Genomic DNA, 57671 nt, shown 5'->3' with positions numbered 1-57671 from the left:
CGATATTGAGTTTGATTACGACGTTGGTGTGGACATTAACCAGTGGGCATTTTTAACCGGAGTCAACAAACAGATTGGCAAGCATTACAACATGACCGTGTTGTACAACAAAGGTGAAACTCGTTCGGCTGTGACATTGAACCTTGGCTATCGCTTTTAGACTAAATCTAACCAAATTTCTGATGTGAACCTACGTTGTATTAGGTCGACATCATACAAATGAAAACGCGCCAACGTTGGTTATCCAGTAGATAACACACGAAGAAACACAACGTCAAATGCTCCAAAGACGGAGCCATCACCTTATGGATCTACAGGTTTGACGGTATCGATGCGCGGTTCGTTATTTTACCGAATTCTATTGTGGACACATTTTTTATGACTATTGCATATCGTTCTCTCATCGCACTCGCTATTGCGGCCGCTCTTGCTGGCTGTGACACAGACGTTGAACCAACGGTTCCTTTCCCTGATAAACCTGAACCTTTAATTCCAGCACCTTCAGAAACCTTTACCACTCAAATCGGCGATGTGATGATTACTGCGACCAAAGAAGACCTGGTTGTTACATCTAATACCGAAGACGATAAACTGGCTTCTGTTGAGTCTTTTAAAGGCATTAAGTTTGCCGATGCAGAGCGTTTTGAGCACAGTGAAATGGTTGATCTTGGGAGTGACATTGATGCCACTTCGTTTGGTGATGCATGTCCTCAATTGAAGACCGTTTCACAGACACAATCTGAAGACTGTTTGAACCTGAACATTTGGCGCCCAGTAGGCGTAGATGCTGATGCAGACCTACCGGTTTATGTATTCATTCACGGTGGTGATTTCGAATACGGTTCTGGTGCAGAGCCGCTCATCCAAGGTGATACCGTGGTTGCTCAAGGAAGCGACGATGGTAAGCCTTTCATCTACGTAAGCTTCAACTACCGTCTTGGTCAGTTAGGTACTCAATGGATTAAAGGCGAGAACGAAGATGGAAACTATGGCCTAGGTGACCAAAAGCGTGCCTTGGAGTGGGTACACAATAATATCGCTGACTTCGGTGGTAACGCTCAAAACGTAACCGTTATGGGTCAAGGCTCAGGCGCTATGTCTATTGGTTTCTTGCAGCAAGATGACGATATCGCAGGTCAATATTTCCAACGTGCCATCATGCAGAGCAACCCGTATGGTTTTGAGTATCCTAGCTATGACGTTGCAAAAGATCGCAGTAAGGGTTTTACAGCAAACACTTCGCTTGACGTGATCATGGCGTCGCAAGAAACAGCTTTGGATGGTATTGAACAGCTAAAAAATTGGTTATTGAGTTCGCTATCGGTTTCAGTTTCTTATTTGGGTCAAGAGTTAGAAGTAGGCCCCAAATCAGGAAAGACCCCTATGCAAACACTGATGCCATTTGCTCCTTATCTAGGTTGTGAGTCACTTGCTACCACTGATGAGTCAGAGGCAATATGTATAGAACCATCTAAATCACCACTAAATTCTGATCTTTCTGTACAAACGATTTTGGGAAACAATGCTCATGAAGCAAATAGTTTTGGGATGTTGTTCAGTGTGACCTTTTTGATTCCAACTATCATTGACGAATTTCTTTCAACTGAAGCAATAAAAGGTAAGCGCTCAGAGGCCATTGCCTTAGATGCGTTGAAATGGCTAGATGATGAGCACAATCAAGATCGTTTATTGGCAAGAATAAATAACATGAGTTCTAAGGACGTTGCTGCAAATGAAGGTCTTTCACTCACTGCATATACAGCTGTTAGTGAACTATTTTGGGGGATGGATTCATCTGTTGATATAGGAGTTCTTACGCCATTTTGTCTAGCTAAAGACGACCCAATAGAGGTAATCGAATGTATCGTAAAAAATGTAGATATTGAATTAAACGGCCATGAACAAACTAATAAAGTTTTAAACCTAACTGACTTTTTCCCTAATTCAGAATCTAGCTTAGGTGGGGCTTTTGACAACATGAAGCAATTTAAAACCCTGCTAAATGACACCTTGTTCAATGGCCCAGCTCGTTATATGGCAGCAAACAGCGAAGTAGAAGCAACGCTATACCACTTTGAGCACAAACCAAGCTTTAACATGTGGAACTATAAAACAGGTCTAAATGAAGAAACGGGCGAATACGACCAACTGTCAATCATTGATCTATTCAAAACGATTGGTTGCATCAGCGGTGCATGTAACGGTTCAGAACTGCCATTTATGTTCAACAAAGCTGTACGTTTTGATGGAAGCGAAGTAAATCCATCAAGCAAAGATAAAGCCCTTATGAACGAAATGTCGCGTCTTTGGTTTAGCGATGAATTGTTCCAGAGCTACCAGTACAGCGATGCTACCGACAATGTGCTTGTCATTGATGGTGCAGGATTCAGCGACAACAGCACTACCTTCGACTGGGACTATGTCACAAACCCAGGTGTTGATCCTAAGCTTCGTGAAGGTCGCTTAACGGGTCTAGCAGAGCAAGGTCTTATGCCTTGGGACTGGTACCTAAACTAAACATATTCAACACCCTTCCTACTTTAACGGCCAGCTCGCTGGCCGTTTCTATATCCAAATTTTATGTTTAAACGCAGGTTAGTTATGACACTTAGCAAACTAAAAACAGCATGCACAATAATGTTGATTGCTTTGGTCACAGGATGTGCCCAACCTTACCCCGATGTTGAACCTGACTTCGAAGCTAACTGGCAAAGCACAGAACATCAAGCCGAAGTCTATTTGATCCCGAGTGCGCCTGAAGCCTTTGCGCGCCGCATTGATCTGGTTCGCCAAGCAAAACACTCGATTGATATGACTTACTTCTCTTGGGAAAACGACACTCTGGGTCTGATGCTGTTAAACGAGCTGAAACACGCCGCTGACCGCGATGTGGCCGTGCGCCTCACACTGGATGACTTGTTGGTATTCAATGACAAATGGCTTGCGGAGTTGGACTCACACGCCAATATTGAGATTCGACTGTTCAACCCTTTTGAGTCACGTAAAGCTGGCTGGATTGGTCGTGCGCTCAACTTCTCTACTCATCAAAAACAGTTAGATAATCGACTGCATGAGAAATACTTTAACGTTGATCACCAATCGATGATCCTCGGTGGGCGCAACATCGGTGATGACTACTTTGGCTACAGCGAAAATGCCAACTTCTTTGATATGGATGTGCTGTTTAAAGGCGACGTGATTGCTGCTTTCGACCGAAACTACCAAGCGTTGTGGAACAGTGAGCATGTAGTGCCAATTCAAGAACGCATTAAAATCAAAGAGAAAGAGCAATACCAAGCGTTCACCAAAGCGTTGAACAAAGGTGAAAAGAATCAAGCATTGATCACGTCTGAAGTCGAAAGGCAGATAAAGAGCTTAAACCAACCGAAGTTCATTTCAGCCTCTGTCACGCCGGTATTTGACTCACTGGAGAAACTCAATGACAACAAGCCCTACTTTCGCCAACGTATTGAACACTTGATGAAGCAAAAAGTACCGACACCTTCTAAGGTTATTATTTCTACGCCTTATATGGTGCCAAGCGATAACAAGTTTGTATTCGTCGATGCACTTAGAGAGAGCGAAGCCGAAGTCACCTTACTGACGAATTCATCGGCTTCTAATGATTCGGGCTTTGTGCCTGCGTATTACGAAAAACACCGTGAGACTCTACTCGACAAGGGCGTAAGTATCTATGAGTACAAAAGCCAAGCGATCAATGATGATCACTACTTTCATGTTGATACCTACTACCACAACAAGACAGTAATTTTAGATGAGCGTGTCACCTATATTGGCTCTTCTAACTTCGATCCAAGATCAGACTTTCTCAACGTTGAGTTTGGGGTGTTGGTTGACAGTGAAGAGTTTGCGAAGCAAGTGACACACTACTTAACACGTCAGAAAGAGGAGTTGTTCTGGGCTGTGTCGCGAGAACAATCAGGTGACACCATCTGGGCTTCAGAGGAACAAATCCATACTAAGAACCCGAACTACAGTTCATGGAACAAGGTACCTGATTGGTTATTTCGAAAAATGAATGGCGAGTTCGAGCTTTAAGTGTTCAGCTTCGAATCTTAATTTTTAATTTTCTCCAGTCCAAATGTAAAAAAGCCGCGTAATTCGCGGCTTTCTCATGTTTCAAATACACGTATCTGAGCTTATAGACGGTAGGTCATCGCTCTTTGGGCTACGTAGTTCACCATATCAAGCGTTGTGAAGATCGAATTAACATCATTAATGTTGTAATCCACATGTCCACGCTCCACATATTGCTCAGCGAGACGGTAAATATCAACGACACGCTCAGCTACCGCTTCCATAGGATCAATAAAAGTGACTGTTGGAAATGCCGTTTCAAGTTGCTTTCTAACCAAAGGAAGTTCCGTGCATCCCCAAATAACCGTATCAACGCCCTTCTCTACGATGGATTGAATCGCTACAGCAAGCAGTGCGGCATTACGCTCAAACTCGCCCGCTTTGATCCCGTTGGTTTCTCGGATTGCTTGTCCACACTCTGTCATCTCACCGGTTACTTCATCATAGATAGCACTATGCACGTTATGCTCTTGCTCAAAGGAATCTGGCTTAACGAACACCAGATTCGCGTCCGTTAGGTAACGATCATAGATTCCCGAATTGTATGTGCCGTTGGTACATAAAATACCAACAACAGATTCAGAGTTCTGCTCTTTGATTTGATCAACGGTGGTTTGAAGCATGTCGACGATATAAACGTTGGTGTGCTTTTAAACCTCAGGTCTAAAGTAATGAGCGGTGTTACAGGTCATTACGCCAAACTGAACATTGGCATGTTCTAAAATGCACGCTGACTCAATCAGTTCAGGCACAGGATCGGTACCGCCTTCGTTAATCACTTCAGATCGATCGGGGATATCTGAGTTTTTCACCACTATCATGGCCATGTGGTCTTAGTCTTTAAGTGCGCCGTGTTCAATTTCTTTCTTGGCGACGATATCTTGGAACAGAGCATCTGCTTCAGGGCCCATATTACCAAATACACCGAATCGTAGCTTTTTCATTGTTTTTACCTTTGTGTTTGCTAAAGCACAAAGGTTATTACGCTCTTTCGATTTACTTGAATCCTATTAGATGGTTCTCATCCTCGCGAGTGCATAAACAGCGTACAAAAATCAGAATTGAGTACCAAAGGAAAAATGAATACGAAATTCGTCGCCTTCAGGCGCATCTAAGCCGTAAGCAAAATCGAGCTTAACTGGCATTAACTGTGAGTTCCAAATCAAACTCACGCCCGTCCCACGCTTCCAATCCGCTTGTTGATCAAATGCATCACCCACATCAAGAAATGCGCCCAACCAAATTGAACGATAGACTTGATGCTGATATTCGAGCCCAGCAGTTAACATATAACGTGCCCCCGTTAGTTCACCATTCTCGTCTCTAGGGGAGATAGATTCGTAACCATAACCTCGCAGGTTTCCATCGCCACCAGCAAAATACCGCAGTGACGACGGCACATCAGATAATGATTTGGCAATGTTGATGCCTACGTTGGATCGGAAATGGAGCTTCTGCCTGTCACTAATATCCCATGAAAGGACACTGTTTCCTTCCAACCGCAACAGCCTTGAGTCAGAGAACAGACTAGGGTCAGAATACTCGACAGAATAGATGTGTCGATGATTGAGCTCCAACTGATCATTTTTACGATCAACCTGAGAAAAACTGATGCCAGGTAACAGTAATTGCGATTGCTCTTCCTCAGACGCCTGACGGTACTGTTCGTGCAAGTATTTGACATAAATGGTGCTTTGCCAATCACTGTCTAATTGCCAGTAACGTTCGAACTTAAGATCGTTTGTAAAGCTATTGGTGTCTCGATGATCAATTCGTTTCGATTCAAACTGAATACCAAAGTAATCCGTTGTGACTTTCTCTGTGGGGATTTTGTACCCCAACTGAAGTGATTGCTCCTGTTCAGACAAATATGTCTGTGTTTCAAAGCTGTGGCCTCTCCGGTTATACCAAGGCTTTGACCAACTGAGAGAGGCGCGTAAACCGAGATCTGTAGAATAGCCGCCACCGACCTGCACGATATTTCGAGAACTTGGCTCGGCAATGATTTCAATTGGAACTTCTAGGTTGTCATCAAGTTTGTCAAAGTCACCATGTACGATGACACTTCGAAACCATTGAGTGTCTGACAAATCAGATTGCAGTTCACCTAACTTGATGGTGTCAAAGTCATCACCTTTTTTAAAGGTGGGTATTTTCTCGATACGAGTAGGGTCAACCCCATCATCAGGAATACTTATAGAACCGAACTTGTAGCGTGGACCACTTGCAAAATACAAGTGTATATTCGCGATGTTCTCGCTAGGAATAACTTCAATCTTTGACTCGATAAACCTGCCGTCAAAATAACCTTTCCGCTTTGCTAAAGAGAAAATCGCACGCTTAGTTTGGTCATATTCTTGGTGAGACAAAGTTAAACCTGAGCCTAACTTGCTTTGATTGAGTATATTGATGAACTCCGCATCTAGGCTAGCTTCACCTGTTATTTTTACTATCGATTCTGCGATGCGCATGACAGGACCAGAATCGATGTTAATGATCACGTTATCAGAATCATTGAGGTCGATATCGAGCTGTGGGTGATAATAACCATAAGGGTTGAGTGCATCTTGAATACGTTTAGATAGCTTCGTTTTCGATAGCTGTGATGCAGGAACATCGGCTAAAGGTTCTAAATATAATTCTACATTTTCGGTGAGAGTTTTATTAACCCCTTTAACCTCAAATTCAGCAGCACTAGAAGAGTGTTGGGTAAACAGGAAAAATGAAGTGGCCAGCACTAATTGTTTAATCGAGGTCTTCACGCGGTTACCCAATTGCTCAAAACCCGAACAGGTTATGAGCAAAGCGTTAAATCGCCGAATCTCTTATGGAGGACGCTATCCTTCGAACGGCTTATCGGGTTGTTTAACACTGCAACAGTCGTTTATTAACGACTCAAATCCCAGCCCTACAGACACAAAAAAGGCGCAATTAAGCACCTTTTGAATGTCTATTACTTATTGATTTATATGGCTTGCTGACTCAAGATCAGTTGTTGTTCAGCCACACATCTTGGTTTTTTGGAGCTTTCTTCTTCTTTTTCTTCTTGCCAGTACCGGCCGGTGGCGCAACAGGTTTTAGTGCTGCGATCAGTTCAGCTGTCGCTTCTTCATCCACTTCAAAGCCTTCAATTTGCTCACGCTCAAGACGAATCTTGTTCTTCTTCTCGATGATTTTGAAGTGGTGGTAATCTTCGTGATCGATCAGAGATAACGCAAGACCAACTTCACCTGCACGACCACTTCGGCCGATACGGTGCATGTAGTCTGACGGGCTACGCGGTAAGTCAAAGTTGATTACCACTGGAAGCTTCTCAATATCCAGACCACGTGCCGCGATGTCTGTCGCGATCAGAACGTCAATCTCGCCAGATTTGAAATCTTCTAGGATACGAGTACGTGAACCTTGCCCTTTATCGCCGTGGAATACTTCTGCGATGATACCGCGCTTGTAAAGCTTGTCTGCTAGGTGCTCACAGCTGTTCTTCGCATTAACGAAGATCAGAGCTTGGCGCCATTCATGTTGTTGAATTAGGTGTGCGAGTAACGCTGTCTTGCGACCTTTTTCTACTTCGAATACACGTTGAACCAGTGTGCTCGCATTGGCACTTTGAAGTTGAACTTCAATTGGATCGCTTAGAAGTTCGTGAGTCAGCGTTTTAACTTGCTCTGGGAAAGTTGCAGAGAACAACAAGGTTTGTTTTTTGCTCGGCAAGAGCTTCAAGATTGCATCAAGTTCTTCGGTAAAACCTAGGCTTAGCATTCGGTCAGCTTCATCAAGCACTAACGTTTTCACTTTATCTAGTTTGATAGCGTTGCTCGAAATAAGGTCAAGCAGACGACCCGGTGTTGCCACCAAGATATCAGTGCCGCCACGTAGCGCCTGCATTTGAGTGTTTACCGATACACCACCAAACACACAAACCGTTTTAATCGCGCCATTGAAATGCACAGCGTAAGATTTAACGCTGTCAGCCACTTGCTTAGCAAGTTCACGAGTAGGAACCAAGATAAGGCCAGAAACAAAGTTACCTTTGCCTGAACGACGGTCCAGAGGGGCATCTTCATGAATCTTTTGTAACAGTGGAAGAGCAAATGCTGCGGTTTTACCTGAACCGGTATTTGCGCCTGCAATTAAATCGCGTCCTGCTAACACACTTGGAATAACTTGCGCTTGGATAGGCGTTGGCTGTTGGTATTCAAGCTCAGATAAACGAGCCATCAAAGGAGAGATTAAGCCAAGATCAGAGAAGTTGGTTGGTGTAGTGGTGTTAGTCATTAATTGCAGGAACTCAAAGCTAAAATAATAGCGCGCTATATTAACGTATTTCAGCAGTATTACGTAACTAAATCGCCCTTTCGCTTCTATTTCACTGATTAATATCCGTCAGACGCGAAGTTATCGATGTGAGAACCTCGATACTCGCCGTACCAACTTCGTCTAAGAGTATTCCAGCTACACAATTGTCGTGGGTTGCAGTTAGTTCAGCCAACCTGCTACCGTTTGTTCCGGTGCATACGAATTCGGCTCGGTTAACCAAACAGCGACTGCGTCTGGTGTAGCGACAAGTGGCTCAAAATTGATATTAAATTGCCATTCAGACTCACCACGCTGATAACCATCGTAAACCACAACAAAATCATGTTCGAGTTTCTTACCCCTGTTCTCGCCCGCCTTAACGCTGGTGACTTCGTTCATCGCCAGCAAAGCTATATGAGCAACATAATCCCCTTTGCCTTCGTAACTTACGCTGAACGTATCGCCTTTATAGTTGACCGTTAGCTTGGGGTTATTTTGTTGTTTGAGCGAAGGCAACGTTCTGTCTAACCAGTTAAAGTAACCGCGCCACTCTTTTCCATCGACAACAAAGCCCGGTGTGTAAACCCCACTTGTTACTCCATAAGCTTTGTACAAGCGTTGCTTCTGACTAAACGCCTTACTCGCGAACTTGTCGCCCCAACCTAAGTAATCCCAATAATCGACGTGATAGGCAAGCGGAATAACTTGTGTCCAAAGTTTTGGATGGTCTTCAAAAGTACTGAGGTACTGATCAGCAGGTGGACAACTTGAACAACCTTCAGAGGTGAAGAGCTCGATAACCTGTGCGGGCTGGCCTTCATTACTCCAGGTTTGTGCAAGCGACACTGAGGAATAGAAGCCGATCGGTAAGGCAAATAAACAAAGTTTAATCAATGATGAATTGCGTTTGGCGTGTGACATACCGAGATCCTTGTACAAAGCGAATTGAATGGCGCTCAAATACAGACCGTTATGCCTAGGTTTTTCTTTCAGGTGCTTAGTTTACGAAGAGATTGAGTTTATTTCAGATACAAAAACGCCAGCTTTAGAAGCTGGCGTTTTCTTAAAATTCTATATTTACATGTTAACGCTGAGATTAACGGTTAATACCGATATCGCGTTGCATGTGACCAGATAGGTCGCTTGCGTAGTAACTACGTGGAGAGTTGTCTACGAAAAGAATATCGAAAATGTGTGCAATCAATCCTTTGAAGTTAACCGAGTAGGTTTTCTTATCCATAGAGTTAGGAACAGCGATAGTATTCATTTGTACTGCTTGAGCCATGATTGCCTCTCTATAAATTTATTAATGTGTTTCGTTCTGATGACAAGAATAATAGGTGATCTTTTGCAGGTTAAAAAATGACTAAAATTAGATTTTGGGATTAGTTTTTCTAATAAAACAAACCATTAACAATGCCACAAAATAGATATGCAGATTATGTGAGTACAAATTCAATATAGTGTTTAAATCATGCATTTAGTACAAATACCCCGCAAACAACAGTGGCCAATGTCACAGAAAATTTACATAAATAAATTTTCCACTTCATCAGCCACGTGTTCATTATCGACTTTTCGATAAGTTATATTTGTTTTTAATTTACTTGTTCAATGCCTGGCTTCTTCGCATAAACCGACGCTATAACCGCAATCGTCATCGTAGAAACCAATACCGCCAATGACCAGTAAGTTGGGATAGCCCACTCGCTATCAACCAGAAGCATTTTCACACCAATGAACACCATGATGAATGAAAGCGCGGGTTTCAAATAGATGAACTTGTCCATCATACCTTGCAGTACAAAATACAACGAGCGAAGACCAAGTAACGCAAACACGTTAGCCGCAAGTACCAAGAACGGTTCTTGTGTTACCGCAAAGATCGCAGGGATAGAGTCTAATGCAAACATCACGTCCATGACTGCGATCGCACCGATGACCAACATCATTGGAGTGAATGCCCATTTAGCACCCTGTTTAACCATTAATGCAGGGCCATGGAAGTCCTCTGTTACCGGCATCACTTTACGAAGTAGCTTTTCAGGCAGAGTATTCACACTCTCCTCTTCGCCCTTGTCTAATGCCAGCTTAATACCTGTACCAATCAAGAACGCAGCGAACACGTAAAGCACCCAGTGATATTCCGCCAAAAGCTGTGCGCCTAGTGCGATCATAATTGCACGAAGCACCAATGCACCAATTACGCCCCAAAGAAGCGCACGAGGTCTTAGATGCTCAGGAACTTGGTATTGAGCAAAGATCATCGCAAAAACAAACAAGTTGTCTACGCTAAGGGATTTTTCTAACAAGTAACCCGTAATGAATGACACGGTTGCTTTTTGCGCTGTGTAGTCACTGTTCGGCGCATAAATGTCCCAAAATAGGTAAATCGAGCCAGCAAACAAAAACGCAAGTACAAACCAGAAAACACTCCAGATTGCCGCTTTCTTGATAGTAACGTTACCGCCACGAGTCTGATAGATATCAATAGAGACGAGAATAACCGTTAGCAGGAAAAAGCCCGCATAAGTCGTCATGATTGGCGATGAAAAAAAGGATTCACTATTGGTAGATAATAGAGATTGAGTTGAGTTCATTATTCCTCCGGGCGGAAGAACTGTACAAAGACCTTCCGCAAACAAAGCATATCAAGCTCCATTACGGATCTTGACTGTGATTGCGTTGGTCTCGTTGAAGTGAAATATGGGATTTCACTTTTACATACCGGATAGACTCTTGGCCTAACGAGATGACGATATGTAAACTTGCGCTAACTACTCCCCAAACGCGTGGATAATAATCCTCTGGTTGTGTTTCGTCTATATAAATTTGCACGGAAAAAGCAAAAAAGGAGCAAACGCTCCTTTCTGATTGATGCCACTTTGTCAAATAAACACGCGAATTGATTCTAAGAATAAATTCGCAAGTCAAACACACTATTGCACTGCGTAATGAAGTTGCAAAAAGAGCAATTTACAGCCCTGCGGCAGGTATTAAATACACTAACGCTGACCAAACTGATACCCAACCGACAACCGCTACCGCATCTAACCAATCTTTCTTATCCATGCATATCTCCACAAGAAGGCGACCTGCAGAGATAAAGCATAAACAATGCCAATTTTATAAATAACCCAAAGTAATAGTGTTAAATATCAGTATCAGCTTTAGTTATCTAAAACACTCCATGCAATTCAACGGTTCATTGAGTTGAAGCGACTCTGGGTGGTCTTGCAGAAACTCGATGAAGCAGTCTGCCATAGAGTCAGTGGTGACCGTGCCATCACCGATCATATCCAACACAGCGTTATAGCCCTCTTTGCCTTTCATTGTATAGGCTGACGACGCGCCCCGGTAAATACGGTTGCGAGAAACAGCTTGCCAACCTGAATCATCAGAGTGAATTTCTAGATGGTGAATCCTGTGTCCTATAGGCGCTTCTTTGTGGTAACAAAACCTCAAATTATGTGTATAAGGAAAGCTACCTGAACCTGTGCCCACGACACCATTATCAATCGCGTTATTGATTGCACCTTCAAGCATGCCAGCGATCGTTTCACCTTTTACTTCATACACACCAATAGGTACGGCAAACGGTAGTAGTTTTCCGGCAATATCGGCAACAGAGACATCGCCGCTGTTCAGTGAATTTCTTACACCACCGGCGTTGTGAATGGCAAAGTCAACCTGATGCCCTTTCTTGTTCATTAGATGGTGAAATGATTGAGCAACCAAGGGGGCTAGTTGACTCGGGCCTTTAGCATCTGGAATACGTACATGGCGAAGTTTAGTGTCTGCATGAGCAATCACTTGTTGCTGAAGCTTTCGAACTCGCGGCTGGTATTTATCCGTCAGAATGCTCTGCAGCTCAGGATCTTTCTTACACACTGCAATATTAGGGTGATTGTTTAAAAACTCACACGCCATATCGTGGGCATCGTCTTGCCCTACTTCACTCAGTTTCGCGTCTATAAAGAGTCGACGGCCTAATAACAGTTCGTTTTTACCATTGAAGTGCGTCACTTTGCCTTGAGAATCGAACTCGATTTCGCAGTGTCCTAAGCTCATGGCGTGGAAACCCGCTTGCACAACATAGGTATCGCCAATTTTCACACCGTATTCATCATCTTTAACTAAGCCGATATCAGAGAAATCACCTTGTAAGCGATGACTATGACCACCAACGATGACACCAATACCTGTTACGTTGGCTGCTAACTCTAAATCAGCTTCGTAACCAAGATGGCTAAGTAACACAATCTTGTTGATACCTGCTTGATGGATTTGCTCAATGGTCCCTTTTGCTGTTTCCAAAGCATTTTCAAACGGTGTATCGATATCTGGGTTAGCGATGCCTGCCATCTTGTCGATGCTTAAGCCGAATATTGCGACCTTCTCGCCATCAAACTCTTTCGTTATAAAAGAAGCACTTCGTGTTTCAGGCAGATAAGGCTTAACAATGTCGTTGTCCGCTAGCGTATGAGTTTTATTGATATCCTCATTCGATAGATTCCAGTTACCGGCCAACAGCGGGAATTTGATTCTTTTCGCGAAAATCGCGACGGGCTCATTACCCATGTCTAACTCGTGATTACCGAGCGTCATGGCATCTATATTAAGGGCATTCAACAAATCGGCATTGGCTTTTCCCTTGAATAAGGAAAAGTACAACGTGCCCTGGAAGCAGTCACCAGCGTGCAAGAACAAGGTTCCAACCTTCTGACGCTGGGCATCTTGTTCTATTTGTTTGAAGCGTGTTGAAATTCGAGCAAAGCCACCAGCACTGACATAAGGTTCAATGATGTGGTTGTTCATTTTAAGTGATAGCTGTAACGAGGTTGGTTCAAAGTATGAGTGGGTGTCGTTGATGTGTGCCAACACTATTTTTGTCGGCTTATTCTTTTTAGTCATATTTTCTTCTCTCTTTGTCCCTTCATACTAGGTCGAGAATCATGACAGAATCGTGAATTTTATGAAACTGCACTGCAAAAAAATACTCGAGATAGATCAAAAATCTCATTTTGCACCGTATTAATAAACAACGGGTTTTGTGACAGGTGAGCATACCGGATTTGGATTTTTCGATTATGATTAAAGATATCTGTTAGCTTTCAAATAATTAGCAGAGCCTTCCGTTAGGAGTAAGCCTATGCAACTAGAAAGAATCGAGATTTCTGGCTTTCGAGGTATCAAGCGCATGTCACTCGCGTTTGACGAGCTAACCACGCTTATTGGTGAAAATACTTGGGGTAAGTCTTCATTATTGGATGCCCTTTCCGTCATTCTGCCCTCAGACGGTGTGCCATATCACTTTGAAATGACCGATTTTCATGTCGATTACTCTGTTTCACACCCGCAGTCTCAACATCTTCAAATTGTTCTCGCTTTAAAAGCTAACGATAAGAGCGAACTTAACGCAGGTCGTTATCGCAAACTCAAACCTATTTGGGTTCAAGATGAATTTGGCGTATTTCGCATCTACTATCGCATCAGCGCGACGTTAGAACAGTATGAGACAACAACACACTATGCATTTCTTGGTTTGGACGGTAATCCGCTCAAGCTTCATCATTCAGAAAAGCTTGCTCAAGAATTAATGACCTTACATCCCGTTATCCGTTTGCGTGATGCAAGGCACTTTGATCGTCCTTTCAACGGCAAGTCCCTTAACCACAATGCTCACCTGCCGACTAATGTTCACGCAACTAATGCAAATTCAAACGGGAACGGGAACGGGAACGGGAACCATCACACGAGCAATGGCACAACAAATGGAAACGGCGCCAATAACGGTAATGGTCGACAAGCAAGAATAGAAAAACGAATAGACAACACCTGCCGCCGTCTTATGGCGATACCCGGACATGTTAATAAAGGTGAAATGCGCAGTAGCCTAGAGTCGATGCAAAGTTTGATTGAGCACTATTTTTCTTTCAAAAGTACTTCTCGTCGTAACCCTAGAAAACAGCGAGACGGATTGCTTTATTCTGCGGGTACCAATGATCAGAGTATTCATCAACTCGTCGAAGAGACCAAGAACAAACAAACTCGCTTATTATTCATGGGGTTACTTAACGCTTATCTACAAGCTAAAGGGCCAAACGACTTAAGGCGATGTGCGCGCCCTCTGTTGATCCTTGAAGATCCAGAAGGTCGATTGCACCCAACACACTTGGCAAGGGCTTGGAGCTTGATGCAGAAATTGCCCATGCAGAAAATCCTGACCACCAACAGTGGCGACCTACTTGCGGCGGTCCCACTTCAATCGATTCGTCGCTTGGTTCGTCAGTCAGACAAAACCATCGCCAATCAACTCAACATGAACCATTTCAGTAAGGATGAACTTCGACGAATTGGTTTTCATATCCGCTTCCACCGCTCTGGGGCACTATTTGCTCGCTGTTGGCTATTAGTAGAAGGTGAAACCGAGGTTTGGTTGTTCAATGAACTTGCCAACCAATGTGGCTATAACCTAGCAGCAGAAGGTGTGCAGATTATTGAGTTCGCCCAATCAGGACTTAAGGCACTGATTAAGGTCGCGCAAGAGTTTGGCATCGATTGGCATGTGGTAACTGACGGCGATGCGGCGGGTAAAAAATACGCAGCAACGGTGCTATCGAAGCTTGGTAATGATCAGGAAAGACATCGACTCACGGAACTGCCAGATAAAGATATCGAGCATTACCTATATATGAATGGGTTTGAGAGCTTTTTCCGTGACATGGTTAAGATTCCATACGATCACCCTATCCCTCCAAAGAAAGTGGTTGCCAAGGTATTGAAGAAACATGCAAAACCCGACCTTGCACTCGCCATTGTTTCTCATTGCGAGAATCAAGGACAAGAATGCATTCCGCTTTTATTAAGGTGGACATTAAAACGCGTGATCACCATGGCGAATGGAAATACCTAAACATAATTTGTTTTATAGATGCTATCAGTTGCTCTACTGATGAAATATTTATCTAGTCGCCTCAACCAAAAAAGGCACACCAAACGGTGTGCCTGTATAAATCGATATACAAATTAATTGGGGGTTCTCTTGCAAGAGTTCACAGTGACTAACTAAGGTTAGGTTAACGAATTAAGCCTTTGCCTGTTTAGCGTGTTGTTCAACAACTTCCGAAGATTGAGTCGATTTCTCGTGAAGCCATAGCCCCGTTGCTTTCATCAAGTATCCAAATACACCACCAAGCAGTAAAGATGGCACTACAAGTTGCCAATCACCACCTGCAGCAAACGTCGCACAGCAACCAATGAAGGTGCCTGGGATATAACCTAGCCACGCTTGTTTCGCTTGAATACACATAAAGAAAGCCACAATAGCAGTAATCATGTAGCCTAAAATCTCTAACCCTGCGAAGGTTGAGCTTTCGATAATCACCATTGCCCAGAATACGCCAGTCATGTTGGTCAATAAGCTACCTGCTAGTCCTTTAACGCCGCCTGTTGGCGAAGCAAAGTAACTGGTGCAACCTAAGAAACCTGCCCATGACAATAAGCCGAAAGAGATAGCAATCCATCCCCATAGACCTGACAAAATACCTGTTGTTAATGAAATCGCGACTAATGTACTCATACTATTTCTAAAGCCTAATTACGTAATTGAACGCAACCGGATTTAGCCTCACTTAAAATCAAGTAAGCATACTATGGGAAGATAGCCCTTATTTAGCCGATCACGATCACATTAATAATGTATGCAGATGTGTATTTATCACTAGATAGAGACCGAAATCGCTTATTCAACATATTTGGTTATCAGTATTTTATCAATTTATCGTTACAGAACCGATGGCTTGCCTTTCATCATGCGCTTACCTTCTCGCTTAATACACTCAGCAAGTGGGTTCTCAGACATATCTGCACGCCAAATAAAGGACAAGGTTCTTTCCATTTCAAGCTCAGGGACATTTAATGTGACCAGTTGACCAGACTCAACAAACTGTTCGACATCGAGATAAGGTAAACACGTTAAATATGGGCCGTTTGCAACCAAACTTCTTAAAACAGGAACGTGTTCATACTCTCGCCAAACATCAAGATCACCAATTAAATGGTGAATAGAGCTATCAAAAACTTTGCGAGTACCCGAACCATGTTCACGTAATACCCATTTTGCTTGTTCTAATTGCGCCAAGCTTACTCGTTCACGCTTCGCAAACGGGTGATGAGCCGATGCAACCACCGTTAAATGGTCCGTACACCACACTTCTTGGTGAACTCGGTTGTCATCACAACGACCTTCGATAACACCCAAGTCATATTGATAATCTAATACGCCATCAATAACCGCATCGGTACTTTGTACGCCGAGCGAGATTCGCATCTCAGGAAAGTCGTTATCAATAATACTGATGAGGTCAGGAACTAGGTGTTCCGCTGGTGTTTGGCTTGCACCGAGTTTGAGCTCTCCACTTAGTAAATGCTGCTCATAAAAACCCATCTCAATTTGCTGCGCATCTTGCAGTAAACGCTTCGCTTTAGGCCTTAGCCACATCCCCCAATGAGTAAGAGCCATTTGCTTGCCCTGCCTTTCAAACAAAGGCCTGCCGAGCATTTTTTCCAACTGTGCAAGAGACATACTTGTCGCCGACTGAGTCAACGCCAATTTGTCTGCTGCCTGACTAACGCTCCCGGAGTCTGCTACTGCATCAAATACCGCGAGTTGCTTTAATGAATAACGCAAAATTCATCCTTAATGCTTTTAATTATTTGTGTCCTGATGCTCGTTTTTTATAAAGCCAATGAGCAATCAATTTCATTCTACGCGTAACCCAATCTATATCAATAAATTTGATGTGGTTTCTAAAAATTATCAATTTTACCTCTACCCATCAACGCCCTAATCTGGAATGGCAGGACACAACGAGCCCTGCAAAACATTACTGATTAACCATTACGGATTAACCAAGTCATTAACACTAGGAATTACACATGACGGATTGTTCAAGGGGGGGATATGGCAACCAGCACTTCTGAAAATCATCAACTGTTCTCACCAACAGAAATGATGGCGGAAGCAGAGAAGTTTGCATTAAGTAAAGCAAATAAAACCAGCAGCATGACATTGAGTTTGGCAATCATGGCTGGCGCATTCATCGGGCTTGCTTTTTTGTTCTACATCACGGTAACCACGGGCAGCGCTGATGCTGGATGGGGATTGAGTCGCTTAGCCGGCGGTCTTGCATTCAGTATGGGTTTGATCTTGATTGTGATTTGCGGTGGTGAGCTATTTACCAGCTCAGTGTTATCCAGCATCTCATGGGCTAACAAGCAAATCACCTTCACTAAGATGCTGTCTATCTGGGGCAAAGTGTATGTCGGCAACTTTATCGGTGCCATGTTCCTATTGGCTTTGGTAAGCGCAGCAGGCTTATATCAACTGGATGGCGGCCAATGGGGCTTAAACGCTCTAAACATTGCTCAACACAAGCTGCACCACAGCCCAGTTCAAGCGTTTGCTTTGGGTGTGCTTTGTAACTTGTTGGTGTGTTTAGCGATTTGGTTAACGTTCAGCTCTGCTAACGCAATGACCAAAGCAATGATGACCGTGTTACCCGTTGCAATGTTCGTAAGCTCAGGCTTTGAACACTGTGTGGCGAATATGTTCATGGTTCCTCTAGGCATCACGATTCAAACATTCGCCCCGGAAAGCTTCTGGATGCAAATCGGTGCAACACCAGCGCAGTACGCAGACTTAAACGTCATGCAATTTGTCACAGCAAACTTAATACCAGTGACAATCGGCAACATCGTAGGTGGTTCAGTATTGGTCGGCTTAGCCAACTGGAGTATCTACCGTCGCCCACAACTTAAAGCAGCAAAAATTACCGCTATTACACAAACAACAGAAATTACGTCAGTTAAGGAAATTACTATGAACACAGCAACTACTATCAAGCAAATCATGAACACTCAACCAATTACATTGAGCGTTGAAATGCCAACATCAGTCGCGATTGATACACTTTTAGACGCGCAACTTGTTAGCGCTCCTGTTTGTGATGTTGAAGGCCGTCTAGTGGGTATCTTCTCTGTTCATGACGTAATGGTTGACCTTTGGTGCCAAGATTACATCCCAACTAAAGGCCAAAAAGTCGTAGACCTAATGAGCCGTGACGTTGTGGCAATCGATGCAAACGACAAGCTAGTAGACGTTGCTGAGTTCCTATGCATCGACAAAGAGCAACTGTACCCGACGACAAGCATGGGCTTCGCAACTCGCTTGACATCTCTTTCTCTAGAAGAGCGTGCAAAAGCGATGAAAGTAAGCCAACCACATATGCTTCCAGTGTTAGAAAATGGCGTGATGGTGGGTGTGTTGACTCGCATTGAAGTGATGCAAGCACTGCGTCCAATCTACGGTGACCGACTAAACGTGGTTCCTCAAGCTGAACTAGAAACAGCTTAACTAATCGTAAGTTGAACTATTAGGGATTAGTAGTTCAATTAGATAACTCAGTCATGGCAACGTTGACTGGCTAGAGGCAAATGGTGGCTTTTAACGTACTAAACGGTTTGACACAAAACAGACCTAAACGCGTTGCCATTTACCTCAATAAAAAAGGCGCAAAGTGAAAACTTTGCGCCTTTCTCTATTTCTAACTGCTGACCTATTTAGTATCGACCAAACTTTTGATATTTCTAAATAATGTTGATACCTGTCAGAGAGCTAGAAAGCTAGATTACTTTTTTACGCCTTCAACGTGTAGTTCCATGTCTACATAGCTTGAAGCGCCCATTACTGGAATGTTGAAGTCAGCAAGTTCTAGACGAGTTGTACCCACGAAACCAGCACGCTCACCGCCCCAAGGGTCTTGACCAGCACCGATGAATTCAGCTTCGATAACGATTGGCTTAGTTACGCCGTGAAGCTTAAGGTCACCCATTACTTCAAGTTTGCCGTTGCCTTTATCAACCACTTTTGTGCTGTTGAAAGTAGCGTCAGAGAATTTACCTGCATCAATGAAGTCAGAGCTACGGATGTGCTTGTCACGCTCTGCGTGGTTTGAATCAAGGCTTGTTGTATCAATAGTTACGTTTACTTTTGATGCTTCAACGTTGCTTTCATCAAATGAGAAATCACCTGAGAATGTGTTAAAACGGCCTTGGATAAAGCTATAACCTAGGTGGCTAACTTTAAAGTTAACTGAAGCATGCGCACCTTTTGTATCAATCACGTAATCAGCGGCGTTCGCAGCGAAAGGCATTGCCATAGCAAATGCTAATCCTGTAGCGATAATTGACTTTTTCATTTTGAAGCTCCTATCATTTTTCGTAGCGTATCGTCTTTGTCGATAACGTGGTGTTTTATCGCCGCTAAGGCGTGCACTGATGCCATAATGATCAGTACCCATGCAGCATAGTAGTGAACCGTACCTGCGAGATCAGATTGGTTTGCAAACAGTTCGCCCATACTTGGTACAGTGAACCAATTGAATACCTCTATCCCGCGGCCATCTGATGTTGAAATCAAATAACCTGAAATAAATAAAACCGCTAAGTTAATGTACATAAAGCCGTGAGCGATCTTCGCTGCTGCAACTTCATAGCTTTTACCTTCTACTTTAGGTGACGCGGTAACTAGTTTCCAAACCAAGCGGATAACAGTAACAGTAGCCAAAAGAATGCCTACCGAGCGGTGATAGTCTGGCGCTGTTTTGTACCACTCGCTGTAATATGAAAGATCAACCATCCACAGGCCTACACCAAATAAGCCAAATACTGCGAGAGCTGAAATCCAATGCATCGCTCTAGCTAAAGGGTTGTAATTTCTAACGTTGTTGTCCATGCATCTCTTCCGAATGTTAACGAATCGTGTAGTTTTGAAAAGCGTACCCTACACTAAGTTTGTGTAACATATTATTTACCAAGCTTTACAATAGTTACATCATTGCAAATTAAACGAGTTATTCAAATTATTTGAACAAGTTTGGGCTAAACGTTAAATTTCAACGATTTGTTCGATCTCGTAAAGCTCATCTGAGATGTCTAACATTTTACGTTCCATGACTTTTTGAGCGTCTTCTATCCCTTTGTTGTAGTAAACCGCCCCAAACTTTTTACTTATGAAATCGACCAAGAATTCCGTGTCGAACTGACCAAGCTCCACATCAAGTTCATCTTGCAGGTACTTTTGGAGCGTATTAGTAAGCTCAGACTTTTGTTTCGAATCTAATTGAATGGTCATGAATGTTTCCAAATAAAGAGTAAGTAGATCAATTGTGATTTGCTGACTAGACTATAGTCGAGGTAACTAGCTAGAATTCCTCATAATTTAGAATACAGACCTGTAGAGCGCCAGTGCTATCCATAAAATCACTCAGCAATGGTTAATTTTGATAGAGAGATCAAGAACTCGCACTTTGACGATAGGTAACGGAACCGCAATTACCGTACTATTGCCCATCAATAAGATAGTAGCTGTGTATAAGGGACTTCATTGTTATTAGATCTAGTGATTAAAAGCGTTAATCAATTTCAAGACGATTGCCTAAAGCTATGTGAACGCCACTACCCTACGGTGCACAATCAAGGGATCAGTGAGCACCATATAGGAAAGGCATTTGCTCGCCGAATGGAGCACACCTTCGTTAGCTTTAATCATGCAAGCAACATCAGCCCACTTGAAATGCTTTCTTCTGGCGAAACGCCTCGACACTTCCGAATATCTTCCGAAATTGGTACCGTTTGGATGATCAGTCATCATATGGTGAGCGCCGGGAAAACCTGTCGTAGAAAGTTAATGTTGGACATCCATAATTGGCAACAAGAGTATGGATTTTCCATTCAACCCAATGACGTTTTGATCATTGTCTCCGACCATTGGATTAGCCGAAGTAAAAACAGTGGTGAATTATTGCATTGGTGGATGGGTGAACTCCCAGACGAGATCACGGAATATAGCCAACAAGGTATCACGCTAAGAGAGAGTGATTCTCAATTCGCTACTGACTTAAATAATAATTTTAAAATCAGCCCTTGCTTCATTAAATTTGGACACCCTTTAAAGCGGTCAGGAAATCAACAACTGGTTCGTAAATACCTGCAACTTTACGCAGTACTTCAATGGCAGTAAGAATACGGGTCAACTTTTTTAATCAGTCTTGAAAGTAAATAGTTAGACCTCCATCCCAATATTTTATAAAACCCAACTCAAGCCCTACCCAATAATCAATCAAAATTTATCTTCGATAAAATAATAACTTATCAGCTCATCGTTCATATTTTGAGAAGTAGATATCATTTATATGCAAACAGAGTTGTTTGTTAATAATGTAACTTTGACATTCCCCCATAACCTGAGGCTTTATCCTTACTTTCACCTGGTGTATTAGCGTTGAAAGCTTATATTGATTGGTGTTGATATGAGATAGATTACTCAGAGATTAAATTCACAATAGTCATTATTAATGGTGAATGATAAGTAATTTTAATGACTAATATCAATTATCATGCTGTTTTTCGTTAATTATATTTATTTAAATATTGACTCTACAAATGAGTTTTTATTAATTGACAATTTACTTACACCTGTCAATATTGTGACAGCCGCGACATGTACGTCCGCCATTGAATAAGCCCTCTTTACTAGCGACTATGATTTTATCAGACAGAAGTGAATTTATTAGCTGTATATCCGTAGATGCTGATATGCAGTTTATTGCGAAATACCAAGACCTGACGCTTAGAAGCGTCTATCAACCTATATTCGACTCTTCTATGACTCAAATAGGTGTTGAGGCTTTGGTGCGCATTTCAAATAACAAAGGTGATATTGTTCGTCCTGATCACTTCTTCCATTCCGACGAAACCTCAAGCACAGACAAAATCAATGTAGAGAGGTTGAGTCGAGCGATTCATATCCGTAACTTCGCACAATCGACAATCCGTCATTTACATCTATTTTTGAACGTTCTTCCAAACGTTGGTGAGCTGTTTGCTGCAGAGAAAGTAAGTGACAGCTTGCTAGCCAAACGCCTTCACGAGCTCAACCTTTCGTGCGAGCAAATTGTAATGGAATTGGTTGAACTCAATGTCGAAAGCGAAGAACGTTTAAAAGACGCAGCCCTCTCACTTGCAGATAATGGCTTTCAAATAGCAGTCGATGATTTCGGAACACAAGCATCAACCGAGCAGCGCGTTCGCCATATCAACCCTCATATAATCAAGATTGATCGCTCTGTTATGTTGGACTTTGAACAAGGTGAAACTCAAGAAATGACCTTGGTACTCGATCTTGCAACCCAAATTGGCGCAAAGACAGTGATTGAAGGAATAGAAACCCAACAACAACTCGAAGCGATGCAGAGCCTAGGCTTCGATATGTATCAAGGCTATCATTTGGCCATGCCAAAACCGATTGAGTTGGATATACGCCTCGCAATCTAGCACTGCCTCTATTCCCGACAAAGCCGCTTTACCATTGGTAAGCGGTTTTTTTAATGTTTATCTATTCGTACCCTTTGCCACTCTCACGTGTCATCAAATCACACGTATAAAAAAGCCCAGTCAAAACTGACTGGGCTGGCTTAAAAGAATCTGTTTTATATCATTCCCTAATAACCCGCAGTGGACGGTTTGATTCTATATAGAATAGCGAACATCACTGGTACTACTATTAGCGTTAGTACTGTAGCAAAGCCTAAGCCTGCCATGATGGTAATCGCCATCGAGCCGAAAAATGCATCGAATACCAAGGGAATCATGCCCAAGATAGTCGTAAGTGCTGCCATAGATACCGGTCGTACACGACTAATCGCACTGTCGACAACCGCTAAATATGGGTCTTTACCTGTTTGTAGCTCACTGTTGATCTGGTCAAGCAGTACGATTCCGTTCTTCAAAATCATGCCGCTTAGACTCAATAAGCCTAGGAACGCCGTGAAGCTGAATGGCATATTAGTCCCTAACAAACCAATTGAAACACCAATGATAGAGAGCGGGACCGTAAACCAAATCACAAGCGGCTTGCGAACCGAGTTAAACAGAAGCATCGTGATGATAAACATCAGCAAGTAACCCATTGGCAGTGAGCCAAACAGAGATTCCTGCGCATCTTTTGAGCTTTCGTACTCACCGCCCCAGCTAATGCTGTAGCCTTCTGGTAAATCTAATGCTTCTACCTTTGGTTTCACACGAGCAAACAGACTCGCTGGCGTTTCATCACCAAGAACATCGTGATCAGCCAATACCGTTAGCGTACGTTTTCTGTCACGACGCTGAATCAGAGGCTCAGACCATTGAAGCTCTACGCCATCAATCACTTGCTCAACTGGGATGTAAGTTTGTAGTGATGGGCTCCAAATCTTCACATTGTTCAGTGATTCAAAGTCAAAACGCTCTTCTTCAGGCAGGCGTGCCACGATAGGTAACATATGCGTACCATCACGCAGTAAGCCGATGTTATAACCACCAAACGCCATCTGTAATGTCTCAGACAAGTCAGTTTTTGAAATGCCTAGGCGACGTGCCTTTGATTCGTTAAACAGTGGCACGAGCTCTTTGGTGCGTTCACGCCAGTCATGGCGCACATTTCGAGAGCCAGGATCGGCAAGTAAGATATCTTCGACTTCAACCGCAATATTACGCAGTACTTGTGGATCGGCGCCGATAATACGCGCTTCAATTTTTGAAGCTGGTGACGGGCCAAACTCAATCAACTTGAATTGGAACGTCGGTTGTTCAAATTCGTTTGCTAAGTCTTTGTCTAGCGCCGCTAGAGCCTTAAACATAGTGTCACGGTCAGTCGTTCTTACTTGCAACTGGGCGTAAGCTTCGTAGCTTTTCTCTGGTTGGTATGTCAGAGCGAAACGTTGCATGCCCTGCCCAACCGTTGTGGTTACAAACTCTACGTCGTCTTGTTGACGAATGTAGCTTTCAACCTTCTCAGTCTGCTTGATCGTTTCACGAACATCGGTACCTTCTGGCATCCACATGTCGACGTAGAACATCGGTGTGTTTGATGGCGGGAAGAACTGTTGCCTCACCATACCAAAACCAACAATTGATGCAGCTAGCAGAGCAATCATGCTCACTACAGTAAGCCATCTAAATCGAAGTGCTACTTTCAGACACGCACCGAATACCACAAACAGGATGCCTTTGTAAGGGTCTTCGTTTTCATCGACCTTGTCTTCTTCTTTTAGCAACATCTCAGCAAGGAATGGCGTTAGTGTTAGTGCCGTAACCCAACTTAAGAACAGTGAGAAACACAGTACCCAAAACAGTGAACCCATGAATTCGCCTGTCGCATCCTTCGACAAACCAATCGGTGCAAACGCTGTGATAGCGATAATGGTCGCACCTAACAGTGGCCATTGTGTTTGCTTGACGATGTCTTTCGCTGCTTGAAGCTTGGTTTTGCCTTTCTTCAAGCCCACCAAAATACCTTCAACGACAACAATCGCATTATCCACCAGCATACCCAGCGCGATGATCAGTGCCCCCAGAGAGATGCGGTGCAGTTCAACATCGTTGTAATCCATCAGGATGAAGGTACCGAATACCGTCAATAGAAGAACCAAACCGATGATCAAACCACTGCGTAAGCCCATTGCGAACAACAATACAATGATAACGATGGCTACCGCTTCAACTAGGCTGATTAAGAAGTCAGCCACAGATTTGTCTACTTCTTGCGCTTGGTTGTAGAAGTAATTCAGTTCTACACCCGCTGGCTTAATGCTTTCTAGGCGATCCAGTTCCGCATCCAGTGCTTTACCAATCTCAACCACGTTTACACCAGAAGAGAACGCAATACCCAAGTTGATTGCTGGTTTACCGTTGTACGTTAATACATTGCCCGGCTTTTCTTGAATACCACGAGTTACTTCAGCGACATCTTTCAAGCGAATCAGGTTACCTGTATCGCGACCATGAATGATCAGGTTTTCTAGTTCTTCAACCGTGCTTAAGGTGCCGTTTGGCTTGATCGTAAGGCTTTGACCATTCAGCATCACCTCGCCTGCCGATACCACACTGTTTTGCTGTGCTAGCAGTGACGTAACCGTCGACATATCTAGGTTCAATGCGGCTAAGCGTTCCAGTGACATCTCAACAAACAGTTGTTCTTGTTGGTCACCTGCAATGCTTACTTTACCGACACCGTCGACCAGTTCGATTTCACGCGTTAGGTAATCTGCGTACTGTTTGAGCTCAACGTAATCGTAACCATCACCGGTCAGCATGATCATCACACCAAACACATCACCAAAATCATCGATGATCTGAACGGAATTTACACCACTTGGCAGTGTTGGTTGTAGATCGTTGATCTTACGGCGCATTTCATCCCAGATCTGAGGCAGCTCGTCTGGACCGTAGTCCATCTTCATACTGACCATAATTTGGGACATACCGTTCGATGATGTCGAGGTAATCTTGTCGATGTACGGAAGCTGTCTTATCTCTTTTTCTAGTGGGTAAGTCAGCTCTTCTTCAACTTCCATTGACGTAGCGCCAGGGTAAGTTGAAATAATCATTGCATCTTTAATGGTAAAAGCTGGGTCTTCTAAACGGGATAGATTACCAAAAGACGTCACACCGCCAATGGCCAAAATGACTAGAAACAGCCAGCTGATTACTTTGTTCTTTATTGAATATTCTGCGATGTTCATTCTGCTTTTCCTGACAATTGGATTCCGTCACGGAGTTTTCTTAAATTCGAATTTACGAGTAGCTCACCTTGCTCAACACCATGAGCGATGAGTGCGCCTTGGCCACTGATCTTGTCGACTTCTACTTCGCTTTTGAATGCTTGTCCGTCTTCCATTTTCCACACATAGAACTGATTCGCTTCAGAGCCCGCTTCTAGCGTTGTCATTGGTAATTGGTAGCCTTGAACATCGCTCAGGCCCGCTTTCGCCATATCTACATTGACCGTAACGCTCGTGCCTGGCAGGATTTCACTTTCAGGCTGCTGCATCTGCATCCAAAATTCGTAGGTACGGGATTGTGGGTGCAGTTCACTGGTGTGTTCTAGATACGTCAGTGGATATTGGCCTGTGTGACCGCCAAAGGTCGCCTCAGGACGATAGCTATTTGAACGCATGTCTGGGCTAATTGACGCCAAGATCGAATCTGATACTTGAATTCGCACATACACCTTGTCGTTCTGGTACACACTCAGTAGTGTTTCTCCAGGCGTCGTATTTTCGAATCGTTGCTTATCGACAGTTGAAACTGTTCCTAAGAACGGCGCTAAAAGTTCTGTGTAACTCAGCTTGCGTTTCGCCGCCGCCAAATTCGCCGATGCGAGCTTATAGTTAGCCGTCAGTTGGTCGTGTTCTGATTGCGATAACATTTCGCTGCCAAACATCTCCGTTCCACGGGCCAACTGTTTGCTTGCCAGTTTGAATTGAGATTGAGCATCAGTCAGATCTTGTACGTACGTTGCGTTATCTAAGGTGGCTAATAACTGCCCTTTTTCGACATTGTCGCCCGCTTCTACTAATACTTGTTGAATCTCGCCTGCTAGCTTAAATGCCAAGGGAGTCAATTCAGCTGGCATCACCTGTCCATTAAAACTTCTGAACTGATTAGTAAGCGGTGCGCCAACTTCAAAGGTAGAAACCAACAAAGGTGGTTGTTCACGGTGTACAGCTTCATTGTTACAGGCTTGAAGTAACAGAACCGACGCGACAACAACTGATAATTTTGAAAGGTTCATTAAATACCGCCCTCACGAAGCCAAGCTTTTACTTGTTGTCCGTCTGATAACACATCCACACCCGCTTCAACGATAAGGTCACCAGACGACAATCCGTCGATAACCTTGCCTTGCTCATCAAGAAGGACTTGTACTTTAGAAATCAGTTGAGAGTCAGGGTTATAACGCCATAGTTCACCATGGCCTACGTCTTTGTTTAACCAAGCTGAATCCACAATACCAATGCCGTAGTCAGATTTACTTTTCTGAACTTCAACTTGCGCTGTCATACCAGAAAGTAGATTGATGCCTTCTGGCTTTTCGATAGACACAACCGCTTGGTAGCTGTTGGTATCTTCATCTGGTTGCGTTGAGATTTCTTTAAAGCGAGTCGGGATACGAATGCCGCGGTGGCTGTCCATCACAACCCACATGTTTGAGCTCGTTAGGTCTTGAATAGAACGGTCTTCAAGCTTTGATACTGGAATTGAAAACGTCACATCCATTTCACTGTGATTCAAAATATTCAGTACAGGCTGCTTTTCTGCGATCAATTGATATTGCTTTCCAAACACCATCGATACCACGCCATCGAATGGAGCAACTAAGGTAGTGTAGCCAAGGTTTGTTTTTGCTTGGTCCAACTCAACTTCAGCGGCAGTAAAGGTGTTTACGGCTTGGTCGTAGTAATCGGTACTGACCAGTTTTTTCGCATACAACTCAGAAGCTTGTTTGTATTGGCTGTTCGCCAGATCAAATTTAGCTTGGGCTGCGTCAACGGCAATACGGTAATCCGTCGCGTCTAATACGGCTAACACCTGACCTTTCTTCACTTCTTGTCCCATACGAACATCGAAGGTTTCTATATCTCCACCCACTTGGAAAGAAAGTGCCGCACGGTCGGTTGCATCAACCTTTGCAATGAAGCTATCGAGATCAATATCAGTCTGTTGTGGGATTTCGAACAGCTTGACTGGCTTGATTACCTGCACATTTTCCTCTGACTGAACTTTGTCACATCCAGTTAGAGAGCCTGCGAGCAATAGTGCTGCAATAACAGCTCCCATGCGCTTGCTCGATATGGCATTGATAGACAAATTGAACTGCATGATGCCTCTCCGTTTAATTATTATGATTTATTACACAGGTGGGCAGTATATTTAATATTAAATAATTCTCAAGATTTACTTTCCACTTGTGCAGTATTTTTTATTTCAGTAAAAACAGTGTAGAATGTTGTAATCAGGTAATTATGTGAAATGAAGATGACCGAAAAGAAGCAAGGTAGAAGAAGTGCAAAAGACGCCGAAGAGACGCGTTTTTTGATCATGAGCGTTGCCGCAGACATGTTCTGTGACTTTGGCTACGATCGTGTATCACTGCGAAACATCAGTGAAAAGGCAGGCGTCTCGCATAGCCTTATCCGCCACCACTTTGGTAGCAAAGAAAAGATTTGGCATGCAATAAGTGATTCTTTACACGATTATTTTCAGTCTTACATCAGTAAGATTATGGAAGAGCTGCCAAAAGATGTTGCGCCAAATATCGCTATCTACCTGTTTAGCATGCGTCTGTTCACCAACATGATTCACTCACGTAGGCCAATGCAGCTTATTTCAGACTCTGTTCGCCAAGAAGACAACCTAGTTGATTACTTCATCGACAATGTCGGCGATGTTGAAAAAGAGATTAACGGGCTTGCCGCTGAGTACAATGCAGCTAACCCAGACAAAATGATCAACATTTACGAAGTTAAATGGCAAATGATCATGTACGCAAACGGCGCTGTATGCCTCACTCCCTTTATGGAAAGCACTTGGAATGAAGGTGATATGGTCACCTCACCCGAAGACGCCCTACTTAAGCATTGGCAGCTTTTCAACACGCAGATGGTCAGCAAGTTCAATATTGATGAAGAGTGGGCTCTAAATCCAACCTCGATTGAAGAGCTGATTTATGAAGTGCCATGTGAATGGAAGTGTAACCAGGAACATAAAGCTTAATCGGGTTCATACCCATGATGAGCTTATAAGATACAAAAACGCGCCGTTACAGAAGTCACTGTAACGGCGCGTTTTTATATGTATAGATCTTTAAACTGGAGCTTTGTACAGCTTATTAGCGACGTGCTTTACCGCGGTTTTGGTGAATCTTAAGCTTCGCTTTCATCTTACGTTTTTCTGATGAACGGCTTTTGCTGCGACCACCACGATCGGGCGCTAGATCTTTTTCAAGGCTTGGTTCAAAGCCCTCTAGCCACTCTTGAGGCAAGCGAGTATCAAGTAATCGCTCAATATCACCCAATAGGTAAGCTTCATCCTGACTCATCAAAGAGATCGCTAAGCCGCTGTTACCCGCACGGCCAGTACGTCCGATGCGGTGAACATAATCTTCTGCTTTAAATGGCATGTCATAGTTCACAACTTGTTCTAGCTGCTGAATATCAATACCACGAGCTGCCACGTCGGTTGCGATCAACGCACGAACTTTGCCTGACTTGAAATCGTCTAGGGCTTTTTGACGCGCACCTTGGCTCTTATCGCCATTGATTGATGCCGCTTTAATGCCGTCTAACTTAAGCTCTTTAACGAGAGCATCAGTGCCCTGCTTAGTCTTTGTGAACACCAACACTTGTTGCCAGTTTTTTGAACCAATCAAATACGCTAATAGCTCACTTTTACGCGACTTATCTACCGGGTAAACCATCTGTGTTACGGTTTCAGCGGTGCTGTTTTTTGGAGTAACTTGGATTTCACTTGGCTTCTGCATCATACGGTGTGCAATCGCTTTGATTTTGTTATCAAACGTTGCAGAGAAGAACAGAGTTTGACGCACTTCGTTCATGCGAGAAAGAATACGCTTGATGTCAGGCATGAAGCCCATATCTAACATACGGTCAGCTTCATCCAGTACCAGTACTTCCGTTTGGCTCAACATGATGTTTCTAGTGAACATGTGATCAATAAGACGACCAGGCGTCGCGACAAGAATATCTGCGCCACCGCGTAAGTTATCAGTTTGCACCTTCATGCTAACGCCGCCGTAAGCCACCACGACTTTAATGTCGGTGCCCTTTGCGTAGCTAGTTAAGTTATCGAAAACCTGTTGTGCCAATTCACGAGTTGGCACTAATACAAGCGCACGAACGAGCTTAGGGTTCGGAATAACGTTGTCTTTTGTCTCGATTAATCTTTGAATAATCGGTAAACCAAACGCAGCCGTTTTACCTGTACCCGTTTGAGCACCAGCCAGTACATCTTTGCCTTCTAATACCAATGGAATTGCTTGTTCTTGAACACTGGTAGGAGCCGTAAAATTAAGCTCAGACAACGTGGCAAGAAGATGCTCAGATAATCCTAGTTGGTTAAAAGATTTTGTAGATTCAGACATAGTATGATGCTCAAAGATTAAATAGGCGCGGATTGTAGCAAACCTGCATTACGCTGTTTACCTTTCCTTTTGATTTTTCTTCATTTGAAGCGCATTAAACTGCTTAGCTTCCTCTAAAACGTTGGGATAAAGCTCATTAAAGTGACACTGCAACGTATCATAGTGACGTTCGAGGTCATCGTAACATGCCTCGAGCATACCGAGCTTAGGCCTTCTCAACGCCATTCGCTGCAACACCACCTCTATAGATGACATGTCTTGATAGCTCTCTAACCATCTATGCTCAGCCATTTTCTGATGAACCATAACGAAATTTTCAGGCCAGTGTGGCTCTTGATGTTCAAAGATCTGCTCATGGCTATCTAAACAAAAACGCTCTAATGTCTGCTGTGAAAACTGATCCCAATGATTGGCTAAGCAGTGATCCCAAAATACATCGAGTGCGATAGGCGCAAAGCGTCGTGTTTGGTCTGAGAAAAGTGATTTTGCAGAACGACATACATCATGACGATCAGTATAGCTATCAACAAATCGATGAAGCCTAATACCGTCAGAAAGGGAATCAGAATAGTGTTTATTAGGGTCGCCTTTAACAAAATCACCTAACAGGTTACCTGCTAAGTTGCTGTTACAGTGCTTGGCGATGTGAAGGTGTGCGAGAAAGTTCATTGAACCTCATTAAAGTATCGAGAACTAAGTAACATGGTAAACGTACTCGTTTATCTTCGCGAACTTTAATGAGGATAGTTTTGGTATGACGTGTGAGCGAATACGATTTGCTCAGTTTAGAATTGTTTGCTTTGAGAAGCTTTAGCTAAGAAAACTTTTAGCTTTAAAACGTTTCAGTTGAAACTGAATTAAAGATCTTAAAAGCTTAGTTCGAAGACTTGAAAAGCTCTTCTGCTAACTGTTTCACTGTCTGCTCATAGTCAGACAAATCAATGCCAATTTCCATAGCATCTAACAACTCTAGACTTTCGTCATTATAAGATTGGTCACTCATTGTGCCCCCTCTATTCCTTGATGTGGACATGATGTCCGATTAACTAGTGCACCATCTTGGACTTATATTATGTCACTTTGATGAACGCACTCTACTCTACCCATTCCATATTCATAGCTTAAAGCTACTCGCGATCATTAACGCTTTTTTGCGCTAAAGGGGTATACGCGAACGACATATGTACTGCCACCTTACACCAAGTACAACAAATTACTCTATAAATTTTGAAACCGATCATGGTCAAACGTTTGCTTTGCTCATTTGAATGCTGACACGCCCCTTTGTGTAAATATTAATTTACACTGGATGTTTTTAATTACAATAAGAATTGCATTTGGAATTAAACTCAATCAGAATACTTCAAAATCGAGATATTCTTTGGGTTTATGCGCTTAAGCTAGAAGAATTACAATGAAAACACACCCTAACGTAAAGAATTATATACAATGAATAAATCAAAGGTTTTTGGTAGTACTTTGATCATTGCAGGCACAACCATTGGTGCTGGCATGCTCGCTCTTCCACTTGCTTCTGCAGGTATTGGCTTTTCAACTTCACTTTTCTTGATGCTGGGTTTATGGGCGTTAATGGCTTTTACTGCGCTATTAATGGTAGAGCTTCACCAATTCGCAGAATCTGACGCTACCCTACACACGTTAGCTCATACCATTTTGGGGACAAAAGGAAAGTGGATTGCGAGCTTCGCGGTGATGTTTCTTTTCTACGCTCTGTGTGCGGCATACATAGCTGGCGGCGGTGCGCAATTTAACCAACGAATTTCGGATATCGCGGGTATCGAACTCAATGCTCAAATCACCACGCTTCTATTTACCCTATTAGTTGCCGGCGTTGTGACGATTGGTACACACAGTGTTGATAAAGTTAACCGCGTTTTGTTTGGCTTAAAGCTTATCGCGATGGTTTTGGTACTCAGCTTCCTGGCGCCAAACATTACCTCTCAATACCTAATGAGCATGCCTTTACAGCAAGGCCTGATTGTGGCGGCGATTCCGGTTGTGTTTACCTCTTTTGGTTTCCACGGCAGCATCCCATCAATTGTTCGATACCTAGATGGTGACGTTCGTTCTTTACGTAAGGTAATGATTATTGGCTCGGCACTGCCTCTGGTTATCTACGTTTTCTGGCAAAGTGTTACTTTGGGTGTGATTAGCCAAGAGCAATTATTGTCTGATACAAGTTTAGGCGCGCTATTAGTCTCACTATCGCAAACTGTTCATCAATCCAACCTAAGCGTGATCGTCGGTGTGTTTGCGGACCTTGCACTGCTGACATCTTTTATTGGTGTAAGCTTGGGCTTATTTGAATTCATGGGCGACTCACTGAGCAAGAAACTAGGTAACGCAAAACGTGTTAAGACAGCTGCTATCACCTTCTTACCGCCACTGGGTTTTGCCTTATTTTACCCACAAGGCTTCATCATGGCTTTAGGCTACGCAGCCATTGCACTTTCAGTGCTCGCGATTCTGTTACCAACAGTGATGGTCTACAAGGTTCGTTACACTGATTTCTCTGTCAAACCTCAATCTGCAGAAGCCAGTTACCAAGTGTTAGGCGGTAGCAAAGCGTTGTTTTTAGCAGGTAGCGTTGGCGTATTTATCATTGCCATTCAAGTTCTTATTTCAGTAGGGTTACTGCCTTCTTTGGGCTAATAAACCTATACAGAACTAATTTACTTGATCCAGATCTCACAAATAACATGTCACTATCATTAATTTTCACAATTAGTCGATTGAAGTCACATTTTTATTGAGGTCGGTTATTTAGAGTCCACGGTAAAGGATTTACCGTGGAGTTTTTATGAAAGAAGTACAATTTCGAACGATAGACAAACTGTTTATCAAGATGTCGATCAACGACAAATTTTGGGTCATTTTCTTAATCTTTTTTGCCGCTTTGGCAAGCCTAGCTGGACTGAACTACGTCAACAAAATGGAACACATTGACGTAACTGCAAAACAGCAGGTCGAGTATCAACTGCAAGGCATTTTATCAGCATCAGATTCCCCTGCTTCTGTTCGCTCTGTTAGCCAGCAAACTCGCGCTCAACAAACCACTATTTCAAACAATGGTTCGGTGACTGCCACAGCACTCGCACAAGATGGCAACTACTACTCACTTACCGTTTCAACTAACGATATACAGAATCAAAAGCAGCAAGCACTGTACACTTTCTTACTGAGCTTTTTGTGGTGTGTACCTTTTGGTCTTTTCTGTTACTGGGTAGCGACTTTCCTAGGCGGCGCACTTTGGGTTCTTTATTCAACGACTCAAAAGATTGGTGATGGTGACTTAACATCACGCCTTGGCTTCCACCCTGGCCGTGACGAGTTCGGCACGATTGGTTGTGCGCTTGACCGTTCAATGGACACGCTTAGCGAGTTAGTCAACAACGTAAACCACAGTGCAGCAACGCTAAGTGAAACGTCAGCTTCTTTCGAAACAGAGATGAAGCGCAGCGAAACACAAATCATGAGCCAAAATGCCTCTCTAGACTCTGTAGCGACAGCAATGGATCAGATGACAGCTTCAGCAAATGAAGTCTCTAACATCTCTGCACGCTCAACGGAACAAACCGAGCAAGACGCGCAGCAAATCAACGATAGCCACGCGAAAGTTCAACAAGCGATCTCAGAAATCACCACCCTTTCTTCTTTGATTGAGCAAACCTCATCTTCTGTTACTAGCTTGAATGTGAATACGAGCCAAATTAACGAGGTCATCACGACGATCAATGCTATTTCAGAGCAAACTAACTTACTTGCTTTGAATGCCGCGATTGAAGCCGCTCGTGCGGGCGAACAAGGCCGAGGTTTCGCTGTTGTTGCTGATGAAGTAAGAACACTGGCAAGCCGCACTCAGTCGGCAACGGTAGAAATCCAAGCGATGATTGAGCGCTTACAGCAAGAGAGCCAAAATATCGCGAAGATCACCGAACAGACGGTTGATCAAGCGCAAACCAGTAGCCAGTTGATTTCGGACATTGGTCACGACGTAAACTCGATTGCAGATTCAGCTCAAGCGCTAATGGACATGAGTATCCAAATCGCAACATCAGCCGATGAGCAAAGTAACGTTGCCAATACGATTGCAGCAGAGCTTAACGATATTCGAAGCCAATCCGATGTGATTAAAGACGTGGCTCAGAATTCTTCAAATGGCGTATCTAGGCTAACAGAAGCGTCGGTTTCTCTATCTCAGACATTGGCACGCTACCGAACTTAAGGATCAACTGGTGAACTAGCGGCGTGAATTGAAAACAAACTAATGAGGACTCGTAATGGGTCCTTTCTTTTTGGCTTTTGTTTAATAACATTACAAGAACCATGGTCGATAACGATGACATTATCAATTACCATGAAGCAAGTCGCAAAGGAGAGATTAAGAAGTGTCAGAACTGTCTAATATTCGAGCTTAGGAGTAATCTAATTGAACGGGTCTTTTTTCGCTTACCCCCTTGCTGCAGGTGACACATAATGAATAAAACAGAAACACCAAACACCGACGACATTACATGCCCTTTATGCCAACACGACGAGTATCTGCTTTCAGAAAGTGGAGAAAAGTTTACTTGTGCATCTTGCGGTTTCCACACCAAACAATTTAGTAAGGTAGTCAGCCTTCAACTAAGCTCTACCCCACCAAAGCTGCAGAATTCGATATACCACCATTTGAGCAGTGCTTGCCATTAATCCAAACTGAAATTTCTTCTAAACTGTAGATATCCTGAGCCGCGAGTTCTGCTGAGTCGGCTTCGGGATCTACGATTGCTTCATCAATACTCGGGCGTAATCGAAACGATTGGATACCCGCGCGAACACCAGCCTCAATCCCTTTCAACGTATCATCCACGTAGATGCACTCATTTGGCAGAAAGCCCATGTTCATGGCCGTGTACATGATTAGATCAGGCTCTGGCTTCCAGCTGTTAGCATCAAAAGCTGAGAACACTTTGCCTTTGAAGTCGTCTAACATGCCTGTCATCGCCAATGAAGATTCAACCCTAGATTTCGGTGCATTGGAAGCAATACAAAACTCGATGTCTTGTTGTTTGAGGAATTCAATAAGTTCGATAGCGCCATCCATCGGTTTTAAATGACGCTGGAACAGTGCTTGTAATTCATTGCGATATAACGGCTCAAGTGTATCAATCGAGATAGATAACCCAAGACGTTCTTGTGTATCCATTAAGATGTCGGCTAGCTTCCCGCCTTGAAAGTGCGCATAGCAGTCGTTGACGTTTAGCTCCGCTCCAAAGCCAGTGAAAACGTTCACCAAAGCTTGGCAGCACAGCTTTTCACTATCGATAAGTGTTCCGTCACAATCGAAAATCACACATTTAGTCTGTTCTAACCGCATAGGTATCTCACTCAGATTGAATCCAAGTTTTATCCTATAGTGTTCTTTCAATGCGCGAGATGATTGAGGTAACAGTTTGCAGATACAGGCTTATTTCTCTTCGCGAAATATGGAGTTGATCACTTTATCGCTCAGCATAAGCAATAGTTTTCATTAAATTAACCCAGATTCTACGAAACCAAATACTGCGAGCTTTACATAAGCTACTCAATTTCAGGAGAAAATATAAATCACTACTTCCTAGCCGGATCGTGGTGAATCGATAAAAAAAATGGCTTATAGGCTACTCAGATAGAGCGACAATTAGCTAACAACCGACTCTTCTAAGACCTTAGCTTCAAGCGAAGGTGAAGGTGAAGACGCATATTCTACAGTTCCAGTATCGGGGTACGAATCTCGGATAGCGACAAACTCGGATAAGTGTTTCAGTAGCAATTTAGTTAGCTGAGGATCAAACTGGTAGCCACACTCTCGCTCAAACAAATCGACCACCATATCTAACGGCCACGGTTCTTTGTAGCAACGTGCACTAAGCAGCGCATCAAACACATCGGCTACGGCAGTGATACGAGAAAACAGGTGTATTTCATCACCCACTTTTCCATTCGGGTATCCAGCACCATCCCAACGCTCGTGATGTTCGTTAGCAATGATTGCCGCGAGGTTGGTAATATCACCCGCTCCGCTCTTTAGTAAGTTATAGCCAGCCGTAGTATGAAGCTTCATCACCTCCCACTCTTGGTCGGTTAATTTCCCAGGTTTATCCAAGATTGATTCAGGGACTGAAATCTTACCCACATCGTGCATTGGGCTGATGATCTCAATCATCTCGACCTCGCGATGGCTCAAGCCACGATACTTAGCAAGCAGTGCAGACAACTTGGCTACACGCTTAACGTGATTACCAGTTTCGCCAGAGCGGGTTTCAATTGCCTCTCCGAGAACATGAATCATATCCTTTTGGATATTCAAGGTCTGTTTCTGAAGCTTTAAGATTCGTTTGTTCTTATTCGCCAACTCTTTCTTTTGGCGCAGAGTGACAAATTGCATCAAGATGATCAGGCTCAAACCCGCAATCACCATCGACAGCCCCAATAACAACTGGAAGTTTTTGCGAATAAAGGATGAAGGCTCGTTAATGAAAACCGCTTCGTCAGGTAACGCGTTTCCACTAATCCCGTATCTCTTCATTGCAGGGTAATTGAATACAAAACGTTTGTTGTCTCCGGGAGTTAACGGTGTAGTAAAACCAAGTGGAAGGTATTTATCCAACGCATCGACGGCCTGTTCACCCATGCTTTGTGAGTGATTAACGTAACCACCGAGTACATCACCCGAAATATAGAACTGCCATAAAGCAAACACCGGAGCAGCACTCGCTTTTGACAACGTATCCGCAATCTCTTGGTAAGTGTGATAAACCCCTTGCTTTAACTCGGTGTTGTAATGACTGAGCAATACCGCATCGTCCGCAGAGATCCCTTCCAAAAATTGGCTCGTATGCTCCAGCGACAAGTCGCGAATTTCTACGAGATTGATATTTGAAAATTCAGCCATCATTTTGTTCATTTCTTTATGAATCAATTCAGACGTGACACTGTAATCATTTACAAAATAGAGATTCTTTAGATTAGGTCTTAATTTGGAGATCAGCTTAATATTAACGTCTATCTGATCGTTATCGTAAAGCACAGTTGCTCTGTCAGACACCGCGTACATGTCGGTGCTGAAATCATTGATGCCGGCTGCAACGACAGGTGTGGAGCGATCAATCAAATTAGGCAGAGATTCAAGAAAATTGGCTGCGTTATCGTCCGTCGCAATTACGCCATCAAATTTATAACCTGCATACTTCGCACGTAAGTAGTTCGCGAGAGAGTCGTAATACTCTGGGCTGTGGGCACGCTTTGAATCCAAATACTCTATTGAGAGTTTAACTTCGGTTTGAGACTGGCTGAACGCACTGTCTATCCCTTTTTGGAAGTCAGCAGTCCATTGATAAGAAGGTTCGTATGAGTGTAAAACTAGGATGCGTTTAATATCCCAGTCGTTAGCAAAACTGAGTGAAGAATAAGCGCTAACACATAATACAGCGATTGATATCAATAGCTTGTACATACAATACCCTTTAAATAAGACGGGGTATTGTACTTAGATTAACGCTTTGTCAAAGAATCTTTAGTTCTCGATCCATACTTTATCGCAAGAAGCATGATCTTGTGCCCAAAAATCGTGTAACTGCTTAGCAAAGTTGTTGATACTTTGACCATTTTCAGCAACGACATCCGAGATCAATAGGGAACCATCCGCTTCTGTGACGATAGCGCTCGCCACAACTTCACCGTTTTGAGTACCAATATATAATACATGATCGTCAGAAAGCATAATTTGGCTCAAGAACTCAAGCATGTGTGCCCTTTCGATTTCATCTTGGTAAACGCTTGCTTGGTTGAGTGAAAATAGCACGGTCAATTTATGGAAATCGACTTTATGCAGTTCATCAATTTGGGAAGGAGTTTGATCTTGTGCTAGGAGTTGGTATGTCTTGGATGGAAGTTTGCTTTGATAAAGTTCACGGCCGAGGAGGCTCTCTTTTGCGGGGTAAGCAATATCGAGCTGACTAAATAGCCATTGGTTTTTCTTGTGTGCAATTTCAGGTATTTCGTTATTCATTCTTTTAGTACCTACGGTTAGTATCCCCAAATATCGCAGTTATTTGGAAGACATACGGTCGGCTGAGGTGCCGAGCTACAAGCAGAGAGCATACAGAGCATGACCAAGGCCAACAAGTACTTTAAATGCTTAATATTTTTCATTATCCAACAACATCCTTTAAGAACTTAACGAAAAGCTCTACACTCGTATCCAAGCTTTCAATATCCTTATAGTAAACAGAACTATATAAATAAAAAGGACTTCTTATGAAAAAAGCCTTAATAGCAGCAGGTATCGTGACAATGTTAGCTGGCTGTTCGGACAACGAGGTTGGCGACGTCTCACTGGGTTTCTTCACAATGAAGGATATCAAGATGTCTTCATTAGATGACGATAAGATCGCGGGTGTTACCTGTCATATCGCATCAATCGAAGCAAACCTTAGCCTTTCTGATCCAAGTGATAGCTCTATATCTTGTCGTCAAACAGGTGAAATTACACCAGAAATGATTGCTCAAATAGACAAGAGTAAGTCTGGCGAAGTGGTATTCAAGCAATCGAAAAGTATCTTCTTTAAAACAATGAAGGTTCGTCGTATCTACGATGCAGAGAATCAGTCGCTGCTTTACTTGTCTTACACCACCAAAGAAACAGAAGGTAGCTTCAAACACAGCCTTTCAACTGTTCCACTATGGGGTACAGAGGCTTACGTTGATCCAGCGACGTTAGTACAGCCAACCGAGTAGTTTCAAACATATAGTTAGTTGAATCACCTGTACAGACATTGTGCAGGTGATTCAAAATGTAATAAAAATGAAAGAAACAGAAACAAAATGTGATATCATGCGGCAAAATTTTTTCACTGTATTTTTCATATGAAGTTTCCTGGACAGCGTAAATCTAAGCACTACTTTCCAACTCACGCACGTGATCCGTTGGTCAACCAAATTCAACAAACGCCTAAGCTTCACCGCGCAACGATTGTGGGTGTTGGCCAAACGATTGTTGATATCGAAGCCCGTGTTGACAACGAGTTCCTAGAAAAATACGAGCTGAGTAAAGGTCACTCACTGGTATTGGAAGAAAGTAAAGCAGATGCGCTGTATGAAGAGTTAGTTGAGCGCGGTTTGATCACGCATCAATATCCTGGCGATACTATCGGCAACACACTGCACAACTATTCCGTACTTGCGGACAGCAAATCTGTCCTGCTTGGCGTAATGTCTAAGAAGATTGAAGTTGGCTCATTTGGTTATCGTTACCTTTGCCGCACTTCTTCTCGTATGAATCTAAACCACCTTCAAACTGTTGATGGTCCAATTGGTCGTTGTTACACGCTGATTTCTGAAGATGGCGAACGTACGTTTGCAATCAACGAAGGCCACATGAACCAACTTCTTCCAGAAAGCATTCCTGAAAAAGTCTTCGAGAAAGCGTCTGCATTGGTTGTGTCGTCATACCTAATGCGTGGCAAACCTGAAGATCCGATGCCAAAAGCGGTACAAAAAGCGATTGAATACGCGAAAGCGCACAATGTGCCTGTTGTACTAACACTTGGTACTAAGTATGTGATCGAAGGCAACGCTGAATGGTGGCAAGAATACCTGAAAGAAAACGTAACCATCGTCGCGATGAACGAAGATGAAGGTGAAGCGCTAACGGGTGAAAAAGATCCTCTATTGGCTGCTAACAAGGCACTTGAGTGGGTTGACCTAGTTCTATGTACTGCAGGCCCTATTGGTCTATACATGGCAGGTTACACTGACGAACCAGCGAAACGCGAAACCACACTGCCATTGTTACCGGGTAACATCCCTGAGTTCAATAAATACGAATTCAGCCGTGCGATGCATAAGCAAGACTGTAAAGACCCAGTAAAAGTGTACTCTCACATTGGCCCTTACCTAGGTGGCCCACTTGAGATTAAGAATACCAATGGCGCTGGCGATGGTGCACTTTCAGCACTACTTCACGACATGGCAGCAAACAGCTACCACCACGTGAATGTACCAAACTCAGAGAAACACGAGCACACTTGTCTAACTTACTCTTCACTGTCTCAAATTTGTAAGTACGCAAACCGTGTAAGCTACGAAGTGTTGACTCAGCACTCTCCTCGCCTTTCTCGTGCATTACCTGAACGCGAAGATAGCTTAGAAGAAACATACTGGGATCGTTAATCGACCATATTAGGCAGTTACCTCTTAAAGGTTAACGCCAAGTGAGATTACCCATTCCTTGAAGGGCTGCTATATGCAGCCCTTTTTGTATTCAACACCAATATAACGGCAGCTGAAGTTAATCATATCGAATATTTTGCTCGTTTAAGATTTGATCTCGCGCAATGACTCTTTAGATCTGTTATCTTCCAGCACATAATTCGTGTGGTTTGCCTTTACTTGGCAAATTTATACAGTACTATCGCCACGCAAACGTTTACGTACCGCCTTTCGGTTCTGATATAAGGATCAAATATGCTGTCTGATATTGATATTTGTCGCTCTACTCCCCTTAAAAACATCAGTGAGGTTGCCAAGCAAGCTGGCCTGCACCACAACGAACATCAGCCATTAGGGCAATTCAAATCTAAAGTGTCTCTCACATCACTTGAACGCCTCGCCAACCAACAAGATGGTAAGTTAGTCGTAGTCACGGCGATCACACCGACACCTCTTGGTGAAGGCAAAACCGTCACTACTATCGGATTAGCACAAGGCCTCGCAAAGATTAACCAATCTGCAATGGCCTGCATTCGTCAGCCTTCAATGGGCCCGGTATTTGGTGTAAAAGGCGGCGCAGCGGGCGGTGGTTACTCTCAAGTTGCCCCTATGGAACAATTAAACCTGCATCTCACGGGCGATATTCATGCTGTTACGGCCGCTCACAACCTCGCCTCCGCCGCCATTGATGCACGTTTGTATCATGAACAGCGTGAAGGGTTAGACGCCTTTGAAACGCGCTCAGGCTTAAAAGCATTGAATATCGACCCAAGCAGAATCGTTTGGCGACGTGTACTTGACCATAATGATCGCGCATTACGCATGATCACGGTTGGCAAGAACGAAGCAGACAAAACAATTAATGGCTTTGAGCGCGAAGATGGATTTGATATCTCAGCCGCTTCTGAGCTAATGGCCATTCTTGCTCTAGCTGATGACCTTCAAGATTTAAGAAAGCGTATCGGACGGGTGGTACTTGCTTACAACAAACAAGGCTTGCCGCTAACCGCAGATGACTTCAACGTTGCAGGCGCAATGACCGTGACCATGAAGGATTCTATTGAACCAACATTGATGCAAACCCTTGAAGGCGTTCCTACCCTAATTCACGCCGGGCCTTTCGCGAACATCGCACATGGTAACTCTTCAATTATTGCCGATAAAATAGCGTTAAAGCTGAGTGACTTTGTGGTAACTGAAGGTGGTTTCGGCTCAGACATGGGCTTTGAGAAAGCGTGCAACATAAAAGCGAAAGCGTCGAATAAGAAGCCCGATTGCGCTGTGGTTGTCGCAACCTTACGTGGATTAAAGGCTAACTCTGGTTTATACGATTTGAGACCGGGCACTCCGTTACCTGATTCAATCTTTAATGATGACCAAGACGCGCTTGTTGCAGGGTTTGAGAACCTAAAATGGCACATCACTAACGTTAAGCAATACCAAGTGCCTACAGTTGTTGCGATTAACCGATTCCCACAAGACTCAGCTCAAGAGCTCGATGCTTTGAAACAGATGATCACCGACTTCGATCCAAGCGTTAGCGTTGAAGTAAGCGAAGCATTTGGTCAAGGTGGCGAAGGGGCGACTCAACTGGCTCACGCCGTGGTAAAAGCTTGCCAAAAACAGAGTGGATTTAAGCCTTTGTATCACTCAGAGCAAAGCCTAGAAGAAAAGCTGATGGCAGTCGCTGAAGTTGGCTATGGCGCAGCAAGTATTACGCTATCTCCACTGGCTAAAAAACAACTGGCCGAATTCAAACTGCATGGCTATAACGACCTATCGGTTTGTTTAGCAAAAACACCATTATCGATCTCGACAGAAGCACACGTAAAAGGTGCACCAATCCAATTTGACGTGCCCGTTAGAGAACTAAAATTGTGTGCTGGTGCTGGTTTTATTTACGCGTTGTGCGGCAATGTGATGACCATGCCAGGCTTGCCTGACAAACCGGCGTTCATGTCGTTAGATATTGATAGTAATGGAAATATCGTAGGCCTAAGCTAGCTGTCCTTAGTTAGATAAGCGGCAATTAATCGCGATTAATTTGGCTAATATTTCGGAACATCGTTCCATATTGAGCAATCAAGCTTAAGTGCAATAAGTTGCACTTAAATCGTAGTTATATGCGAATCTTGTCTTAACTTCTCGGTCAAGATCACATTAAAAAACCTATAAAATATATAGTATTGCGCTGATTCTTTGAGGACAGTGATGAATACAAGTATAAAAAAACTAGTCAGCCAATTTCTATGTACCATCTTTGCCCTAGGACTAGTCCCTGCCCTCTACATCAATTCTGAACTTGACAGAATTGATGCTCAGCACACTCTAAATATTAAGCAGTCTAGCCAAAATCAAATCGAATACAGCTTTCATGAACTCGCTGTTATTGTTGAGCAAATCTCTAACTCTGTTCCTTCAATCGCCGACTCTCAAACACTACTCCGAGCGATTCGAGAACCTTCTATTATCCATAAAGAAACCCTGCAAGATCTTTGGGTGATGTTAGCTCGTGGCCAAAAATACTATTCCCATCTTCGTTACCTCGATCTAGCTGGCAACGAAGTGTTTCGCGTTAATTATAAAGACAATCAAGCAATCGTGGTTCCAGATAGTGAACTGCAGAACAAGTCTTCGCGTGATTACTATGAGGTACTACAGCAATTAAAGATTGGTGAGATTAGCTCTCGCGGTATTGATCTTGAAGTCGAAAACGGAGAGATCGTTCGCCCTTTGATTCCAGCGCTACGCATTATGACGCCAGTCGCTGAAAACAACCGCATTATTGGTTACTTCATCGCAAACCTGAACATGCTTGAGATTTATAAGCGCCTTTACTATCAAATTGGTGCATCTTCTGCTGTTCCTATTATTCTCAACAAAACCGGACACATAATCATGGGGCCGGATCCTACGGAATCTTTCGGACATGTAATTGAATCACGTTCAGAGCAGACTTACGCAAAGTTATACCCTGAGCTTTGGACTGCGATTCAAGACAAGACATCTTCGAGCTATTTCGATGGTGAGAACTGGTATTTTCATTCCGACATCAGCCCTAAAATCAAACAGTTTGAAGGCCCTATTTACATGGTTCTTCACATTGAAAATCAGCAGTTCAGCAGTCAATACCGACAAGAAAAACAAGCGATCGTCGTTCAGATCATCACCTTGTCTTTCTTGATTTCGATGATCTCCGCTGGCTTCGTATTGTGGAACAGCAACCACAAGAAGAACAGTATCGAGAGCCAACTTGCTAAGGCCGCAATGAATGGCATGTCTGCCTTGGTGATTACCGACAGAAACAACCGAATCATCAAAGTAAACCAAGAGTTCACCCGTGTGAGTGGCTACGAGTTAGAAGACGTAAAAGGCCGCCAACCGTCCATGTTTGCCTCTGGTCGCTACAACGAAGAGTTCTACATCAAGATGTGGAGCATCATCAAAGAGAAAGGCATGTGGGAAGGCGAAGTGGTTAATCGTCGTAAAGACGGGTCTTTGATCACGGAAATATTGCGAATCCAAACCATTAAAGACTCGAAAGACGTGATTCAGTTTTATGTTGCTTCATTTGTGGATATAAGTAAACACAAAGAGCTAGAAAACAAACTGAGAAACCTGAGTGAAAAAGATGCCTTAGCTGGGTGTTGGAACCGCCGTAAATTCGATCTTGAGCTGCGAGATGAGTGCTCTCGTGTTAATCGTTACCCTACTCGCGAACAGTCTTGTTTAGCGATTTTGGACATAGACCACTTCAAACGCATCAACGACAGATTTGGTCACGATTATGGAGATCGCGTCATTCAAACCGTTGCTCAAGTATTACAACGAGAGTGCCGAGAAACTGATTTTGTGGCTCGTATTGGTGGCGAAGAGTTTGGCGTTATTCTGCCTCATACCACAACAGAAGAAGCTGAGTATGTACTTAACAGATTGAGAATCGCAGTCAGTATTGAGCTCGATAACGTGGTGACGGTCAGTGGTGGAATTACCAACCTGACCAACGACCCTGCTCTTAACTACAAGTGCGCCGATTTAGCACTTTATGAAGCCAAAGCAGCAGGTCGAAACAGTGTGTGCCTGTTCCTAGACAGCGAAATGAGCGAAATCGCCTAACAGAAAATCAGTATTGTTCCGCTAGGCTATTAGTTTGGCGGTTTAACAACCCAATCCTTGCAATCAGCTTGGTGCAGGATAGAACTCTAGTTTCTTCCCCTCTACCACTAGAATACAATCCATGTTCGCAGCATGAGCAGCCTGCTTACCTAGGTTCGTATCTTCAAACACAACACACTGCTTTGGCTGCAAACCCATACCAAAACTCGCATCTAAGAAAGTATCCGGATTTGGTTTGTGATTCTTAACGTCTGTTGCTGTCACGAGAATATCGAGCTTACTCAAGATATCCGTTTTATCTAATAGCTGTTCTGCGCTTTTGCGCTGACTGCCTGTCCCTACTGCTATCTTCTTGCTGCCTAGATGTTCGATTAGAAGAGAATGCGTACAAGGGATAATATCGCCTTTGTCTTCAATCGCCGCAAACGACGCCATCTTAAACGTTGATACCGCTTGTGGGTCGAGTGACAAACCGTATTTACTGTTCACTTCACCCGCTATCTTATAACTCGGCATACCACCTAAGCTGTGCAGCCAAGATGCCTCGAAATGAAAACCGAACTCTTCAGCCGTTTGCTGCCATGCTTTTACATGTGCTGGCATTGTATCGATCAACGTACCGTCCATATCAAAGATTAATCCTTCATACGTCGTTAAATCTATTGTCATCACTACTACCACTCTTTAAGAAAGTTACTGATACCATAACCAATATTCAGTATCATGACCCCATATTACCGTTCAAAATGGAAGTTTATGTTACAAATATCTAACTCTGTTTCGATTCAAGACTGGGAACTCCAGTTAACTGCGATCAGAGCACAGGGAGCAGGCGGCCAAAACGTCAATAAAGTATCAAGTGCGATACATTTGCGTTTTGACATCAAGCACTCCACCCTACCAGATTTCTATAAAGAGAAACTGCTTGCACACAAAGATAGCCGCATCACTAAAGATGGCGTGATTATCATTAAGGCCCAGCAGTATAGAACTCAAGAACAAAACCGTGATGATGCTTTGGTGCGTTTGAAAGAACTTATCTTGGAAGCAACAAAAGTTCAAAAAGTGAGACGAGCAACTAAGCCGACGCGTGGCTCTCAGAAAAGACGTTTAGAAGGAAAGAAACAACGAAGCACCACTAAGCAACTGCGTGGAAGAGTAGAATAATTGTTTCATGTCATCAGTGAACACGTCACCCATGAAACAACCGTTCTAACTCTATTTTCTTGAACAAAAACGGATACCTAACGCTATTTATTTGCAGGCTATTTGTTCGAAGTATTGATTCAAAGCCTATTCGTTCGAACGCTAGGCATTCGAAATCTAGGTATTAAAAAGCTAGGTATTCCAAAATAACCTAATGGAACAAAACTCTACTGCTGTTTTTTGACCGACAAAATCAGCTTGATTAACAACATGCGCTCTTCGCTGGTCAGTAAACGACTGACCGCCGCTACGTCTTCCGCTGTTGCTTGTGATGCGCCAACAACATCCAGTACCACATCCAAATCGGTAACTTTCAACGTCCTCGTGAGCGAACGATACTGAGACATTTTGATATCAGCTTCACCACGTTCGATTCGTTGATAGGTTTTTAAACTCATTCCCGCACTTGAGGCTAATTTTTCCTGGGACAAATTAGCGAGCTTCCTACGATCAATCAGCGCCATGATTATGGGTTCTTGTGACATAAGCTTATCCTCAATAGACAGTTATGACCTAATTTCAGCAAGAAGCAGACCATATTGACTCGCAACGGTTTACATACGCCATTAAAGGCATATTATTCGATTATTAAAAAACGTTACGTTTCATAAACTTTGACACTTAGATCGGTCGTGAAAGTGCAGGCTAGTAAACTTGATGACTCAAGTGTTGGGAAATAATAAAAATTGCAAATTGCGAATAACAAAGACGTCAAATTGGAAATTGCGAATCGTTATACTTTGGCATTTCCTTGCATAAAGCACGCTTTAGAATCAGACAATACCCGCAGTCAAATTATCGCGGTACAGCATAGGCTACTCACCTACAAAGAGGTGTTGTTGCACGGGAACATGTTGGAAGACAAGGAATTAAAACGGGCTTTTTCTGCATTGAACCCAAGCGAAAAAGGTGTCGCGCAAGGTGGCATCAAAAGCATCAATGATGCAATAAAAGAGATAGATGAGATACTAGAAAGATACAGCCGAAAAACGGTTGTAGAACTAAGCAGCTAAGTAACTAAGCGGGCAAATGACTAAACAGATAGACCTGCAGAAATAAAAAAGTCGACGCTATCGTTAGATAAAGCGTCGACTTGTTCAAAACATTGCAGTTCTAACGTAACACGGCTTTTCTAAGACCCGCGAACAACATCAGCATACCTAATAAACCAAATGAAACACTACCACCACTGCTACCAGAGCCAGATGATGTCCGTGCATTCACATAAGCCGCTCGCTTAGCATCAGTAGAAACAAACTGGGCCGTTTCGGTACCAGCAATTACACTGTCTATCCAAGCTTCATAGTCTAATATTTCAGTGAATACTGATGTCACAGTCACGCCCGAAGTTATACTACCGCCACCACAAGTTTCAGGTCCAAAACTGGTAATACCAACTTGTCGGTACTCAGCACCATCCTTCCAATACACAGGGCCACCTGAGTCACCCTGGCATGTACCACCATATAACCTAGTGAATACACTGTAGTCACCAATAAAACAGATTTGATTATCAGTTAACGCAGAACCATCAGTAAAGGCTGAAGCACACGTGTTATTTTCTACGTAGTTTAGTGGTGCTTTCTGTAATATCGTTGTGGCATCAAAATCAGATTTTGTATCGCCATGACCAACGGCAACAAAATCATTTACACCAATTCGATAGTTAGCATTTGACGGACGCTTAACAACATCATTAATTGAATCGATATTCAGTGCGCTTTCAAGCTTAAGAATGGCAACATCGTTACGGAGTAGATCACTCAACGCATTTGAATAGTCACTGCGATAATAAACTTCTGAAACTCGCGCTTTTTGAATGTTACCGTTAGGGAATTGAGACGTATCTTCAATTTGAGGGACTACAGTAGTAAATAGCTGCCCTTCTTCATTGCCGTAAATACAGTGTGCTGCCGTCAGAATATGAGTCGGGTTTAAAATGGTCGCGCCACAGTAAGGGCCTTTAGAGTAAACACCATCGTAATCAATACGGTCAATGAACAAGCTCGCCATTGAAGGAAATTCAGTCACTGAAGCGTCACTACCGTTCACGATATAAGGTGTTACGCTCGCGTCAGGAGTACTTTCGACCGAGTTTTCTGTCGCCATAACACTTGATGTGTAAATCAATGGCGCTAAAAGCCCTAAGACGGCTTTACGAACCGGACTCATTGTATGGTTTACGTTCATAGTTAACTCCTTGTAACCCCTACTACTTATTTACAAAAATGATGAATCGTCACCATAACACGTCACAACCGTGATTATAGTAAGTATTTGTAACGATATCGCCACATATCTCATTTTATAAACGAATTTTAAGTAACCGTTGTTAGTGGGTAACGCTAAACCTAATACGCTCGCAAAACATACGCTACCAAAAACAAAAAAGCCTACCGTTAGGCTTCCCAATAAAGAGAAGCAAACAATAGGCTTTCGTTAAACTTGGTGTTTTCTCTTAAAAGAGATTAGCCACGGTAGTAACGTTGAGGTACGAATGGCATTTTTTCTACTGTCATAGGTAGCTTCTTGCCACGAACGTCAGCGAATACTTCAGTGCCAATAACCGCTAGGTCAGTGCGAACGTAAGCCATAGAAACAGGCTTGCCGGCATTAGGGCCCGCAGTACCGCTCGTTACAACACCAATATTGTTGTCTTCAGCATCGAACAATTCAGCACCTTCACGTACTGGTGCTTTAGTTTGACCCACTAGACCAACACGTTTACGTTGAACATCTTTCGTTGCGATTTGCTCAAGGATGATATCAGCGCCTGGGAAACCGCCTGCACGCTCACCGTCAGTGCGACGAACTTTTTGAATACCCCATAGAAGGCTAGCTTCTACTGGTGTTGTCGTTGTGTCTAGGTCGTGACCATATAAACATAGACCACACTCAAGACGAAGTGAGTCACGAGCACCAAGGCCAATCCACTCAACTTCAGCTTCTGAAGTCAGCTTACGCGCTAGAGCTTCAGCATGATCGTTCGGTACAGAGATCTCGTAGCCGTCTTCACCGGTATAACCACTGCGGCTTACGATGCACTCTACGCCGTCGATATCGACTTTTTGAACGTCCATGAACAGCATGTCTGCAACACTTGGTTGGAAACGAGCAAGAACTTCAGACGCTTTAGGGCCTTGAAGTGCTAACAGAGCGCGATCATCAATCACTTCCATTTCTACGTCAGCTGGAAGGTGCGCAGTTAGGTGGTCGATATCTTGTGTTTTACACGCCGCGTTCACAACAACAAATAGGTGATCGCCAAGGTTAGCAACCATAAGATCATCCATGATGCCGCCCTGTTCATTAGTAAAGAAGGCGTAGCGCTGCTTACCAGAAGGAAGGTCAATAATATCTACAGGAACCAAAGATTCTAAGACAGCTGCTGCGTTTGCGCCATGAAGACGAAGTTGCCCCATGTGAGAAACATCAAAAAGACCGGCAGCATCACGAGTGTGTAAGTGCTCTTTCTTTACACCTAGTGGATACTGAACTGGCATATCGTAGCCAGCGAAAGGAACCATTTTTGCACCCTCTTCAACATGAAGTGTATGCAGTGGTGTTGTTAGTAGGTCTTGATTAGCGTGTTCTTGAGTCATTTTCTTCTCCATGAAGCGTTGCAGGCTGTCCAAAGTCGAGTCTGCCGCTTATATCTCTATTTAGAGTCGCCTCTAACGATAAGTCTCATCATTAGTCACCTCAGCGTATTCGCGTTAGTCACCTTGACGTCTTAACCTTAGAAACAGTAGATAGTAAAAAGTGATGTCTTTTATATAGGCTTATATCGTTAGCTTGATAAATCAGGTTAGCTGTACAAAAGCTCTACAAGTCACTTTCTAAGAATTCACTTCAGTAAACTTCAATCAACATGAGTAAACCGTGTTCACTATAATAAACAAGCCTGAGTCAGTTTTACACCCTTAACAATAGTAAAACAGTTCAAAATGTGACATTTAACAATTTAAAAACAATTTTTCGATGCATACAAAAACGCGATATTGATGATTATCACATCAATATCGCGTCTATTGGCAAACGTTAGAAACAATAGCAAACGGTTGCATTCACTATAAGAAATTCCAACTTTGTTAATTTATTTTGCTGTCACCCACAAAATGAGCGCGTCTTCTGCGCTGGTCGAGATAAGCATGTGACCCATATTGGCATCATAATACATGCTATCACCTTCACTCATTGGCACAGGTTCGTAGAATTCTGAGTAGAACATCACATCACCAGAGATGATCATCAAAAACTCTTCACCGTCGTGACGTACCCAATCGTTATACTCTTCAAAAGTACGCGCTCTCACGCGACTCTTAAAGGGCATCATCTTCTTATTAGACAGCTCTGTTGCAAGCAGTTCATGCTCGTACGTTGGAGTTGGGTGAGGTTTACCTTGACCGGCCTTTGTTAAGTCACGACGCCCTGTTGCGACCTTTTTCCTTGGTGGCTCAAACAGTTGGGGCATATTTATTTGTAAGCCCATCGCTAGTTTTTGCATCGCTTGGAAGGTTGGCGAGATTTGCTCGTTCTCAATTTTGCTGAGCGTAGAGCGAGCTAAACCAGTACGTTGGCTCGCTTCTTCTAACGTAATCCCAAGCTTGCCGCGGATATCTTTAATACGCTGGCCAAGCCTAAGTGGTTCGATATTCTGGTCTAACGTTTCCTTCGCCAACGTTAAAGATGGGTACTCATCATAAATGTCTTCTGACATAGGTCCCTCATTAAATTCTTGCTTCCTGTCTATTAATTTCATTGTTGCATGAAGCGCTTTGTTGATTAAAGAGCACACAGAGAAATAAAGCGTGCTCCCCGTAGCAAAACAAGAAAAGTTGTTTCCTATTGGAAATTTTTGTTGAAAATTGATTTTATCGGAGCTATGTTATCGACTTGTTAGATGAAGAGATGCTACTTCGGCTTGCAGCAAATGATAGATTTAACATTTGTAAAAGCTGTTTTTTACCCGAACTTTTTGGGAAACAATTCGTGCTGCATTGACCCTACAACGATCGCTTAGACGCTGTAAGAGTATATTTATAACGCAAATCACGTTTATCTATACCTATATAGCGCAAACGATACCGATGCAGAAATCAACGTAAGACCTAATGGACTATAAAAATAATCACCATTAGCTTAATGAAAGGTCTCGACAATGAACGCTTACCAAAACCATAGCTTAGACAGTTTTTTCACTACGAACCTATCTGGTACTGACGACGCAGTATTTGCTGGCATCCAAGCAGAGAACACTCGTCAAAACGAACAAATCGAACTTATTGCTTCTGAGAACATCGTTTCTAAAGCAGTAATGCAAGCTCAAGGCACTTGCCTAACCAACAAATACGCAGAAGGCTACCCAGGCCGTCGTTACTACGGTGGTTGTGAGCACGTAGATACAGTTGAAGCTATCGCGATTGAACGCGCTAAACAGCTGTTCAAATGTGAATACGTAAACGTACAGCCTCACTCTGGCGCTCAAGCAAACGGTGCAGTTAAACTTGCGCTACTTCAACCTGGCGACACTATCCTAGGTATGTCTCTTGACGCTGGTGGCCACCTTACACACGGTGCACGCCCTGCAATGTCTGGTAAATGGTTCAACGCCGTTCAATATGGCGTAGACCGCGACACACTTGAAATTGATTACGAAGCGGTTCGCACTTTAGCCATCGAAAGCCAACCTAAGATGATTATTGCTGGTGGTAGTGCTATCCCACGCGTTATTGATTTCGCTAAGTTCCGTGAAATCGCTGACGAAGTTGGCGCTATCCTAATGGTTGATATGGCACACATCGCGGGTCTTATCGCGACAGGTGCTCACCCTAGCCCACTACCACACGCACACGTTGTTACTACAACAACGCACAAAACACTTCGTGGCCCACGCGGCGGTATGATTCTTACGAATCACGAAGACATCAACAAAAAGATCAACTCTGCAGTGTTCCCTGGCCTTCAAGGCGGCCCACTAATGCACGTTATCGCGGCTAAAGCAGTGGCGTTTGGCGAAGCACTAGGCCCAGAATTTAATACTTATATTGATTCAGTGATCGATAACGCAAAAGTTCTCGCTGAAGTGTTGCAAACTCGCGGTTGTGACATTGTGACAGGCGGAACTGACACGCACCTAATGCTGGTTGACCTTCGTCCTAAGGGGTTGAAAGGTAACGTAACTGAAGAAGCATTAGAGCGTGCAGGGATCACATGTAACAAAAATGGCATACCATTCGATACAGAGAAGCCTATGATTACTTCTGGTATCCGTTTAGGCACGCCAGCTGGGACCACTCGTGGTTTTGGCACTGAAGAATTCAAACTTATCGGTGAATGGATCGGCGATGTACTTGATGGCTTAGTTGAAAGCCCTGAAGGCAATGCTGAAGTTGAGCAACGTGTTCGCAAGCAAGTTAAAGAGCTTTGCAAGCGCTTCCCTCTTTACCGTTAAACCGTTTTTAAGATTTAAATTAAAACCTCATAAATTTTTGGAGAATAAGCAATGGACAATACACTAAAGTTTGCAGACAGCCACGAGTGGGTAAAAGACAACGGTGACGGTACTGTGACTATCGGTATTTCTGAGCACGCTCAAGAGATGCTAGGTGACGTTGTGTTTGTTGACCTGCCTGACACTGGAGACGAAATCGAAGCTGGCGAAAGCTTCTCTCTAGTTGAATCAGTGAAAGCAGCTTCTGATATCTACGCACCAATCTCTGGCGAAATTGTAGAAATCAACGAAGAATTAGAAGATAGCCCTGAGTTAATTAACGAAGAATCTTATGAAGGTGGTTGGATTGTTAAAGTGAAGATGTCTGATGCATCTGAACTAAACAACCTTAAAGATGCGGAAGAATACCTAAGCTCTATCGAAGAAGACTAATAGGTTCCTCATTACGATAAAGCTGCTCTTTAGAGCAGCTTAATTTTAGGGGCTAGCTCACGGCTCCAAAGAGAAAGTAGAACATATCATGACTGAATTACTTCAAAGCCAATTACTAAAAGACTTAGGTACTCAAAACGAGTTTGTTGCTCGTCATAACGGCCCTAATAAAGCAGACCAGCAGAAAATGCTTGATGCGATCAACGCGACTAGCTTAGACGCTCTGATCGACGAAACGGTTCCTGCACAAATCCGTCTTGAAAAACCAATGACACTTGCTGCGCCACTGAGCGAAATGGACATGCTGACCTCTCTTAAAGAGATCGCTAACCTAAACCAAGTGAAACGTACTTTCATTGGCCAAGGCTACTACAACACATTCACTCCAAACGTTATTCTACGTAACGTTTTAGAGAACCCAGGCTGGTACACAGCTTACACACCATACCAACCAGAGATTTCTCAAGGTCGTCTTGAAGCTCTACTCAATTACCAACAAATGGTAATGGACCTAACAGGTATGGAAATCGCGAACGCATCCCTTCTTGATGAAGCGACAGCGGCTGGCGAAGCAATGACACTGTGTAAGCGTGCTGGCAAAAGCAAGAGCAAAGTATTCTTCGTTGCTGACGATGTTCACCCTCAAACACTAGAAGTTGTTAAAACTCGTGCTGAGTACATCGGTTTTGAAGTAATGGTTGGTGCTCTTGAAACACTTCCAGAGCAAGACGTATTTGGTGCGCTTCTTCAATACCCGAGTACAACGGGTGAAGTGCGTGACCTAACAGACATCATTGCGAAAGCTCAAGCTAACAAAACACTGGTTACAGTGGCTACTGACCTACTTGCTTCTGCTCTACTTAAGCCTGCTGGCGAAATGGGCGCAGACGTAGTCATCGGTTCAGCGCAACGTTTCGGCGTTCCTATGGGTTACGGTGGTCCACACGCTGCATTCATGGGTACTCGTGAAAAGCATAAGCGTACAATGCCAGGTCGTGTAATTGGTGTATCTATCGATACGCACGGTAACCAAGCACTACGTATGGCAATGCAAACTCGTGAGCAACACATCCGCCGCGAGAAAGCGACATCGAACATCTGTACAGCTCAAGCACTTCTAGCAAACATGGCGTCTTTCTACGCGGTTTACCACGGTGCAGAAGGCCTACGTACTATTGCTCGTCGTACACACCACATGACAGCTATCCTAGCTGCTGGCTTGACTAAAGCGGGTTACGAGCTAACAAACAACAGCTTCTTTGATACCATCACGATCAACTCTGAAGAGAAGACTGATGCACTGTACGCGAAAGCGCAAGCAGCAGACATCAACCTTCGTCGACTTGTTGGCAAAATCGGTATCAGCTTAGATGAAACAACCACAATCGACGACGTGAACGCACTGTTCGCAATCTTCGACGTGAAAGAAGACGTTCAAGCACTCTCTTCTGACATTGCATCAAACGAGTTTGCAGCAATTCCAGAAAACTGCCGTCGTGAATCAGAGTTCCTAACTCACCCAGTATTCAACACGCACCACAGCGAAACGCAAATGATGCGTTACCTAAAACAGCTTGAGAACAAAGACTTCTCACTAACGCACGGCATGATCCCACTGGGCAGCTGTACGATGAAGCTGAACGCTGCTGCTGAGATGATTCCAGTAACATGGCCTGAGTTTGGTTCAATTCACCCATTCGCACCTCTTGATCAAGCAGCAGGCTACACAGCGCTAGCGAAAGATCTTAAAGAGAAGCTATGTGAAATCACCGGTTACGACGATTTCTCACTACAGCCTAACTCTGGTGCATCTGGTGAATACGCGGGTCTAATCGCGATTCAACGTTACCACGCAAGCCGCGGTGAAGCTCACCGTAACGTTTGTCTGATTCCAAGCTCTGCGCACGGTACTAACCCTGCAACAGCATCTATGGTTTCAATGAAGGTAGTGGTTGTTAAGTGTGATGAAGATGGCAACATCGACATGACAGACCTAGCAGCGAAAATCGAGAAGCACAAAGAAAACCTATCAAGCATCATGATCACTTACCCTTCTACGCACGGCGTATACGAAGAGCAAGTGAAAGAAGTGTGTGAACAAGTACACGCAGCGGGCGGTCAGGTTTACCTAGACGGCGCGAACATGAACGCTCAAGTAGGCCTAACTTCACCTGGCTTCATCGGTTCAGACGTATCTCACTTGAACCTACACAAAACATTCTGTATCCCACACGGTGGTGGCGGTCCGGGTATGGGTCCTATCGGTGTTAAATCGCACCTAGCACCTTTCCTACCAGGTCACATCGAAAACGGTGTACAAGGTTCTGACTACGCGGTATCAGCTGCAGATCTAGGTAGTGCTTCAATCTTACCTATCTCTTGGGCTTACATCGCAATGATGGGCGAACCTGGCCTAACAGACGCAACTAAAGTTGCGATTCTGAACGCGAACTACGTGATGGAGAAACTACGTCCTCACTACCCTGTTCTTTACCGTGGCACTAACGGCCGCGTAGCGCACGAATGTATTATCGATATTCGTCCGCTTAAAGAAGACACAGGTATCAGTGAAGAAGATATTGCTAAGCGTCTAATGGACTTCGGTTTCCACGCGCCTACGATGTCTTTCCCAGTAGCAGGCACGCTAATGGTTGAGCCAACTGAATCTGAAGATTTAGAAGAGCTAGACCGTTTCTGTGAAGCGATGATCGCAATCCGTCACGAAATGGCAGCAGTGAAAGCGGGTGAATGGCCACTAGACAACAACCCTCTAGTGAACGCACCGCACACACAAGTTGACCTTTCAGGCGCAGAATGGGATCGCCCTTACTCTCGTGAACTGGCTTGCTTCCCATCGAAAGCAACCAAGAACTCGAAGTACTGGCCAACAGTTAACCGTGTAGATAACGTATACGGCGACCGTAACCTAATCTGTTCTTGCCCAAGCATCGACAACTACGAAGACTAATTTTTGTAGATTTTAGATAAACAAAAAGCGAACCACTTGGTTCGCTTTTTTTGTTTTTCAGATTATATGACTAAGAAAGCATTGACCTTACCGTAAGGGAAAGGTTTAAGGTTGAGTGAAACCAACGATGAATTAGGAACTGATTATGGGATGTTGCAATAAAGCGCCAAAAGGTGGAGCCCCTCTTGGCTTGCTTCTAAAAGTAACGCTTGGGATTGGTCTTTTTGTTTTTCTACTGGCTTTGTGGCAATAAATTTGAGCTGAGCCCTTAAGGGACGCTTTCGACAGTGCCTTAGAGACAACCAAAAACAGAACTAGTATGTAATATTTGTATGCCCTATCTTTAACCGGGTCTGCAAAATATAATCATGTTTCATTCTTCAACCCCAATTAAACAATGCTCTCCATGTTGAGGAAGAGAGTGAATTCCACCAATTCGCTTTAAGTCGCATGCGGATAATGAGGGTTCAACCTGCGAATAACAGCACTGCATACACAGAATTTCAGGCTGCGCACAGATAGAAGAAATGATTACTTGATCACTTGTCGTGCATGGTGAAAAAGGTTTTTGTTCCCATGCAAAAGAACCAGTGCAAAAAAAAGCAACCTGTGCCGGTTTGCCGCATTTCTCGCAAAACCCACGTAATTTTCGAAAGATCTCTTTCAGAACAATTAAATCTTCTTTTCTTTCCCCTTGTTTATTGTCGTGAAGGACAAACTCTTCAAATTCACGCAATGGAGTTGGAAGGTATTGATAGAGACCTTTTCTTTTGTATTCAAAGTCGGGGTAGAAGACAACCAATCGTGCTTGTGACGTAGTAAATGACTTGCGATATTCCAATAATAAATGTTCTCGACATAAGGTCTGTCTTTGATATCCATACCATGAAAACCAAAGAAATTTTTTAGGCACTTTGACACAAAAATCAGTAACACTTTTTTCTTGGCACTTAAGACAAGCCATCGACACATCCTCCAATAATTTCCGTAGGGTCGCTTTTATACAATCAAACAGAATAGGAAAACTATGCTGTTTAAGTAGAGACCTAAGTAGCATAAAAAACCACGGTGTTTAGCGCATCACTTCAAGCTTCAGGATTACATTATCTATATGTGATACCCTCACCCTTAACCCTTTTCTTATAGGCCCGCCATGCGACTTAGTATTATTAAAACCAGGGGAGATACTAAAGTCTGAATAACTAAATTTAACACCCTCAACAGTAAAACTTTCCTGTTGATGCCCTCCATAAGGCATCGGGTTAAAGTTCTCAACACTTCCTTCAACAACATCATATTCACCCTGACCGTAATCAGATAAAAGGGAATATAATTGAATTATTAAGCTGCCCCCACTTAAAGCAGTCCAAAGCACTGAAAAAATAAGGAGTATTTTGAAAACCATACCTATGCTTTGTTCAGTCGCAGGCTTACCAACAACTTGCACATCCCAACTGGATAATTTCTTTCTATTTTTATAACCTTCAGCCGATATATATATAAATAACAAACCGGGAAGAGCGAAACAAAGTGACCACAACCCTTCAAACTTTATATTATAAACAACTTCGTACATTACGACCTCAATTGAATGCTAACACCTTGGCTAATCCATTTTGCCATAAACTCAAAATCGGCTTGAATTGAAAGTGCCAAACGTTGTGAATCAAACTTAACCTTCTTGTTGAACGAAGCCGCTACGCGGCAGAGTAAAACGAGTGCAAACCATACTCTTGTAACACCATCACCCTGATGGTCGTTCACAGGAGTAACCCCATGAAACCCGATGACTTAAAACG

The 57671-nt window shown here is 43.4% G+C and carries 46 protein-coding genes and 3 pseudogenes (1 of these 49 running past the window's edge); 20 read left to right on the top strand and 29 right to left on the bottom strand.

Annotation, left to right across the window (positions count from 1 at the left end; genetic code table 11):
• From AB4493_RS20255 to AB4493_RS20240, 4 genes and pseudogenes are all read left to right on the top strand, one after another.
• A protein-coding gene (locus AB4493_RS20255; RefSeq protein ID WP_372055112.1) for a hypothetical protein crosses the window boundary here: on the top strand, nt 1-160 show its 3' portion. The gene continues 1499 nt to the left of window position 1, outside the view; 160 of the gene's 1659 nt are visible here — the last part of the coding sequence; its start codon lies off the left edge, out of view; it ends in the stop codon at nt 158-160.
• Between the two features lie 218 nt (nt 161-378).
• Nucleotides 379-1588, top strand: a pseudogene (locus AB4493_RS20250) (carboxylesterase family protein); the annotation flags it as partial.
• Nucleotides 1589-1866: 278 nt separating this feature from the next.
• Nucleotides 1867-2517, top strand: a pseudogene (locus AB4493_RS20245) (carboxylesterase/lipase family protein); the annotation flags it as partial.
• 84 nt (nt 2518-2601) lie between these two features.
• A complete protein-coding gene (locus AB4493_RS20240; RefSeq protein WP_372155700.1) occupies nt 2602-4059 on the top strand; it encodes a phospholipase D family protein in 1458 nt (485 codons plus the stop codon).
• Nucleotides 4060-4160: 101 nt separating this feature from the next.
• Here AB4493_RS20240 and AB4493_RS20235 read toward each other — a convergent pair.
• The 7 genes and pseudogenes from AB4493_RS20235 to AB4493_RS20205 form a co-directional block, all read right to left on the bottom strand.
• Nucleotides 4161-4919, bottom strand: a pseudogene (locus tag AB4493_RS20235) (aspartate/glutamate racemase family protein).
• A gap of 234 nt (nt 4920-5153) precedes the next feature.
• On the bottom strand, nt 5154-6872 hold the full coding sequence (locus tag AB4493_RS20230) for an autotransporter assembly complex family protein (protein ID WP_029235239.1): 1719 nt from the start codon (nt 6870-6872) through the stop codon (nt 5154-5156).
• Nucleotides 6873-7086: 214 nt separating this feature from the next.
• Nucleotides 7087-8376: a DEAD/DEAH box helicase gene (locus AB4493_RS20225; RefSeq protein ID WP_017059810.1), complete on the bottom strand. Its 1290-nt coding sequence runs from the start codon at nt 8374-8376 to the stop codon at nt 7087-7089.
• Nucleotides 8377-8577: 201 nt separating this feature from the next.
• A complete protein-coding gene (locus AB4493_RS20220) occupies nt 8578-9318 on the bottom strand; it encodes a DUF1223 domain-containing protein (RefSeq protein ID WP_017059811.1) in 741 nt (246 codons plus the stop codon).
• A gap of 175 nt (nt 9319-9493) precedes the next feature.
• Nucleotides 9494-9682: a hypothetical protein gene (locus AB4493_RS20215; protein WP_017059812.1), complete on the bottom strand. Its 189-nt coding sequence runs from the start codon at nt 9680-9682 to the stop codon at nt 9494-9496.
• Nucleotides 9683-9995: 313 nt separating this feature from the next.
• Nucleotides 9996-10997, bottom strand: coding sequence for a TerC/Alx family metal homeostasis membrane protein (locus AB4493_RS20210; RefSeq protein ID WP_017059813.1), 1002 nt, complete (start codon nt 10995-10997; stop codon nt 9996-9998).
• A gap of 574 nt (nt 10998-11571) precedes the next feature.
• The gene (locus AB4493_RS20205; RefSeq protein WP_102333460.1) at nt 11572-13311 is read right to left on the bottom strand and encodes a bifunctional UDP-sugar hydrolase/5'-nucleotidase; all 1740 of its coding nucleotides are present in this window, start codon (nt 13309-13311) and stop codon (nt 11572-11574) included.
• 238 nt (nt 13312-13549) lie between these two features.
• Here AB4493_RS20205 and AB4493_RS20200 point away from each other — a divergent pair, with 238 nt between their 5' ends.
• The gene (locus AB4493_RS20200; protein ID WP_372055120.1) at nt 13550-15313 is read left to right on the top strand and encodes an ATP-dependent endonuclease; all 1764 of its coding nucleotides are present in this window, start codon (nt 13550-13552) and stop codon (nt 15311-15313) included.
• Between the two features lie 171 nt (nt 15314-15484).
• Here the strand turns inward: AB4493_RS20200 and AB4493_RS20195 are convergent, their stop codons facing one another.
• Both AB4493_RS20195 and AB4493_RS20190 read right to left on the bottom strand, forming a co-directional pair.
• The gene (locus tag AB4493_RS20195; protein WP_017059817.1) at nt 15485-15979 is read right to left on the bottom strand and encodes a DUF1097 domain-containing protein; all 495 of its coding nucleotides are present in this window, start codon (nt 15977-15979) and stop codon (nt 15485-15487) included.
• Between the two features lie 204 nt (nt 15980-16183).
• Nucleotides 16184-17089: a LysR substrate-binding domain-containing protein gene (locus AB4493_RS20190; RefSeq protein WP_017064628.1), complete on the bottom strand. Its 906-nt coding sequence runs from the start codon at nt 17087-17089 to the stop codon at nt 16184-16186.
• Between the two features lie 273 nt (nt 17090-17362).
• Here AB4493_RS20190 and focA point away from each other — a divergent pair, with 273 nt between their 5' ends.
• Nucleotides 17363-18814, top strand: a complete 1452-nt coding sequence (focA, locus tag AB4493_RS20185; RefSeq protein ID WP_017064629.1) for a formate transporter FocA — start codon at nt 17363-17365, stop codon at nt 18812-18814.
• Between the two features lie 274 nt (nt 18815-19088).
• On the opposite strand, the gene AB4493_RS20180 is transcribed toward focA, so the two are convergent.
• The 3 genes from AB4493_RS20180 to AB4493_RS20170 form a co-directional block, all read right to left on the bottom strand.
• A complete protein-coding gene (locus AB4493_RS20180) occupies nt 19089-19658 on the bottom strand; it encodes a YceI family protein (RefSeq protein WP_017064630.1) in 570 nt (189 codons plus the stop codon).
• Nucleotides 19655-20194, bottom strand: a complete 540-nt coding sequence (locus AB4493_RS20175; protein ID WP_372102685.1) for a cytochrome b — start codon at nt 20192-20194, stop codon at nt 19655-19657. Before AB4493_RS20175 ends, AB4493_RS20180 begins: the two co-directional genes overlap by 4 nt.
• A 153-nt stretch (nt 20195-20347) precedes the next feature.
• On the bottom strand, nt 20348-20593 hold the full coding sequence (locus tag AB4493_RS20170) for a DUF2164 domain-containing protein (protein ID WP_229647529.1): 246 nt from the start codon (nt 20591-20593) through the stop codon (nt 20348-20350).
• Nucleotides 20594-20845: 252 nt separating this feature from the next.
• Here AB4493_RS20170 and AB4493_RS20165 point away from each other — a divergent pair, with 252 nt between their 5' ends.
• Both AB4493_RS20165 and AB4493_RS20160 read left to right on the top strand, forming a co-directional pair.
• Nucleotides 20846-21481, top strand: coding sequence for a hypothetical protein (locus tag AB4493_RS20165; protein ID WP_017069925.1), 636 nt, complete (start codon nt 20846-20848; stop codon nt 21479-21481).
• Between the two features lie 575 nt (nt 21482-22056).
• Entirely contained in the window at nt 22057-22794 is a 738-nt protein-coding gene (locus AB4493_RS20160; protein WP_372155698.1) for an EAL domain-containing protein, read from the top strand.
• Between the two features lie 167 nt (nt 22795-22961).
• On the opposite strand, the gene AB4493_RS20155 is transcribed toward AB4493_RS20160, so the two are convergent.
• Genes AB4493_RS20155 through AB4493_RS20145 form a run of 3 tightly spaced genes read right to left on the bottom strand, consistent with a single transcriptional unit; the run spans nt 22962 to nt 28161 of the window.
• Nucleotides 22962-26021 carry an efflux RND transporter permease subunit gene (locus tag AB4493_RS20155; protein ID WP_372155696.1) on the bottom strand — a complete coding sequence of 1020 codons (3060 nt, stop codon included), beginning with the start codon at nt 26019-26021 and terminating at the stop codon, nt 22962-22964.
• Complete coding sequence (locus AB4493_RS20150) at nt 26018-27073, bottom strand: efflux RND transporter periplasmic adaptor subunit (RefSeq protein ID WP_372155695.1); 1056 nt, start codon at nt 27071-27073, stop codon at nt 26018-26020. Before AB4493_RS20150 ends, AB4493_RS20155 begins: the two co-directional genes overlap by 4 nt.
• Complete coding sequence (locus AB4493_RS20145) at nt 27073-28161, bottom strand: efflux RND transporter periplasmic adaptor subunit (protein WP_017064636.1); 1089 nt, start codon at nt 28159-28161, stop codon at nt 27073-27075. The genes AB4493_RS20150 and AB4493_RS20145 overlap by 1 nt, the downstream gene beginning before the upstream one ends.
• Before the next feature lie 150 nt (nt 28162-28311).
• Here AB4493_RS20145 and AB4493_RS20140 point away from each other — a divergent pair, with 150 nt between their 5' ends.
• The gene (locus AB4493_RS20140) at nt 28312-29055 is read left to right on the top strand and encodes a TetR/AcrR family transcriptional regulator (RefSeq protein ID WP_372155694.1); all 744 of its coding nucleotides are present in this window, start codon (nt 28312-28314) and stop codon (nt 29053-29055) included.
• A gap of 115 nt (nt 29056-29170) precedes the next feature.
• Here AB4493_RS20140 and AB4493_RS20135 read toward each other — a convergent pair whose 3' ends face one another.
• The 3 genes from AB4493_RS20135 to AB4493_RS20125 all read right to left on the bottom strand — a co-directional run bounded on the left by AB4493_RS20135 (nt 29171) and on the right by AB4493_RS20125 (nt 31445).
• Nucleotides 29171-30442: a DEAD/DEAH box helicase gene (locus tag AB4493_RS20135; RefSeq protein ID WP_017059829.1), complete on the bottom strand. Its 1272-nt coding sequence runs from the start codon at nt 30440-30442 to the stop codon at nt 29171-29173.
• 57 nt (nt 30443-30499) lie between these two features.
• Nucleotides 30500-31111: an ACP phosphodiesterase gene (locus AB4493_RS20130; RefSeq protein ID WP_372155693.1), complete on the bottom strand. Its 612-nt coding sequence runs from the start codon at nt 31109-31111 to the stop codon at nt 30500-30502.
• Between the two features lie 205 nt (nt 31112-31316).
• On the bottom strand, nt 31317-31445 hold the full coding sequence (locus AB4493_RS20125; protein ID WP_017059831.1) for a hypothetical protein: 129 nt from the start codon (nt 31443-31445) through the stop codon (nt 31317-31319).
• Nucleotides 31446-31891: 446 nt separating this feature from the next.
• On the opposite strand from AB4493_RS20125, the gene AB4493_RS20120 reads away from it, so the two are divergent.
• Both AB4493_RS20120 and AB4493_RS20115 read left to right on the top strand, forming a co-directional pair.
• Nucleotides 31892-33115 (top strand): aromatic amino acid transport family protein, encoded by a 1224-nt coding sequence (locus AB4493_RS20120; RefSeq protein WP_017064640.1) that lies wholly within the window; start codon nt 31892-31894, stop codon nt 33113-33115.
• Between the two features lie 148 nt (nt 33116-33263).
• Nucleotides 33264-34688 carry a methyl-accepting chemotaxis protein gene (locus AB4493_RS20115; RefSeq protein WP_136973510.1) on the top strand — a complete coding sequence of 475 codons (1425 nt, stop codon included), beginning with the start codon at nt 33264-33266 and terminating at the stop codon, nt 34686-34688.
• 408 nt (nt 34689-35096) lie between these two features.
• On the opposite strand, the gene AB4493_RS20110 is transcribed toward AB4493_RS20115, so the two are convergent.
• The 3 genes from AB4493_RS20110 to AB4493_RS20100 all read right to left on the bottom strand — a co-directional run bounded on the left by AB4493_RS20110 (nt 35097) and on the right by AB4493_RS20100 (nt 38495).
• Nucleotides 35097-35822, bottom strand: a complete 726-nt coding sequence (locus AB4493_RS20110) for an HAD-IA family hydrolase (RefSeq protein WP_017059834.1) — start codon at nt 35820-35822, stop codon at nt 35097-35099.
• 303 nt (nt 35823-36125) lie between these two features.
• A complete protein-coding gene (locus tag AB4493_RS20105) occupies nt 36126-37940 on the bottom strand; it encodes an HD domain-containing phosphohydrolase (RefSeq protein WP_372155692.1) in 1815 nt (604 codons plus the stop codon).
• A 60-nt stretch (nt 37941-38000) separates the two neighbouring features.
• Nucleotides 38001-38495 carry a hypothetical protein gene (locus tag AB4493_RS20100; protein WP_017064644.1) on the bottom strand — a complete coding sequence of 165 codons (495 nt, stop codon included), beginning with the start codon at nt 38493-38495 and terminating at the stop codon, nt 38001-38003.
• A gap of 248 nt (nt 38496-38743) precedes the next feature.
• Between AB4493_RS20100 and AB4493_RS20095 the strand changes: the two genes are divergently transcribed.
• The 4 genes from AB4493_RS20095 to AB4493_RS20080 all read left to right on the top strand — a co-directional run bounded on the left by AB4493_RS20095 (nt 38744) and on the right by AB4493_RS20080 (nt 44812).
• Entirely contained in the window at nt 38744-39223 is a 480-nt protein-coding gene (locus AB4493_RS20095) for a CreA family protein (RefSeq protein ID WP_017064645.1), read from the top strand.
• A gap of 129 nt (nt 39224-39352) precedes the next feature.
• Complete coding sequence (locus AB4493_RS20090) at nt 39353-40657, top strand: inosine/guanosine kinase (protein WP_372155691.1); 1305 nt, start codon at nt 39353-39355, stop codon at nt 40655-40657.
• Nucleotides 40658-40951: 294 nt separating this feature from the next.
• On the top strand, nt 40952-42700 hold the full coding sequence (locus tag AB4493_RS20085) for a formate--tetrahydrofolate ligase (protein ID WP_372155690.1): 1749 nt from the start codon (nt 40952-40954) through the stop codon (nt 42698-42700).
• Nucleotides 42701-42907: 207 nt separating this feature from the next.
• The gene (locus tag AB4493_RS20080) at nt 42908-44812 is read left to right on the top strand and encodes a diguanylate cyclase (RefSeq protein WP_372155689.1); all 1905 of its coding nucleotides are present in this window, start codon (nt 42908-42910) and stop codon (nt 44810-44812) included.
• A gap of 63 nt (nt 44813-44875) precedes the next feature.
• Here the strand turns inward: AB4493_RS20080 and AB4493_RS20075 are convergent, their stop codons facing one another.
• Complete coding sequence (locus AB4493_RS20075; RefSeq protein WP_372155703.1) at nt 44876-45481, bottom strand: beta-phosphoglucomutase family hydrolase; 606 nt, start codon at nt 45479-45481, stop codon at nt 44876-44878.
• Nucleotides 45482-45568: 87 nt separating this feature from the next.
• Between AB4493_RS20075 and arfB the strand changes: the two genes are divergently transcribed.
• On the top strand, nt 45569-45979 hold the full coding sequence (gene arfB / locus AB4493_RS20070; protein ID WP_004730912.1) for an alternative ribosome rescue aminoacyl-tRNA hydrolase ArfB: 411 nt from the start codon (nt 45569-45571) through the stop codon (nt 45977-45979).
• A 206-nt stretch (nt 45980-46185) separates the two neighbouring features.
• Here the strand turns inward: arfB and AB4493_RS20065 are convergent, their stop codons facing one another.
• Nucleotides 46186-46503, bottom strand: coding sequence for a helix-turn-helix transcriptional regulator (locus AB4493_RS20065; protein ID WP_004730913.1), 318 nt, complete (start codon nt 46501-46503; stop codon nt 46186-46188).
• A 201-nt stretch (nt 46504-46704) separates the two neighbouring features.
• Between AB4493_RS20065 and AB4493_RS20060 the strand changes: the two genes are divergently transcribed.
• Nucleotides 46705-47031, top strand: coding sequence for a hypothetical protein (locus tag AB4493_RS20060; protein WP_372155688.1), 327 nt, complete (start codon nt 46705-46707; stop codon nt 47029-47031).
• Between the two features lie 100 nt (nt 47032-47131).
• Here the strand turns inward: AB4493_RS20060 and AB4493_RS20055 are convergent, their stop codons facing one another.
• The 3 genes from AB4493_RS20055 to AB4493_RS20045 all read right to left on the bottom strand — a co-directional run bounded on the left by AB4493_RS20055 (nt 47132) and on the right by AB4493_RS20045 (nt 50738).
• Nucleotides 47132-48208 (bottom strand): trypsin-like serine protease, encoded by a 1077-nt coding sequence (locus AB4493_RS20055; RefSeq protein WP_372155686.1) that lies wholly within the window; start codon nt 48206-48208, stop codon nt 47132-47134.
• A 278-nt stretch (nt 48209-48486) separates the two neighbouring features.
• Nucleotides 48487-49620: a glycine cleavage system aminomethyltransferase GcvT gene (gcvT, locus tag AB4493_RS20050; RefSeq protein WP_372155685.1), complete on the bottom strand. Its 1134-nt coding sequence runs from the start codon at nt 49618-49620 to the stop codon at nt 48487-48489.
• A 494-nt stretch (nt 49621-50114) separates the two neighbouring features.
• Entirely contained in the window at nt 50115-50738 is a 624-nt protein-coding gene (locus AB4493_RS20045; RefSeq protein WP_017082298.1) for a helix-turn-helix domain-containing protein, read from the bottom strand.
• A gap of 441 nt (nt 50739-51179) precedes the next feature.
• Between AB4493_RS20045 and AB4493_RS20040 the strand changes: the two genes are divergently transcribed.
• The 3 genes from AB4493_RS20040 (at nt 51180) to gcvP (ending at nt 55872) form a co-directional block, all read left to right on the top strand.
• Nucleotides 51180-52472, top strand: a complete 1293-nt coding sequence (locus AB4493_RS20040) for a serine hydroxymethyltransferase (RefSeq protein WP_017079171.1) — start codon at nt 51180-51182, stop codon at nt 52470-52472.
• A gap of 51 nt (nt 52473-52523) precedes the next feature.
• Nucleotides 52524-52904 carry a glycine cleavage system protein GcvH gene (gene gcvH, locus AB4493_RS20035; protein WP_004730871.1) on the top strand — a complete coding sequence of 127 codons (381 nt, stop codon included), beginning with the start codon at nt 52524-52526 and terminating at the stop codon, nt 52902-52904.
• Nucleotides 52905-52992: 88 nt separating this feature from the next.
• A complete protein-coding gene (gene gcvP / locus AB4493_RS20030) occupies nt 52993-55872 on the top strand; it encodes an aminomethyl-transferring glycine dehydrogenase (protein WP_061022962.1) in 2880 nt (959 codons plus the stop codon).
• Between the two features lie 373 nt (nt 55873-56245).
• Here gcvP and AB4493_RS20025 read toward each other — a convergent pair whose 3' ends face one another.
• The 3 genes from AB4493_RS20025 to AB4493_RS20015 form a co-directional block, all read right to left on the bottom strand.
• Nucleotides 56246-56836 carry a hypothetical protein gene (locus tag AB4493_RS20025; protein ID WP_372155684.1) on the bottom strand — a complete coding sequence of 197 codons (591 nt, stop codon included), beginning with the start codon at nt 56834-56836 and terminating at the stop codon, nt 56246-56248.
• 108 nt (nt 56837-56944) lie between these two features.
• Complete coding sequence (locus tag AB4493_RS20020) at nt 56945-57448, bottom strand: hypothetical protein (RefSeq protein WP_046208949.1); 504 nt, start codon at nt 57446-57448, stop codon at nt 56945-56947.
• On the bottom strand, nt 57448-57636 hold the full coding sequence (locus tag AB4493_RS20015) for a hypothetical protein (RefSeq protein ID WP_372155683.1): 189 nt from the start codon (nt 57634-57636) through the stop codon (nt 57448-57450). The genes AB4493_RS20020 and AB4493_RS20015 overlap by 1 nt, the downstream gene beginning before the upstream one ends.
• Nucleotides 57637-57671: the final 35 nt, after the last annotated feature.

Origin of the sequence: Vibrio sp. 10N.222.55.A1, from assembly GCF_041473835.1 — a bacterium.
Taxonomy (GTDB): domain Bacteria; phylum Pseudomonadota; class Gammaproteobacteria; order Enterobacterales; family Vibrionaceae; genus Vibrio; species Vibrio crassostreae_C.
This window is presented reverse-complemented; position numbering and strand designations above follow the sequence as displayed.

Excerpts from the sequence above, each read along its gene's own strand:
- AB4493_RS20145 (WP_017064636.1), bottom strand. The coding sequence starts at position 28,161 with ATGCAGTTCAATTTGTCTATCAATGCCATATCGAGCAAGCGCATGGGA.
- AB4493_RS20225 (WP_017059810.1), bottom strand. The coding sequence starts at position 8,376 with ATGACTAACACCACTACACCAACCAACTTCTCTGATCTTGGCTTAATC.
- AB4493_RS20115 (WP_136973510.1), top strand. The coding sequence starts at position 33,264 with ATGAAAGAAGTACAATTTCGAACGATAGACAAACTGTTTATCAAGATG.
- AB4493_RS20095 (WP_017064645.1), top strand. The coding sequence starts at position 38,744 with ATGAAAAAAGCCTTAATAGCAGCAGGTATCGTGACAATGTTAGCTGGC.
- AB4493_RS20040 (WP_017079171.1), top strand. The coding sequence starts at position 51,180 with ATGAACGCTTACCAAAACCATAGCTTAGACAGTTTTTTCACTACGAAC.
- AB4493_RS20135 (WP_017059829.1), bottom strand. The coding sequence starts at position 30,442 with ATGTCTGAATCTACAAAATCTTTTAACCAACTAGGATTATCTGAGCAT.
- AB4493_RS20175 (WP_372102685.1), bottom strand. The coding sequence starts at position 20,194 with ATGGACAACAACGTTAGAAATTACAACCCTTTAGCTAGAGCGATGCAT.
- AB4493_RS20125 (WP_017059831.1), bottom strand. The coding sequence starts at position 31,445 with ATGAGTGACCAATCTTATAATGACGAAAGTCTAGAGTTGTTAGATGCT.
- AB4493_RS20240 (WP_372155700.1), top strand. The coding sequence starts at position 2,602 with ATGACACTTAGCAAACTAAAAACAGCATGCACAATAATGTTGATTGCT.
- AB4493_RS20045 (WP_017082298.1), bottom strand. The coding sequence starts at position 50,738 with ATGTCAGAAGACATTTATGATGAGTACCCATCTTTAACGTTGGCGAAG.
- AB4493_RS20055 (WP_372155686.1), bottom strand. The coding sequence starts at position 48,208 with ATGAACGTAAACCATACAATGAGTCCGGTTCGTAAAGCCGTCTTAGGG.
- AB4493_RS20130 (WP_372155693.1), bottom strand. The coding sequence starts at position 31,111 with ATGAACTTTCTCGCACACCTTCACATCGCCAAGCACTGTAACAGCAAC.
- AB4493_RS20220 (WP_017059811.1), bottom strand. The coding sequence starts at position 9,318 with ATGTCACACGCCAAACGCAATTCATCATTGATTAAACTTTGTTTATTT.
- AB4493_RS20195 (WP_017059817.1), bottom strand. The coding sequence starts at position 15,979 with ATGAGTACATTAGTCGCGATTTCATTAACAACAGGTATTTTGTCAGGT.
- AB4493_RS20140 (WP_372155694.1), top strand. The coding sequence starts at position 28,312 with ATGAAGATGACCGAAAAGAAGCAAGGTAGAAGAAGTGCAAAAGACGCC.
- AB4493_RS20080 (WP_372155689.1), top strand. The coding sequence starts at position 42,908 with ATGAATACAAGTATAAAAAAACTAGTCAGCCAATTTCTATGTACCATC.
- AB4493_RS20090 (WP_372155691.1), top strand. The coding sequence starts at position 39,353 with ATGAAGTTTCCTGGACAGCGTAAATCTAAGCACTACTTTCCAACTCAC.
- AB4493_RS20020 (WP_046208949.1), bottom strand. The coding sequence starts at position 57,448 with ATGTACGAAGTTGTTTATAATATAAAGTTTGAAGGGTTGTGGTCACTT.
- gcvT (WP_372155685.1), bottom strand. The coding sequence starts at position 49,620 with ATGACTCAAGAACACGCTAATCAAGACCTACTAACAACACCACTGCAT.
- focA (WP_017064629.1), top strand. The coding sequence starts at position 17,363 with ATGGCAACCAGCACTTCTGAAAATCATCAACTGTTCTCACCAACAGAA.
- AB4493_RS20170 (WP_229647529.1), bottom strand. The coding sequence starts at position 20,593 with ATGACCATTCAATTAGATTCGAAACAAAAGTCTGAGCTTACTAATACG.
- AB4493_RS20215 (WP_017059812.1), bottom strand. The coding sequence starts at position 9,682 with ATGGCTCAAGCAGTACAAATGAATACTATCGCTGTTCCTAACTCTATG.
- AB4493_RS20105 (WP_372155692.1), bottom strand. The coding sequence starts at position 37,940 with ATGTACAAGCTATTGATATCAATCGCTGTATTATGTGTTAGCGCTTAT.
- AB4493_RS20200 (WP_372055120.1), top strand. The coding sequence starts at position 13,550 with ATGCAACTAGAAAGAATCGAGATTTCTGGCTTTCGAGGTATCAAGCGC.
- AB4493_RS20075 (WP_372155703.1), bottom strand. The coding sequence starts at position 45,481 with ATGACAATAGATTTAACGACGTATGAAGGATTAATCTTTGATATGGAC.
- gcvH (WP_004730871.1), top strand. The coding sequence starts at position 52,524 with ATGGACAATACACTAAAGTTTGCAGACAGCCACGAGTGGGTAAAAGAC.
- AB4493_RS20085 (WP_372155690.1), top strand. The coding sequence starts at position 40,952 with ATGCTGTCTGATATTGATATTTGTCGCTCTACTCCCCTTAAAAACATC.
- AB4493_RS20025 (WP_372155684.1), bottom strand. The coding sequence starts at position 56,836 with ATGGCTTGTCTTAAGTGCCAAGAAAAAAGTGTTACTGATTTTTGTGTC.
- AB4493_RS20180 (WP_017064630.1), bottom strand. The coding sequence starts at position 19,658 with ATGAAAAAGTCAATTATCGCTACAGGATTAGCATTTGCTATGGCAATG.
- AB4493_RS20120 (WP_017064640.1), top strand. The coding sequence starts at position 31,892 with ATGAATAAATCAAAGGTTTTTGGTAGTACTTTGATCATTGCAGGCACA.
- AB4493_RS20065 (WP_004730913.1), bottom strand. The coding sequence starts at position 46,503 with ATGTCACAAGAACCCATAATCATGGCGCTGATTGATCGTAGGAAGCTC.
- AB4493_RS20150 (WP_372155695.1), bottom strand. The coding sequence starts at position 27,073 with ATGAACCTTTCAAAATTATCAGTTGTTGTCGCGTCGGTTCTGTTACTT.
- AB4493_RS20210 (WP_017059813.1), bottom strand. The coding sequence starts at position 10,997 with ATGAACTCAACTCAATCTCTATTATCTACCAATAGTGAATCCTTTTTT.
- AB4493_RS20160 (WP_372155698.1), top strand. The coding sequence starts at position 22,057 with ATGCAGTTTATTGCGAAATACCAAGACCTGACGCTTAGAAGCGTCTAT.
- gcvP (WP_061022962.1), top strand. The coding sequence starts at position 52,993 with ATGACTGAATTACTTCAAAGCCAATTACTAAAAGACTTAGGTACTCAA.
- AB4493_RS20100 (WP_017064644.1), bottom strand. The coding sequence starts at position 38,495 with ATGAATAACGAAATACCTGAAATTGCACACAAGAAAAACCAATGGCTA.
- AB4493_RS20155 (WP_372155696.1), bottom strand. The coding sequence starts at position 26,021 with ATGAACATCGCAGAATATTCAATAAAGAACAAAGTAATCAGCTGGCTG.
- AB4493_RS20110 (WP_017059834.1), bottom strand. The coding sequence starts at position 35,822 with ATGCGGTTAGAACAGACTAAATGTGTGATTTTCGATTGTGACGGAACA.
- arfB (WP_004730912.1), top strand. The coding sequence starts at position 45,569 with ATGTTACAAATATCTAACTCTGTTTCGATTCAAGACTGGGAACTCCAG.
- AB4493_RS20205 (WP_102333460.1), bottom strand. The coding sequence starts at position 13,311 with ATGACTAAAAAGAATAAGCCGACAAAAATAGTGTTGGCACACATCAAC.